Origin of the sequence: Chromobacterium sp. LK1 (assembly GCF_001043555.1) — a bacterium.
GTDB classification, from domain to species: Bacteria; Pseudomonadota; Gammaproteobacteria; order Burkholderiales; family Chromobacteriaceae; genus Chromobacterium; species Chromobacterium aquaticum.
Map to the genome: position 1 here is coordinate 115,344 of NZ_LDUI01000003.1, position 57,671 is coordinate 173,014.

Below are 57,671 nucleotides of genomic sequence, written 5' to 3' on the forward strand. Positions count from 1 at the left end.
GGCGGTGCCGGTGGCGCCGCTGCCGTCCGGCGGCTTCTCCAACCGTTCCAGCTTCATCGCGGTGACGTGGCCGGCGGGGCTGGACAGCTTGGCGGAGCGCGGCCGCCGCTTGCAGGCGGATGTGATGGAGGGCTTGCAGCACCTGGCCTTCTCCGGCGTGGACCTGGCGCGGATGCTGTTTGAGAGCCATGGCCCCGGCCCGGCGCTGCCGGTGGTGGTGACCAATGGCTTGTCGTGGCCAACAGCGGCGGACGGCGCAATGCGCCAGATCGGCGGGCTGACCCAGACGCCGCAGGTGGCGATGGATCTGCGTTTTTCCGCGCGGGCGGACGGCGCGCTGGTGTTTGATATCGACTACGCCCGCGACGCATTGGAGCCGGCGCTGGTGGGCGCGGTGCTGAGCGCGCTGGAGCGGGCCATCGAGCAGGTGGTGGACAGCGGCGTGTTCGAGGCGCCGGCCGGGCGGGTGCTGGATTACGGCCATTACCGGCTGAACAGCATGGAAGCCGAGGCTCGCAGCGAGGATTTCCTCGGTCGCATCGCCGCCCATATCTTTGACCCGGACAACGACAAGGTGGCGCTGATCAGCGGCCAGCGGCGGATAGGCTACGGCGAGCTGGGCGCGGCGGTGTCCCGGGCGATGGCGGCGCTGAAGGCGCGCGGCGTCGGCGCCGGCCAGGTGGTGGCGGTATGCCTGCCGCGCAGCCCGGAGCACACCATCATCACCCTGGCGTGCGCCTTCAGCGGCGTGATCTGGGTGCCGATAGACGCGGCGTCCCCGGAGGAGCGGCTGCGTTATTTGCTGGACAACTGCCGGCCCAACCTGGTGGTGGCGGCCCAGCCCTTGCCGACCGAGCATGCGCGGGCCACGCCGGAGCAACTGCTGGCCGAGGCCGCGCCGCTGGCCGCGCGCGGCGGCTGGCAGGCGCTGTCGCTGAGCGAGACGCCGGCGTATTACCTGTACACCTCGGGCACCACCGGCAAGCCCAAGTGCGTGGTGTTGTGCAACCGGGCCACGGCCAATGTCATCGGCGCCACGCTGGAGCATTGGCGGGTGACGCAGCGCGATGTGTGCATGTCGGTGACGCCGTTGCACCACGATATGTCGGTGTTCGACGTGCTGGGCAGCCTGAGCGCCGGCGCCACTCTGGTGTTGCCGGAGGCGGGCGAGGAGAAGGACGCGGTGCGCTGGAACCAGCTGGTGGACGAGCACGGCGTCACGCTGTGGTGCACGGTGCCGGCGATGCTGGAGATGTTGCTGTCTTGCCGGCGCGACGGCGGGCTGCACAGCCTGCGACTGGTGGCCCAGGGCGGGGATTACATCAAGCCGTCCATCATCGCGGATTTGCGCGCTGCTCTGCCGGCGGCGTGGCTGCTGTCCTTGGGCGGGCCGACGGAAACCACGATCTGGAGTATCTGGCACGACATCGTCGCGGAGGACAGCGCCAAGGTGCCCTATGGCCGGCCGCTGCCCGGCAACCGCTATTGGCTGCTGAACGAGCGCGGCGAGCATTGCCCGGCCGGCGTGGCCGGACGCATTCACACCGCCGGCGTCAATCTGGCGCTGGGCTATCTGGAAAACGGCGAACTGACCCAGCACGACTTCGTCACCGTGCGCGACGAGGCCGGCCAGCAGGCGCGCGCCTTCCGCAGCAGCGACTGCGGCCGTTACCGGCCGGACGGGGTGATGATGTTCGACAGCCGGGTCAATGGCTACGTCAAGGTGCGAGGGGTGCGGGTGTCGCTGCCGGACATCGAGATGGAGCTGATCAAGCATCCGGCGCTGGCCCATGTGCTGGTGGTGGATGTGGGCGATGAACGGCAGGGGGAATTGAGCATAGGCGCGCTCTACGTGGCCAAGCCCGGCGCGGAGGTGAGCGCGGCGGATCTGCGCGAGCATGCGCGCCGCGTTCTGCCGCAATCCCATGTGCCCACGCGTTTCTTACAGGTGGCGCAACTGCCCCTGTCGCAAAACGGCAAGCCGGACCGCCGCGGCGCGCGCGCGCTGTTGCAGGCGCCGGCCCATGTCCCGGCCCCGGAGCGCGTGGCGGTGCCCGCCGTTGTCGAGGCGCCGGCCGCGGCGACGCGGCACCGGCGCCCGGTGCTGGATATTTATCTGGGCGTGCTGGGGCGTTCCTATCAGGAGCTGGCCGACGAGCTGCTGGACTTCAGCAGCATGGGCTTGCTGCCCCAGCATCTGAAAGCCATTGCGGCGCGCCTGCGGGAAACCTTCGCCGTCGAGCTGTCGCCCGGACAGCTGCTGCGTTGTCGCAATGTGGCGGATGTGGAGCGTTTGCTGGTGGCTGGTCAGCCCTGATCAAACTCACCCCGGGGCGGCCATCCCGCCCCGGGGGCAATCGATAGAACCTTTGATAGAACCTTGGGAGTTTTTCGCATATGGAAATGGCGAACGTAGATGTTGCCGGCGTCGGCATCGGGCCGTTCAATCTGGGCCTGGCGGCCTTGTTGTCGCGTCACTCGGACATCAAAGGGGTGTTTCTGGAGCGCAAGCCGGCGTTTCGCTGGCATGAGGGTTTGCTATTGCCGGGCACCACGCTGCAAGTGCCGTTCCTGGCCGATCTGGTCACGCTGGCGGACCCCACGCATCCGCTCAGCTATCTGAACTATCTGCATCAGCATGACCGCCTTTACCAGTTCTACTACTACGACAACACCCTGGTGCCGCGCATTGAATACGACGATTACTGCCGCTGGGCCGCGCAGCAGCTGCCGGCCTGCCGCTTTGGCGAGGAGGTGCGGGACGTGGCTTACGACGCGGTCGCGGGGCGTTTCGTGGTGGACAGCGAGTCGGCGTCGGGCGGGATGCGCCGCTATGCCGGCCGCGATCTGGTGGTGGGCGTCGGCACTTCGCCATGGTTGCCGGCGTGGGCGCGCGCCAGCCGCCACCCGCGGGTGATCCATTCCGCCCAGTTCATCCCCAATCAGCAGGCGCTGTCGCAATGCCGGCGCGTCACCGTGATCGGCTCCGGCCAGAGCGCGGCGGAGTGCGTGCTGGCGCTGTTCCGCGAGCTGAGCCCGGAGCAGGTGGCGGCCGGGGCGTCCATCCAGTGGATCACGCGCGCGCCGGGCTTCCACCCGATGGAGTTTTCCAAGCTGGGGCAGGAGTGCTTCACCCCGGCTTATATGCAGTACTTCCACAGCATCCCGCGCGAGAAGCGCCGCGAGGTGGTGGCCGGCCAGGGCCTGCTGTACAAGGGCATCAGCTTCTCCACCATCGGCGATATCTTCGATCTGCTCTACGAGCGCTCGATAGGCGGCCGCGATCCGGGCCTGAAGCTGTATTCCAATTGCGATGTGGAGGCGCTGGAGGAACTGGGCGCGGACGGCGCGCTGCGCATGACTTGCCATCACCGGCAGTTGGGCCAGCGTTGCCAGCTGGAGACCGACGCCATCGTCGCCGCCACCGGCTACGCCCACGCCTGGCCGCAGTGGTTCGAGCGCTTGAAGGAGACGGTGCTGGCGGTGGACGCGCAGGGCGATTGCATCGTGGAGGAGGATTTCACCGCGCGCCGCCGCGATCAGGGGCCGGGCCGGGTGTTTGTGCAGAACGCGGAGATTTTCCAGCACGGGGTGGGTTCGCCGGACCTGGGCATAGGCCCGATCCGCAACGCGGCCATCATCAATCAGTTGTTGGGTCAGCCGCGTTATCGCCTGCCGCAGCGTTCGGCGTTCCAGCATTATGGGCTGCCGCAGGGGTAGCTTGTTTCTGGCTAGCTAGTTTTGAATCCGCTACGCGGATGATGGTTTAGGGCCGGTTCCGCCCGGCGAGCAGGGAGGAGATATTTGCTTGGCCAAATATCCCCTCCACCCCTAAAGGCCACCCTGCAAGCCTGGCCTACGGCTTCCCGCCGGGTCCCGTCAGGCCCGAGGCGCGGCTGAACTCGCAGCGCGCTAACGTCGCGCTGCTCGAACAAGCAGCCGCTTAAAACGAGCGAAGCGAAGTTTCTGCGTAGCTAAAACCTCGGGCCTGCCACCCGACGGCAGGCTTGAAGGGACCCAGGGCACGTCGAATACGAGGTTTCCTATGTATTTACGTAACATTTCAACGAACTTACAAAAGATCGTAAACAGCCTCTAAGGCTGTTTTCGGCCGGCGATGACATTACGCCCCCGCTCTCGTTTGAGGGCGGGGGCGTCAAGGCTTTGCGCGCCGTATCACCGACGCGCAGCGGGCATGGAATAGGCCTTAGCCCAGCAGCTCTTCCAGCCTCCGCTCGCTGGCGTCGCCCGCGCTCAACAGCGCGAACAAGCGGTGCAGCGTGGCGCAGATGGCCTCGAGCTGGGCGGCGGAGTAGCGCTCCGCGCGGTAGGTGATGACCAGGCGCAGCGAGCCGTCGTGCGCGTCTTCCATGATCTCGAACTGCAGGCCGAACATGGATTCGCTCTTGTCCGGGTCGATCTGGCGGTAGCGGATCTCGCCGCCGTCCGGGGCCGGCAGCGCGCCGTTGAGCGCGTTGTTGGCGTGGACCTGGACGTAGACGTCGAACAGCAGGCCGTCCGCCGGCGTCATGCCCAGCGCGTTTTGCACCAGTTCCAGCGGAATGTCGGCATAGGCCATGGAGTCGTTGATGGTCAGGGTCACGTCCTTGAGCAGGCTGCCCAGCGATTGCCGGCGGTCGAAACGCACTCGGTGCGCCACCATGGTGGTGAAGTAGCCGACGGTGTCGAAATACGCCGCGTCGGTGCGGCCGGAAGACGAGGTGCCGATCACGATTTCCGGCAGATCGCCCAGCTTATGCAGCGCCAGCGCGATGGCGGTGTAGACCACGCTGAACAGCGAGGAATCGTGACGCTTGGCGAAGGCGGTGATCGCTTCCTGCGTGCCCGGCTCGGGCTTGAACTCCAGCCATTTGGCCTTGAAGCCGGCGGCTTGGGCGGGCGCGGGGGCCGGCGCGGCCGGGTCCGGCAGTTGTAGGCCCGGCGTGGCGCCGCGCAGCATGGCGGTCCAGTAATCCATGTGGCGCGGGTTGACGCCTTGGCGCTGCTGCTCCAGCGCGAAGGCGTGGAAGGAGGGCGCCGGGGCGGCCCATTGCGGCGGCTGGCCGGCGGCGCGGGCGCGATAGGCCAGCGCCAGTTCATCCATCATCACATTCAGCGACCATTCGTCGATCGCCATGTGATGCACCAGGAAGGACAAGGTCTGGCGGCCGGTGGCCGGATGGCGCAGGAAGCGTATCCGCAGCGGCAGTTCGCGGCCCAGGTCGAAGCGATGGGCGGCTTCGTCCGCCAGCGTCAGCCCCTCGCTCTCCGCGCTGCTCCAGAACCATTTGTAGCCGCCGGTTTCCGCCAGCGGCACGATGCGCTGCAGCGCGGCGCCGTCTTGTTCATGGAAGGTGGTGCGCAGGCTGGCGTGGCGTTCCAGCAAGTCGCTGAAGGCCAGGCGGAACAGGTTTTCGTCCACCGGGTCGAGGAAGTCCAGCGCGAAGGGCAGGTTGAAGATGGTGCCGAAGTCGTAGGCGGCGTAGGCGCGCCACAGCGAGGCTTGCGCGAGCGCCAGCGGCGCTTGCCGCACTTCGGCGGACGGCGCGGCCTGGCGGCCTTGTTCGCTGACGGTGGCGCGCGCGGCCAGCGCGGCGGCGGTGGGCGCTTCGAAGAAGTCGTTGAAGCGGATCTGGATGCCGTGCTTGCTTTGCAGCGTGCCGATGATGCGGGTGGCCAGCAGCGAATGGCCGCCGAAATCGAAGAAGTTGTCGTCCGGCCTCATGCCGGGCTCGGCCAGCACCGCGCGCAGTTCGGCCAGGATGGTGGCGGCGATCGCGTCTTGGCCGTCGGCCGCGGGCTGGGCCGCCGCCGGCGGGTGGTAGCCGGTTTCGCCGGCCAGCAAGGGCAGCGGCGTCAGCGTCAGCGGGCGGCGCGCGGCGTCCAGTTGCTGATAGCCCTGGGCCAGCGCGTCCGCCAAAGCGTTGAACGGCTGGGCCGGTTCCAGAATGGGGTGCAGGCTCAGCGCCAGCACGGCGCTGTGTTCGGTATGGATGATCAGGGCCTGGAACGGCGGCTGCGTCGCCGCGTCCCACGGCGCCGCGCGCAGCGCGAGCAGGCGCTCGGCCAGTTCGGCTTCCTTGATACGAGGGAAGGCGATGCAAGGGTGCCAGCCGGCCACATGGGATTTGCACAGATCGCCGTCGTCGCTGAACGCGTAACGGGCGTTCAGCTCCGGCCGGGCCTGGATCAGCTGTTGCAGCGCCAGGGTCAGCAGCGCGAGATCGGTCTGTTCGTCCAGCCGCCAGGCGTCAACGCGGCGGCTCAGGCGTTCCGGGTGTTGCTGCTGCAATAGCCAGCATTGTTCTTCGTGAAGGCTCAGGGACAGGCGCTGCGACGGGATGTCGGGGTGGGGGTGCGACAAGAGTGGTCTCCTTCTGAAATTCAACAGCCAATAATCTTTATGGGCGGCGACGGGAGGCATTTGACGGTCGCCAGTCAACAGGACGCGTCGTCGGGGGATGACGGCCCTGGGAATGGGTGCGGCGGGTTCTTGCGATGAGATGTCTACGGCATGGGAGGCGCGGGATTCCGGCCGTTTTTCAGAACCTGTTCAAAGTCTGCTGCGCTGCGGCGATACGGCGTTGAAAACAACTTCGAAATGCTCATGTACCGCTTGACCATTCCGCTTTCTCAGCCGTTTTCGCCTTGTCTCGCTCTTGCTCGCGAGACTTTGAACAGGTTCTTACGGGTCCATCAGGCTAATAGGGCGCTTATACGTCATGCCTGGCGTTCGTAAACTGGCTTTTCGGCATAATTAATGCAAAGGACATTGTGTGTTTGCTTTAGGTATGACGTATTGACAATGTCGGTGATAATAATAAAAATGATTATCATTTGCAAATACAAGTGAAAAGGAGAGGGGCGTGGACAATGGCCCGATCACTTTTCAGTCGCAATTACGGAGCTTGTACCTGGATCACCACGGCTGGCTGTGCGGCTTGCTGCAGCGCAAGTTGGGCAATCCGAACGACGCGACGGATCTGGCTCACGACATTTACCTGCACCTCATCCAGAAAGGGCGGATTCCGCCGGCGGACGAATCGCGCTGCCATTTGGCGCAGATCGCCAAAGGCAAGGTGATTGATCTGCTGCGCCGCCGCCGGCTGGAGGCCCGCTATCTGGAAAGCCAGGCCTTGCAGCCGGAGCCGCGCGCGCAGTCGGAAGAGGCGCGCGCGCTGGTGAAGGAGGAGATCAAGGGGGTGGACCTGGCGCTGATGGGCAAGTCGTTCAAGGTGCGCCAGGCCCTGCTCTTGTCCCGGCTCAACGGCATGAGCTACGGCGATATCGCCGCGGAGCTGCAGGTGTCGGTGTCGTCGGTGGAGAAATACGTCGCGCTCGGCCTGCAGGCTTGCCGCCGCAGCGTGGAGGCCGGACTGGGGCAGGGTGGCTGCAAGCCGCATTCATTAATTCGTGTCGTAGAGGAGTTGTCATGAGTGTTGAGGAAGAGGTTTTGGGAGAGGCCGCCGCCGGGCCTATCGCCCGTGTGCTGGCGCCGATACGCGGCCGGCTGATCGCCGCCGGCCTGCTGGCGGGCCTGGGCGCCATGCTGAGCCTGGCGCCGCTGGCCGGCGTCGCCCATATCGCGCAGCTGGCGCTGGGCCAGGGCGCGGTCGCCTTGAGCGGCGATGTCTTGTGGCGGGTGGTGGGCCTGAGCCTGCTTTGCCTGTTCGCCGGCATGACGCTGATTCTGGCCGGCGACGTGGTGGCCCATCTGGCGGACAACCGCATCACCGGCCTGCTGCGCCTGGCGATTACTCGCCGGCTGGCCAAGGTGCCGCTGGGCTGGTTCACCAGCCGCGCCTCGGGCGAGGTCAAGCAGGCGATGCACGACGATATCGGCACCCTGCACAGCCTGACCGCCCATTTCTACACCACGCTGGGACGCAGCGTGGGCGCGGTGCTGGCGTCCATCGTCTATCTGTTCGCGATGGACTGGCGCATGGCCATCGCCTCGCTGCTGCCGTTTCCGCTGTTCTTCCTGTTCTTCGCGCGGGCGCACCAGGCCAGCGCGGCCAATATGGAAAGCTTTGGCGCGGGCATGGCGCGCATCAACAACGCGGTGGTGGAGTTCGTCAACGGCATTCCGGTGGTCAAGGCCTTTGGCGCGCAGCACAAGGCGCACGGCAGCTACCGCGCGGCGATAGACGCCTTCGCCAGCGCCTTCACCGATTTCACCCGGCCGCTGGTCAGTTCCATGGCCAACGCCAACGCCATCATCGCGCCGGTGTCGGTGCTGGGCGTGGTGCTGGCTTTCGGCGCGCTGATGGTGGGCCTGGGCTGGATCGCTCCGGTGGATGTGCTGCCCTTCGCCCTGGTGGCGCCGGGGCTGAGCTCGCCGCTGTTGATGCTGAGCTATATCACTCATGATTTGAACCACGCCACCGGCGCGGCCCAGCGCGTGCACGCGCTGTTGCAGACGCCGGTGCTGGAAACCGCTGCCGGCGCGGCGCGGCCGACCGACGCCGAAATCCGCGTGGAAGGGCTGAGCTACGGCTATGCCGAGCAGGAGCCGGTGCTGTCCGACATCGACTTCACGCTGGCCCCGGGCACGGTGACGGCCATCGTCGGCCCCTCCGGCGCCGGCAAGTCCACGCTGGCGCGGCTGCTGCTGCGCTTCTTCGATCCCAGCGCCGGGCGCATCACCCTGGGCGGCGTGGATCTGCGGCAGCTGGACAGCGCGGAGCTGTATCGGCGCATCGGCTTTGTCTTGCAGGACGTGAGGCTGATCCACGCCAGCGTGCGCGACAACATCGCGCTGGGCCGGCCTTCCGCCAGCCAGGCGGAAATCGAGGCCGCCGCGCGCATGGCCAATATCCATGAGCGCATTCTCGAACTGCCGCGCGGCTATGACGCGGTGATAGGCGAGGACGTGCAGTTCTCCGGCGGCGAGGCCCAGCGGCTGAGCATAGCCCGCGCGGTGTTGCTGGACCCGCCGGTGCTGGTGCTGGACGAGGCGACGGCGGCGGCCGACGCGGAAAACGAGGTCAAGCTGCAGCAGGCGCTGTCCGCCTTCGCCCGCGGCCGCACCCTGGTGGTGATCGCGCATCGGCTGGACACGGTGATGCAGGCGGACCAGATCCTGGTGGTGGACCAGGGCCGGCTGATCGAGCGCGGCCGCCACCATGAGTTGCTGGAACAGGGCGGCTGCTACGCGCGGCTGTGGGCGCAGGGTCATTACGGCAAGGCCGGAGAAGCAGAACAGGAAGGATTGGTGCCGCAATGTTGAAGACTTTTATTCGGCTGCTGGGGGAGGACGCGGTCAAATTGCGCCGCTACGCGTGGCTGGCCTTGATCTACAGCCTGCTGTGCGGCGTGACCATCGTGATGCTGGCGCCGGTGCTCAGTCATTTGCTGGCCGGCGAGGCGCGCGCGGCCGGCATGTGGCTGGCGGCGCAGGCGCTGGGCGTGGCGCTGTGCTGGGGCTTGCGGCGCAAGGTGGAGAAAGCCGGCATCGCGGTGGGCATCGCCGTGCTGCAAGGCGGACGCCACCGTTTGGCCGAGCATGTCGGCGGCCTGCCGGTGGGCTGGTTCAGCGCCGGCAACACCGCCCGGCTCAACCACATCGCCACCCAGGGCATGATGGAAATGGCCCAGCTGCCGGCCCATGTGTTCACCCCGTTGTTTGTCGGCGTGGTGACGCCGGTGGTGGTGCTGGGCGCGCTGTTCGCCGTCAATCCGCTGATGGGCTGGGTGGGGCTGGCCAGCCTGCCTTGCCTGCTGCTGGTGTTTGGGCTGACCGCGCGGCTGAGCCAGCGCGCGGACCAGGCCTATCAGCAGCACGCCGGCCAGAGCAGCCAGCGCATGGTGGAGTTCGCGCAGGCGCAATCGGTGCTGCGCGCCTTCAACGGCGAAAGCGGCGGCACGCGTTTCCTGGAGCAGGCCATTGCCCAGCAGCAGCGCTCCGGCCGGCGCTTGATCCGGCTGTCGGCCTTGTCCTCGGTGCTCAATGTCTGGGCGGTGCAGGCCAGCTTCGCCGCGCTGTTGTTGGTGGCCGCGCTGTGGCTGAGCGACCATGCCGGCCTGGGTCTGAGCCCGGCCACGGTGATTCCGGCGCTGGTGGCGCTGATGCTGATGAGCCGCTTCATCGATCCGCTGCTGGACGTGGCCGGCTATAGCGAGGTGCTGCGCGGCGCGCGCGGCCAGCTGCAGGCGGTGGCCAAGCTGTTCGAGGTGGAGCCCATGGCCGAGCCGGTCCGCTCCGGCGAACCGGCGGACGCCTCGGTGGAGTTGCACCGGGTGGGCTTCCGCTACGGGCCGGAACAGGTGCAAGTGCTGAACGAACTCAGCCTGCGCATAGCGCCGGGCAGCATGACCGCGCTGGTGGGCGCGTCCGGTTCCGGCAAAACCACGGTGTTGCGCCTGATCGCCCGCTTCTTCGACGTGGACCAGGGCGAGGTGAAAGTGGGCGGCGTGGATGTCCGCGATCTGTCCAGCGAACGGCTGGCCGGCCAGATCAGCCAGATCTTCCAGGACGCTTATCTGTTCCAGGGCAGCATCGGCGACAACATTCGCATCGGCAAGCCGGACGCCAGCGACGCCGAAGTGCTGGCGGCGGCCAAGCTGGCCGGCGTGGAGGAAATCATCGAGCGCCTGCCGCAGGGCCTGGACACCCCGGTGGGCGAGGGCGGCGCGCGCTTGTCCGGCGGCGAACGCCAGCGCATCTCCATTGCGCGGGCGCTGATCAAGGACGCGCCCATCCTGCTGGTGGACGAGGCCACGGCGGCGCTGGATACCGAGAACCAGGCCGCCATCGCCGAGGCGCTGGCGCGGCTGCGCGGCAAGCGCACCCTGATCGTCATCGCCCACCAGCTGTCCACGGTGGAGATGGCGGACCAGATCGTGGTGCTGGAGGACGGCAAGGTGCGCGAGCAAGGCAGCCATGCCGAGCTGAGCGCGCGCGCCGGCCTCTACGCCCACTTCCTGGAGCAGCGCAGAAGCGCCAAGGGCTGGCGCATTACCGCGGCGCCGGCGGCAGAGGCCGTGTGTTGAAACGACTCGCCTTGCCGCTGCTGCTGCTGCTGGCCTGCAGCGGCCTGTCCCTGATGGTGGGGGCCAAACAGATGGCCTGGACCGGGCCGCTGGCCCTGTCCGATGACAGCTGGCTGACCCTCACCGCCAGCCGGCTGCCGCGCTTGGCGGCGCTGCTGCTGGTGGGGGTGGGGCTGTCGGTGTGCGGGGTGATCCTGCAGCAGATCGTGCGCAACCGCTTTGTGGAGCCGGCCACCTCCGGCGGGCTGGACGCGGCCAAGCTGGGCATCCTGGTGGGGCTGAGCCTGGTGCCGGAGGCCGGCAATCTGGGGCGGATGTTGTTCGCGCTGGCTTTCTGTTTTGCCTCCAGCCTGGTCTTCATCGCCATCATCCGCCGCATCCAGTTCAAGAACACCGTGCTGGTGCCGGTGATAGGGCTGATGTACGGCAGCGTGCTCAGCGCGGTGGCCGAGTTCTACGCCTACCGCCACAACATCCTGCAAAGCATGCAGGGCTGGTTGCTGGGCGATTTTTCCAAGATCGTCGAAGGCAATTACGAGATCGTCTACCTGATCCTGCCCATCGTCGCGCTGGCGTATTGCTACGCCCACCGCTTCACCGTGCTGGGCATGGGCGAGGAGATGGCGGCCAGCCTGGGCCTGAGCTACGCGGCCACCGCGGCGCTGGGCCTGGTGCTGGTGGCGGTGACGGTGGCCGCCACCGTCATCACCGTGGGCGCGATTCCCTTTGTCGGCCTGGTCATTCCCAATCTGGTGGCGCTGCGCTGGGGCGAGAACCTGCAGCGCACGCTGCCCATCGTCGCCGCCTGCGGCGCCTTGTTGATGTTGGTTTGCGACATCATCGGCCGCCTGCTGATCTACCCGTTTGAAGTGCCCATCGGCCTGACCGCCGGTAGCGTGGGCGGCGTCCTGTTCCTGATGATGATTCTATGGAAGCACAAATGAGGGACGCCCTGATCCGCCGCGGCGTCTGGGCGCTGGCGGCGGCGCTGGCGCTGCTGTTCCTACTGCTGGGCTCCGGCCTGGATTTCGATTACGTGATTCCCAACCGCCTGATCCGCCTGGCGGCGATGGGGGTGGCCGGCGTCTGCATCGCTGTGTCCGCGCTGACCTTCCAGACGTTGACCGGCAACCGCATCCTGACCCCGGCCATCATGGGTTACGAGGCGATCTACCTATTGCTGCAGTCCTTGCTGGTACTGCTGCTGGGCGCGCAAAGCCTGGCGCTGCTGGGCCGCCACGGCAACGCGCTGCTGTCCATCGCGGTGATGCTGGCCTATTCCTGGGCCTTGCACCGCGCGCTGTTCCGCAAGGAGCGCAACGATCTCTATCTGCTGCTGCTGAGCGGCCTGGTGCTGACCATGGTGCTGGGCACTTTCACCCAGTTCATCCAGCTCAAGACCAGCCCCGGCGAATTCGCCATCCTGCAGGGCTTCAGCTACGCCTCCTTCAACCGGGTTCAGCCCGGGGCGCTGCTGTTCGCCGCGTTGCTGACCGCGGCCGCGGCCTGGACGGTATGCCGGCGACTGGCGGTGCTGGACGTGCTGCTGCTGGGGCGCGAGCAGGCCATTTCCCTGGGCGTGGACTACCCCGGCAATGTGCGCATGCAGCTGGCGCTGATCGCGGTGCTGGCGGCGGTGTCCACCAGCCTGGTGGGGCCCACCGCCTTCATGGGCGTCTTCGTCGCCAACATCACTTACGCGCTGGCGCGCACCTTCCGGCATCGGGTCACGCTGCCGCTGGCCTGCGCCGTCGCCATCGCCATCTTCATTGCTGCCCAACTCCTGGTGGAGCAGCTGTTCAATTACAAAACCACCGTCAGCATTCTGGTCAACCTGGTATGCGGCGCTTATTTCCTGGCGCTGATGGTGCGCAGCAGAGGACATGCATGATCACGCTTGAGCGCGTCTACAAAGCCTACGGCGACAAACAAGTGCTGCGCGACGTCAATCTCAGCTTTCCCTCCCGGCAAGTCACCTCGCTGATCGGCCCCAACGGCGCCGGCAAGAGCACGCTGCTGATGTCCATCGCCCGGCTGCTGAAGCCCAGCGCCGGCCGCATCCTGATGGACGGCGAGGAGATAGAGCGGATTCCGCTGCGCAGCTACGCCAAGCGCGTGGCCACCTTGCGCCAGCATCCCAATATCGGCCTGCGCCTGACGGTGGAGGAGCTGGTGGGGTTCGGCCGCTTCCCTTACAGCCAGGGTCTGCTGAGCCGGGACGACCGCCGCGCGGTGGACGAGGCGCTGGCCTTCCTGGGCCTGCAGCCGCTGCGCGCCCGCTATCTGGACGAGCTCAGCGGCGGCCAGCGGCAGATGGCTTTTCTGGCGATGAGCATCGCCCAGCAGTCCGACTACCTGCTGCTGGACGAGCCGCTCAACAACCTGGACATGAAGCACGCGGTGCACATCATGCAGGCGATACGCCGGCTGAGCGAGGAACAAGGCCGCACCGTGATCCTGGTGGTGCACGACATCAATTTCGCCGCCAATTACTCGGACCACATCGTCGCGATGAAGGCGGGCGCGGTGCATGGCTGCGGCCCGGTGGCCGAGGTGGTCACCCAGGCGCGGCTGCGCGATCTCTACGGCCTGGCCGTGGACATCCTGCCCAGCGAGCGCGGCTTCGTCTGCAATTACTTCAATCCCTCACCCTCTGGAGAAACCGTATGAGCATTCATAAGCAGCCGCGCGCGCGCGCGGCCCTGCTGGCGCTGGCCGTGGCTGGCGGCTTGCTGGGCTGCGACGCCCGGCAGGCTCAATCCACAGCCGCCGCGCCGGCGGCCCAGGCCGCCTACGCCCCGGTCACCGTCAAGCATGAGCTGGGCACCACCCAGATCAACAAGCGGCCGGAGCGGGTGGTGGCCTTTGACATGAGCGAGCTGGACGCGCTGGACCAGCTGGGCGCGCCGGTGGCGGGTATCTCCAAGGACTATGTGGCCGGCTTCCTGAAGAAGTACGAGCAGGACCCCAAGGTGATGGACGTGGGCACCACCATCCAGCCCAATCTGGAACGGCTGCACGCGCTCAAGCCGGACCTGATCCTGATCTCCCCGCTGCAGGCGCAAAGCTATCCGGAGCTGAGCCGCATCGCGCCGACGCTGCATTACGACATCGACCTCAACAACCGCCCCGGCCATACCCTGGACACGGCCAAGGAGCATTTGCTGACCCTGGGCCGGATTTTGGGCAAGGAGGCGCTGGCGCGCGAGAAAGCCGGCGAGATCGACGCCAAGATCAAGCAGGTACGCGAGGTGACCGCCGGCCGCCCGGAAAAGGCCTTGATCGTGCTGCACAACAACGGGGCCTTTACCTCCTACGGCGTGCGTTCGCGCTACGGTTACATCTTCGACACCCTGGGGGTGAAGCCGGCCAGCAATGAGACCAGCAGCGGCTTGCACGGCCAGCCGATCTCCAATGAATTCATCCAGCAGGCGGACCCGGACATCCTGTACGTGATAGACCGCACCGCGGTGATGGAGCGGCGGCCGGCCTTGAATCTGCAAACCCTGGACAACCCGCTGCTGCGGCAGACCAAGGCCTGGCGCAAGGGCAAGGTGATCTTCGCCGACGCCGAAACCTGGTATCTGTGCACCGCCAGCCTGAGTTGCCTGAACCGGATTGGGGATGAGGTGATCAAGGGTTACCGTAGTTAAGACCCGCTAACAAAACCCCTGATCCTGCGTTGCGCCTCCTTGTCGTACGACTTGTACTGTAGCTTCGCAGAAACTTCGTTTTCTGCGTCGGCGCGCCTTGGCCCAGGTACGCTGCGCGGTTTTGTTAGCGACCCTAAACCGGACGCGGCGCGGATGGCTTGACGATGTGCTATCAAAAATGATTTTCATTTCTATTTGAGGGTTTCTCACTTTGCTTCGGAATACATAGTGAAGTGAAACAATCTCCTCACGTAGAAAGGAACTTGGATGTTGAGTCAGAAACGGTCGGCCTCCCCCATATCAACTACACGCCGACTCGCGCCGCAATCCGCCTTCCCCCTGAATACGCTGCGCGCCGCCATCCATCTGGCCCTGATGGCGGGCTTTGGCGGTGCCGGCCTGAGTCTGGCGCCGGCGGCGCTGGCGGCGGACAAGGCGCCGGCCCAGGCCAGCGGCGGCGCGCCGGAACGGCTGGCGCCGGTGGTGGTGCAAGGCCGTCGCGTCTACGCCGGCGGCCAATTGGCCACCGATAGCCGAGTGGGCGTACTGGGCAATCTGGACGTGATGGACACGCCGTTCAGCACCATCAGCTACACCGAGGACTATGTCGAAAACCAGCAAGCGCGGGATATTGGCACATTGATCGGCGCCGCAGACGCCTCGGTCTATGTGGCTAGCAAACGATCCGTCAAAGAAACATTCAATATCCGCGGCTTTCCCACCTCCGCCAACGATATGACCTTCAACGGCTTGATCGGCATGGCGCCGAACCAACGCAGCTCCACTGAAATGGCGGCGCGGGTGGAAGTGCTCAAGGGGCCGTCCACCCTGCTCAACGGCATGCCGCCGGAAGGCAGCCTGGGCGGCAGCGTCAACATCGTGCCCAAGCGCGCGGGCAACACGCCGCTGACCTCCATCACCGCGACTTATGAATCCGACAATATGCCCGGCGTGCACGTGGATGTGGGCCGGCGTTTTGGCGACAAGCAGCAATGGGGCGTGCGCTTCAACGGCGTTTACCGCAACGGCGACACCGCGGTGGACAAGCAGAAGCAGGACATGGGCCTGGCCTCGCTGGGCCTGGACTGGCGCGGAGAGCGCGCCCGCGTTTCGCTGGACCTTTACAAGCAGCGGGAGAGGCTGGACGGCATCAACTACTTCGGCATCTTCTCCATCGCCCCCGGCGTGACCCAAGTGCCTACGCCCAAAACCGGCGATTATCAGCTGGCGCCGGATTGGGCCGCCAGCATTAACAACACCCAGATGGCCATGCTGCGTGGCGAATACGAACTGAGCGATGCGCTCACCCTGTTTGGCGCATGGGGACAGCGGGACGTGGATTTCGATGCCCAGATCACCAGAAATCAATTGCTGAACAATGCCGGGGACATCAACGTGAACGCCTTTCGCTTAATCAGCGATGGGACGCAAAAATCCGGCGAGGCCGGCGTGCGTGGTCATTTCGACACCGGCAAGATTCAACATAAATGGTCGCTGGTGGCCACGCGCTACACCTCGCAGTGGAACTACCAGAATGGCAGAGGGCCCTCCTTCACCACCAATTACTATGCGCCGTCCTTCGGGTCCAAGCCGGCGTTGCGGTATATGGGCAGCAGCGTTGAGGACAAGCTGGGCAGCATCGCCCTGGCGGACACCCTCTCCTTCATGGACGGCAAGGTGCAATGGACGGTGGGCACGCGGCGTCAGAATGTGCAGAGCAGCAACTACGACGCGGCCGGCGCGCAAACCTCCAACTATGACCAAAGCCGCTGGTCCCCGGCCACCGCCTTGCTGGTCAAGCTCTCGGACCAGCTCTCGGTTTACGGCAACTACATTCAGGGCCTGAACAAAGGCGAAACCGCGCCTACTGCGGCCAAGAACGCCGGCGAAAGCCTGCAGCCGTATCAGACCGAGCAGTACGAGCTGGGGGCCAAGCTGGATTGGGGCGGCATTACCCATAGCCTGAGCCTGTTTCAGATTGCCCGGCCCAGCGCTTATACCAACCCGGACAGCAATGTCTTCGGCGTGTACGGCGAGCAGCGCAACCGAGGTTTGGAGTGGAGCTTCTGGGGCGAGGCCAGCCGCGGCCTGCGCCTGATGGGCGGCGCGTCTTACACCAAGGCCGAGCTGACCAAGGCGCTGGACCCGACGCACCTGGGCAAGCAGGCCACGGGCGTGCCCAAGGTGATGGCCAAGTTGGGCGTGGAATACGATATCGCCGCTCTACCGGGCCTGACCGCCACCGGCAACGCCCAGTACGTGGGCGAGCGCTTTGTCCGCGACAACAACCAACTGTCCTTGCCTTCCTACACCCTGTTTGACCTGGGCGCGCGCTATACCACCAAGCTGGCGGCCAAGGAAATCACCCTGCGCGCGACGGTGCAGAACGTTGCCAACCGAGCTTACTGGGCGGGGTCATGGAACGGCGGCGACGGCAGCGGCTTGTCCGGCGGCCTGGGCGCGCCGCGCACCTTGCTGTTGTCCGGCATGGTGTCGTTCTGAGAACGTGTTTACGATCTCGCGAGCTAAGGCGAGACAAGGCGAAACCGAGCGAAGAAGCGGAGTGTACAGGTGGTACATGAGCATTTTGAACTTGGTTTCAACGCCCATTTCTATCCATCCCGCCGACGCGCAGCAGATCGTAAACAGGTTCTGAGGGGCTAGCGCCTGCGCCGTCAGGCACCAAGCCCTCGCAACGCCGCAGCCTCCCCGCTGCGGCGTTGTCACGTTTACATCGCTTCCGACATCTGCGTGAAACCGGCCTGCAGTTCCTGGTGTATCGGCTCCAGCAAGGTCACGATCTGCTTGCAATTGACTTGCTGCTCCTCCGGGCAGTTCAGCAGCAGCGCCAACATCGCGTGCAGGCTCTGGTTGGCGGTGTGGATATGCACAATGCCGCGGGTCAGGCCTGCATCGGTTTGCAGATAGTGCTGCTCCAGGGTTTTGACCAGGGCGTAGAGATTGCCCTGGCCGGCGGTGACGATGCGCAGCTGCTTGATCTGCTCGTGCATTTGCCGCAGCGGTGACGGCCGGGGGCTGGCGGTGATGATGCTCATGGCTCGCTCTCCATCGCCGTGGGGCGGGCAACGCCGGGGTGTCGCCGGTAGAAATTCAATATATTCATTATGGCCTCCGCTTACATCGCTTCAGGGATGCCTGCGCGTCACGCATGGAAGGCGTGGGCAGGCGCATGACAAAGTTGGAGGACCGGTATATCAGCGGCAGCCCCGGAGGACTCGATGCCATGCGCCCACCCGATTGCGGCGGACGCATGGACATGACAAATCGCCGCCAAGCGATTTGTCTGGATATACACGCGCTGGGCCTCCAAGCCCAGGCTGCGTTATTGGGCGCAGCGCATGGGCGAAAGTAAGGGGGACGGTCCCGGGCGTCAAGGCGGCGGGGAACCGCCAGCGGTCTTCGCATGGGGAGGGCCGGAGGGAGGGGGCAGATGCAAGGCTGCGCGCGGCCCGCTGCGCCAGGTGTGGCGCAAGTTCAGAACCTGTTCACGATCTGCCACGCGTCGTGGGACGTCACACGGTGAGTACACCTTCGAAATGCTCATGTACCACGAGTACATTCCGCTTTTTCGCTCGTTTTCGCCTTGTCTCGCTCTTGCTCGCGAGACTTTTAACAGGTTCTCAGAGGAGCGGCCGCCGTGTCACCAGCGCGCGCGCTTGAACAGGCTGAGCCGGTTGATGCGGAACAGCCGCGCCGGGCGCTGTTTGCCACCCAGGAATTCTTCGGTGGCTTCCAGGAGGGTGGCCTCGTCCGCGTATTCGCCGGGCTTGGCGTCCGCCACCTTGATGCCCAGCCGCGAGCGGAAGGTGCCGCGGGACACGGTTTCGCCAAAAATCTGCTCGTAAGTGTGTTGCAGCTGGGTGAGGGTGAAGCGCTCGGGCAGCAGCCAGCAAGGCAGGGTGGAATAGCTGGCCTTGTTGCGCACCCGTTGCACCGCTTCCTGCACTTGCTCGGCGTGGTCGAAGGCCAGCTCCGGCAGTTGGTCCACATCGTAGAAGTGGAATACGCCGTCGCCGGCGTCCCGCAGTTGCTGCAGCGGGATCAGCGCCACGTGGGAGACGGCCACCGACCAGCCGCGCGGATCGCGCCGCGGGCCGGCGAAAGTGCGCAGCTGCTCCAGGTAGCGCGGCTCCAGCCCGGTCTTGTCGCGCAGCACGCGCTTGGCGGTGGCTTCGCAGCTATCGTCCTCGTCCACATGCACATAGCCGCCGGGCAGCGCCAGCTGGTGTTGGCAGGGGGCGTGGTCGCGGCGGTGCAGCGCCACTTGCAGGCCGGTGTCGCCCAAGGTGAGCAGGACAATGTCCACGCTGACGGCGGGCGCGGGGCGCGAGGGGCTCATGAGCGGTCTCCGGTTTGGCTTTGCCGATATTTTCCGTCAGATAGTTGCAAAACTCAACTAAGTGAATTTATACTGTGCGCATGTTAGTTGAAATTATCAACTAAGTAAGTCAACGCAGCGCAGGAGTCAGCATCATGTTCAAGATTTTCGCGGATTCGCAGCACGGCGGCAGCCAGCCGCTGGCCTTTCACAGCATGGTGTTCCCCGGTGGGGAAGTGCAGGTGTCGGTGGAAGTGGACGCGCCGGCGCAGGCCTTGCGCTTGCACGCCCATCTGCCGGACGCGCAGGCGGTGATGAGCTTGCTGATGCTGAGCGACGCGCTGCGCCGCGCTTATCCGGGGCGCCCGCTGGCCCTGCATCTGCCCTATGTGCCGTATGCGCGCCAGGACCGGGTGGCCAACCCGGGCGAGGCCTTGAGCGCCAAGGTGTTTTGCCAATTGATCAATGCCCAGGGCTACAGCCGGGTGGTGATCCAGGACCCGCACAGCGATGTGGTGACCGCGCTGCTGGACCGGGTGGAAGTGGAAGATCCGCTGCCGGCGCTGCGCCGAGTGCTGGAGCAAGTAGGCCCGGCGGCGCTGGTGGCGCCGGACGCCGGCGCGCGCAAGCGGGTGCTGAAGCTGGCGCGGGAGCTGGGCTGCGAGGCGGTGCTGGCGGACAAGGTGAGGGACACCCAAAGCGGCCGCATCAGCGGCACCCAGGTGGCCGGCCCCTTGCCGGCGCTGCCGCTATTGGTGGTGGACGATATCTGCGACGGCGGCCGCACCTTCACCGAGCTGGCCAAGGCGCTGCGCGCTCGCCAGCGGGAGCAGGGCCTGGACGCGCCGCTGCACCTGTACGTGACCCACGGTATTTTCAGCCATGGCCTGGAACCGCTGCTGGAACATTACCAGCAGGTGTTCAGCCGTAACGACTGGACGGCGGATGCCCGCTGCCAGCTGGTTTGACTCACACATTAAATAGGGAATACATCATGAACGCCCCCATTCGCCCCCTGGCCCGTGAACTGAACCAGTTGCAGCCGTTCAATCTGGCGGACTTCTACAAGACCGGCCATCCGTCGATGTACCCGGCGGCCACCACCAAGCTGGTGGCCAATTTCACTCCGCGTTCGGCCAAGTACGCGCCGGTGCTGCCGGAGCTGTTCGACGACAAGGTGGTATGGTTCGGCCTGCAGGGCTTCATCCAGCAATACCTGATCGATCTGTTCGACCAAGAGTTCTTCCGCCAGCCGCGGGACAAGGCGGTGCGCAAATACCAGCGCCGCATGGACACGGCGCTGGGCGCCGGCGCGGTGTCCGCCGGCCGGCTGGAGGCGCTGCACGCGCTCGGTTATTTGCCGCTGGAAATCCGCTCCCTGCCGGAAGGCGCGCGGGTGGACATCAAGGTGCCGCCGGTGATCTTCAGCAACACGTATCCGGATTTCCCCTGGGTGGCCACCTATTTTGAAACCCTGTTCAGCTGCGAATCCTGGAAGCCGTCCACCGTGGCCACCATCGCGTTTGAATTCCGCAAGCTGCTGGATTACTTCGCCCGCCTCACCGGCAGCGCGCCGGAATTCGTCAATTGGCAGGGCCACGATTTTTCCATGCGCGGCATGAGCGGGGTGCACGACGCCATGCGCTGCGGCGCCGGCCATCTGCTGTCCTTCACCGGCACCGACACCATTCCGGCGCTGGACTACCTGGAGGACTTCTACGACGCGGACGCGGAGCGGGAACTGGTGGGCGGCTCCATTCCGGCGTCGGAGCACAGCGTGATGGCGCTGCGCATCCTGCTGACGCTGCAGCGGCTGCGCCGCGACCCGGCCCACGCCGGGCTGGAGGAGGCGGCGCTGCGCCGGCTGGCGGAGCGTGAGGTGGTGCGAGAGTTCGTCAGCCAGGACTATCCGCGGGGCATGGTGTCCATCGTCAGCGATACCTTTGATTTCTGGAACGTGGTCACGGTGATTGCCCGTGAGCTGAAGGGCGACATCCTGGCGCGAGGTCCGGACGCGCTGGGCAACGCCAAGGTGGTGTTCCGCCCGGATTCCGGCGATCCGGTGAAAATCCTCACCGGCTACCGCGACGAGGAACTGGTCCGCGTCGACGGCCAGCCGGCGCGGGACGCGAACGGCGCGTACACGGCGCTGAGCGACGGCCAGCGGGTGACGGAGGCGGAACGCAAGGGTGCGGTGGAGTGCTTGTGGGAGATTTACGGCGGCACGGTCAGCGACGCCGGCTACCGGCTGCTGGACAGCCATGTGGGCCTGATCTACGGCGACTCCATCACCTTGCCGCGCGCGCGCGCCATCCTGCGCCGGCTGGCGGCCAAGGGCTTTGCCTCCGGCAATGTGGTGTTCGGCATCGGCAGCTTTGTCTACGGCATGAATTCGCGGGACACCTTCGGCTATGCGCTGAAGGCGATTTACGCGGAAGTGGACGGCGAGGCGGTGGATATCTACAAGGACCCGGCCACGGACGACGGCACCAAGAAATCCGCCAAGGGCCTGCTGCGGGTGGAGCGCGAGGGCGATCATTACGTGCTGCACCAGCAGCAGACGGCGGAGCAGGCGGAGGGCGGCGAATTGCGGTCGGTATTCCGCGACGGCCGCTTGCTGGCGCGGCAATCGCTGGCGGAGATCCGGCAGCGGCTGATGGCTTCCTGGCAATGCCCGGAACCGGGCAGCATCCGCTGGGGCGTGGAGGACTGAGGCGCAGTAGGTTTTGAACAGGTTCTAAGGCCGGGCGTCATGCCCGGCCTTATTGCATTGTCGGGGCTCAATTAAAGCTCAGTTCCACGGTGGCGGCGGCGTTGACCTCGCCGGGTTGGATGGGGGCGCCGTTGACGGCGTAGCGCACCACCATGGGCAGCGCGTGCTGTTGCCTGGCCGCCAGGCTGGTGAACTCGGTGCCCAGCATATAGGCGCCGGTTTCGCCCTGGCGCTGCAGCTCCAACCCAATGCCCTGGGCGCTGTCAGGCCCGCCGGTAATGCTCAGTAGCGTGCCGGTGTTCCCTGGCGCGTTGGCGTCGCTCAGCTTGGCGCTGACGCTGGTGCCGGGCGCGCAGTCCAGATCGATGTTGAACCGCTTATCGCCGGCGCGGCCGGTGCCGGCGAAGTCGCGAGTGCTGACGTCGGGCAGGCGGACGGTTTGGCCGGCGTTTTTGAACGAGCAGCCTATCACCCTGATGGCGGGCTGATTGAAGGAGTAGGTATAGAGCGGGCTGCCGTGGTCGCTGCCTTTCTTGTTCTTGTAGTTGACGGCATAGCTCTCCGGATTGAGCCGACCGGAGGTCACCGGGCCGGTTTTGACCAGTTCGATAGTGTCGGTAATGGTGACGGTGCCATTCAAGGGCATGCCGCGCAGATTGGTGCGGCCATTGTTCAGCCTTGTGGTGCTAAAGGTCTGCGACTTTCCGGAGTGGGTATTGCTGTTTATCCAGCGAATACCGATGCCGGATGTTTGGGTTTTCCTGACGCCTGTCAGGGATGTGCTGTCGTTGTCGGTATTGCCATAGGACAAAAAGGCGTACCAGTTGCGTTGGCCGTTGGCATTGGTTCTGTCGCATGTAATCGTGGTTTGCATCACTTCCCTGGCGATCAGGTGTCCGGCGGGCGCCAGGTATGGAATCACCAAGGGATCGGGGAGCGCCTGGGTGAGGGTGCTTGAAACCACTTTGCAATCGGCATGGCTTGGGCGGCTGCAACTCCCCAGCGCCAATAGCAAGACGAGGCAGGCCAGCAGCGGGCGGCGGGTAGGCGGTGTGAGCATTTGGGTATCCTTTTCTTTGATTAAGCGCGGCGCTTAGTGGCAAGGCAGCTCTAGCCGCTGGTAATGACGCCCGGGCTTGGCGGGAGGCAGCCGATAGCGGGCGCTGCAGCCGCCGTCGCTCCATTTCACGGTCAGCAGGTCTTGCGGCTGCGTGAGCAAGAGCAGTGTCCGGCCTTGCGGGTCTACGATGCCCAAGGGCCGGCCGGCACCATCCTCCACGCTGGCGCCAAACGGCGCCGCGCTGCCGTCGCGGCGGCGCAGGCTGAATTGAACGCGTCGGCCGCTGCGCGCCTTGAACACGGCCTTCACCACCGCGCCGCGGCGCGGCACCACTTGCTTGACGCCATCCTCCAGTTCCAGCGCGGCGCCCAGCTTGCGGCTGTCCAGGCTCAGGCTGTTGGCGCGATAAGGCTGGGCGTCGGCGCGCACGCTGTAGCCGTTGCCGCCCAGGCCGGCGGCGCCGTCCACTTGCAGCAGGGCGAAGGTGTCGCCGACGGCGCGGCTGAGGTTGACGCCGCCGCCGTGGACGACGATGGCGCCGCTGGCGCCCAGGCTGGCGGATTGATGGCCGCGGGCGGCGCTATAGGCGGCGCTCAGCTGCGCGACATCGCCTTGATGGACGCCGCTGGCGCTTAGGCTGGCGTCGCCCTGGCTGTCGCGGCTCACGGAGACGGTGTAGCTGTCGGCCTCGCCCAACTGGCCGCTGAGGCTGGTATGCAGGGCGTTGCGGCCAAGCTGGGCGCTGAGCTGCGGGGCGTGTCGCCCGCTGTCCAGCGGCAGGCTGAAGCCCAGCATGATCTGGCTGTCGCCTTGACCGCGGCCGTCGCGGCTCCGGCTAAGGCTGAGGTGGTAATGGAATTGTTTCCAGCGGTGGCTGTAAGCCAGGTTGAGGCTGTGGCTGGCGCCGGGCCGGCCCCAATCATTCTGTCGGCTGAGGCTGAGATAAAGGCTGCCGCGGCGGCCTTCGCGGCCCAGCGCCTGCTGGGCGCTGAGGTCCATCCGCGCGCGCGCGCGGTGTTGGTTCGGGCGCTGGGCCAGGTCTGCCGCGTGATCGTTGAAGCTGCGGTAGCCGGCGGTGGAGTAGCGGTAAGCGGCCAGGGTGAGTTGGGTCTGGGTACGGGGCAGGGCCTTGTGGTACAGCAGGCGCAGGCTTTGCCCCTGGCTGCCGCTGCCTTGGGCGCGGCTGAGGGATTGGCTCAGGTCCAGCGACAGCGCGCCCAGCGGGGTGTTGGCGCCCAGGCCCAGCTTGACGGCCTGGAAGCGCGGCGAAAGCTGGAAGCCGGCGGCCACGGTGCCGTCGTCGCTGAGGCCGTAAACCAGCGCGCCGGCGGCCAGCGCGGGACGGGCCGCTTCGCCGCCCTGGTACTGACCCAGCGCGGCGTGATATTTCCAGCGGCCTCGGGCCTGCATCAGCGGCAGGCTGGAGAAGCTTTGATGGCTGACGCGGCGGCTGCCGTCGGCTTCGGTCACCGTGATTTCCAGTTCGCCGTTGGAGCCGGAGGGGGCGATGTCGCTGAATTCGAAGGGGCCGGGCGGCACATCGGCGCGGTGCAGCACATAGCCGTTCTGGCGCACTTCCACCGTGGCCTGGCTCCGCGCCTGGCCGCGGACCACCGGGCGGTAGCCGCGCTCGCTGTCCGGCAGCATGGCCTCGTCCTGGCTCAGTTGCGCGCCACGGATGCGTACGCTGTCGAACAGCATGGCGTCGGTGTATTGCTCACCCAGCGCCAGCTGGCTGCGCAGCGCGGTGATGTCGCGCTGCAGCAGGGTGCGCTTGCTGCGTATTTCTGTCGCTTGGCCGGTATTCCCGCTGAGGGTGGCGTCGTTGCGCAAGCGCCAGTCGCCCAGATTGAGCCCGTTTTGCAGGCCGAGATACCACTGGCGGTTGGCGCGGCCGTCCTGGCCACGGCTGTATTGGCTGCTGAATTGATAATTGGCGTAAGCGGCGTTGACGCCGGCGTCCCATAGCGAGGGGTCGACATAGCCGTCGGCGCGACGCAGCAGATGGGCTTGCGGCACGGAAAGCTCAAGTTGCAGCCGGGTGGAGTCGTAGCGTACTTGCGCATGCTCCAGGCGTCGGGGCAGGTCCACGCAGGCCTCGTCGCCGGCGCTGGACGGCGGCAGCTTGACGCCCAGCTTGCGCAGCAGCGCGGCGTCCAGGCAGGGACGCACTTTGCTGTCCCTTTCTTGGCGAAAAAGGACGTCGCGGCGGTCGGCCAACTGGCGGTTGAGCAGGATGTCCACGCGATAGCTGCCGGGCAGGATGTCGTTGCCGGCGCTCAGCACCGCTTTGAGATCCGCCGCTTGCCCGTCCAGTTTCAGAAAGCGGGTATTGAAGACGGGCGCGTCCGCCGCCAGCGCCTGCGCGCAGGCGGTCAGCCAGCAGGCGCAGGCCAGCGGGGTCGCGGCGCTGCGGCGGGCAGGGGGCGTCAGCGGCTTGCTTCTCATCGCCTTGCGGTCCGGCGGCCGGCTCAGGGCTCCAACCGGCGCGGCTGGACGGGCGCCGCGCCTTGCAGCCGGGCTTCAAAAGCCTGGCTGGCGCCAAAGTCGTTGATGATCTGGTAGCGCAAGCGCGCGTCGTTTGCGGCGTCGGCGGGCAGCGGCCATTGTCCGTCGGCGCCGGGCGCCAGCATCCGGGCGCGGCTGATGTCCTTGGATTTTCCTCCGGAGAGCAGGGTCAGGCCGGTCACGGTCACGTGGTAGCGGCTGGGGTTGTCCGCTTGCAGCCAGCTGTTGCCGCGCTCGCGCCGCAGCCGCCAGCGCAGGCGTTCCGGCGCTTGCAGCGCGTCGCCGTCCAGGCCCGGCGGGCGGTAGAACACCTTGACGCGCTGTCGCACCGCCAGTTGCAGCACATTGCCCTGCCCGGCGGCCTGCGGGATTTCCTGCACATTGAGCCAGAAGGCGGTTTCCTGTTGATCGGCCGCGCCGGCGCCGGCGTAGAGGATGCGCAGCAATTGCTCCTGCCCGGCCGGCAGCCGCGTCAGCGGCGGGGTGATGGCGAAGGGCAGTTCGGCCTTGTCGCCGTCCAGCGCTTCCAGCCAGGATTGCACCAGGATGTCCGCGCCGTGGTTGCGCACGGTGACGGCGGCTTCCTGGTGCGCGCCGTCGAAAATGACGCGGGTGCCGTTGAGGCTGATGCCGGCGTCGGCGTGGGACATGGCGAGCCAGGCCGCCAAGCCAGCGGCTTGCAGCAGGGTTTTCATGATGGGGCCCTGAAAATAGACAACGGCGGGAAGCCCGCCGCTGTAGGTTGAAGAGGCGAGGGCTTAGTCGTAGCTCAGTTCGAAGGGGAGGTCGGCTTGTACGGGGCCGGCGGTTATCGGGGTAACTGCCGGGTCCTTAACGTAAGCGGCATCAAACGTGATGGTTTCGCTTGTGCTTGGAGAGGGCTTGTTCAGCAGTTCTCCAGACACAAGGTCATAGCTTGTTGCCTTCCCCGTCTGATACAGCGCGATGCCAACGCCAGTCGCCGGCGAGCCGCTGGCGGTGTTCTTCAGGATGTTGGTTTGGCCTGTGAGCGTGTTGGTGCCGTTTAGAGCCTTGAGGGACACGATCAAATTTGTAGCGCCCTTGCAGGCAATTGTTATCGAGTGCGTTTTGGGATGGCTGGGTTTGATCGCCAAGGCTTGCACCTTGTCCATGGAGATCTCGTCCAGAGTGACATTAATAGCGGGAATCGCCATCGCTGTGCTGCCGTTTACCGAGCAACTGGGCGCAGTGACTTTGCCAGTGAACTTGATGGTGCCGGTTCGGGTGACGGTGGCGGCCTGAGACGCCAGCGGAAGCGCGGCGGCAAAGACGGCCGCCAGGGTGAGGAGGGCGTGCTTTTGTTTCATGGTGGTCTCCAGTGGTTGCGGCGCGCAGGTGCTTGGCCTGGGCCTTGAGTGGAGACGGCATGATAAAAACACATTCAATTCAGGTCTTTAGCGTGGCCTTGAATGCCTCTTACCTTTTCTTATCAAGCCATAACTTTTCTTGTTTTGACTTTTTAATGTCGGCAAACGAGGTTTAAGCTGCTTTGGTTGATTGATAAGAGTTTAAACCTGTCCTTTTGGCCAGTTTTGTGAAAATGGCAATTTTCTTGGATTGCCCGCTAAGTACCGGTTATCTAAAATATTTTGGCTCAAATTTTGTCATCTCCACCCTCATTACGCCTCACGGCCCCCATCCGCAGACCAGGTTGAAGCTCGTCGCCATGGGGGCTTTGCATAAGGCCGGTTTGGGGGTGTTTTGATTTTGGATAGTTCGAAGGACCGCCCCGTGGACCTCAGCACCCTGCTCGCCAGCTTCGCCTCCGCCTTCAACCAAGACCAGCGCCTGCTCACCCTCAGCCTGGGCGACGGCAGCGTGGCGGCCGAGCAACTGCTGCCGCTGAGCCTGGCCGGCGAGGAAGGCGTGTCGCGGCCTTACGCCTACCAACTGACCTGTCTGTCTCCGGACGGCGCGATCGAACTCAAGACCCTGCTCGGCCTGCCGGCCCGCCTCGGCATCCTGGATGCCGCCGGCGCGGAGAGCCTGCGCTGCGGCGTGGTGTCCAAGGTGCAGAGCCTGGGCTCGGATGGCGGCTTCAGCCGTTATCAGCTGACCATCGAGCCACCGTTCGCCTTGCTGCGGCACCGTATAAGTTCACGGGTGTTCCAGGACCTGTCGGTGCCGGACATCGTCAAACAGATCCTGGCCGAGCATCAGCAAGCCAACCCGGTGTTCGCCCGGGTGCAGACGCTGGATTTCAAGACCGGCGCGGCGTCGCCGCGCAGCTACTGCCTGCAATACCGCGAATCCGATTACGACTTCATCGTGCGGCTGTTGCACGAAGAGGGCTATGCCTGGCGTTTCGATCATGTCGATGGCGACAGCCCCCAGGTGCAACTGGTCGCCTTCGACGACCCCTATAGCCTGCCGCCGGCCAGCGTGGAACGAGTGCGCTTCCACCGCAGCGACGCCACCGAGGCCGAAGACGGCCTGACCGAGTGGAACGCCCAGCGCCAGATCGTCCCCGCCGCGGTGGCGCTGGCCAGCTTCGACTACCAACCCGTCAGCACCCAGCACAGCGGCGACGACAGCCGCATCGACCAGGGCCAGAACGGCAAGGCCTTGCAATCCTCCCTGCACGACTACGACCCGCAATCGCTGTACTACGCCGCCGACGCCGACCAGCTCAGCCACTACGCCCAGCTGCGCCAGCAAGCGCACGACCTCAAGGCCAAGCAATTCAGCGGCGGCGGCTCGGTGCGCGGCCTGGCCGCCGGCCAGTGGTTCCGCCTCGACGACCACCCGGCCCACGACGGCGACAGCAGCGAACAGCGCGAATTCGTCGTCACCCGCCAAACCCTGAGCGCGCGCAACAACCTGCCGGCGGATCTGAAGGCGCTGGCGGGAGAGCAAGACGCGCAACCGTTCCGCACCGACTTCGACGCCCAGCGCCGCGGCGTGCCGCTGACCCCGGCCTACGCCCACACCGAACTGGCCAAGCCCAAGTCTCGCGGCGTGCAGACTGCCACCGTGGTCGGCCCCCAGGGCGAAGAGGTGCACACCGACCAGCACGGCCGCATCAAGGTGCAGTTCCACTGGCAGCGGCCGGACGAACACCCCAGCATTGGTGCGGGCATGGACGACAAATCCTCCTGCTGGCTGCGGGTGGTGATGCCCAGCGCCGGCGCCGGCTGGGGCCATCAATTCATCCCGCGCATCGGCCAGGAAGTGCTGGTCGACTTCATCGAAGGCGATATCGACCGCCCGGTGATTACCGGCGTGCTCTACAACGGCAGCCACGCCACCCCGGACTTCAGCGGCGCCGGCGCGCTGCCGGCGAATAAAACCCTGTCCGGCATCAAATCCAAGGAACACCAGGGCGGCCAGTACAACGAACTGCTGTTCGACGACACCCCGGGCGAAGTCCGCGCCAAGCTATCGAGCGAACCGGGCAAAACCCAACTCAACCAGGGCTTCCTCACCCAGCCGCGCAGCAATGGCAAGGCCGAACCGCGCGGCGACGGCTTTGAACTACGCACCGACAATCACGGCGCGATCCGCGCCGGCCACGGCCTGCTGCTGAGCACCGAAGCGCAGAACGGCGCGTCTGGCAAACAACTGGCGCGCGAACAGGCGCAAAGCCAGCTCGATGCGGCCCTGGCCCTGAGCCAAAGCCTGGCCGACACCGCCAGCGGCCAGCAGGCCGACACCATGGAAACCGGGCCGGAGGAAATCGGCCCGGACAACGCCAAGGCCGCCAAGAAAACCGAAGGCCATCTGCAGCATCAAGCCGCCGCCTTGAAAGCCTGGGAAGCCGGCAGCAACACCGACAAGGATGGCAAAACCGCCAAGGACCAAGCCGGTCAACAACCGCTGATCGTGCTATCGGCCCCGGCCGGCATCGCCAGCCTGAGCCAGCAAAGCCAGACCGTGGCGGCAGGCACCAACCTGGACCTGGTGGCGCAGCGCGACACTAACCAGACCAGCGGCCGGCGCTGGCTGCATAACGTGGGCCAGCACATCAGCCTGTTCGTCGCCGGGATCAAGGACCAGATCGCGCTGAAGCTGATTGCCGCCAAGGGCAAGGTGCAGATTCAAGCGCAGAGCGACAGCATAGAAGTCACCGCGGACAAGGACGTGACCGTCACCGCCTGCAAGGAAAGAATTACCGTGGCGGCCAAACAGGAAATCCTGCTCAACGTCAGCGGAGGCGCTTACATCCGCATCGCCGGCGGCAATATCGAACTGCATTGCCCCGGCAAGGTGTCGGTGAAGGGCGCCAGCCATCAGATGAGCGGGCCAACAAGTTTGACGCAAGCTGCACAGGACTTTCCTGCGATGAAAGGCCAGTTTGACCAGGCTTTCAAGATCAAATGGGATGGAATTGATTTGCCTGCCAGCAAAGTGCCCTACCGTTTAAAAATGCCAGATGGGAAAGTCATTATGGAGGGCATTAGCAATGAGCTAGGAGAGACAGGGCTTGCCACTAGTAAAGTTCCCGATGGCATCATCATTGAAATTCTGAAAGATGTGCGATGAGCAATGATAATCAAGTACTGACCCGATCTCAAAGCATACACACCACGGATTCAGACAAGAACAGGCCTGAAGTCCGGCATCGGGTTTGCGATATAGATGTACCTCCGGCAGCAGAGAGTATTATTGGGCACTGCGAGTTTTACTATCGTCCTCTACATGAAGAGTATGTTAAGAAATCTGGGGTCACCTCATTGAAGGCATTGTCAGCTTGGGCCAGCAGATGGAATCCATGGAATGACATGATTGTTGCGGCTAAGCTGCTGAGGAACCGAGACAAGCTGATATTGGCAAATAGCTCGAACGATAATTGGTCGCGCCACGCCAGCTTTATGATGAGACACATTGGATGTGAACATACGCCCCCCGACTATTATGTAAGCTACGGCTACTATTACTGTTCAAACTACGGGAAGAAACTTTTTCCTCGCTTAAGTCCTGCTGGTCAGGAGTGGTTGGAAAATGGTCGTTGGTTCTTGCAGAAGAATATGGAAAAAGGCTTGAGTGATAATATGGTGGGTAATACGCTGTCTATTCCTTGTAAGCGCTATCCCAATCGTTCTGTCGCATCAACAGTGCCTAAAAAAGGACTGGAAATAGATAACTCTAAATTCAAACGCTTTGCTTTTGATACCCATGTGCCTGCCTACTTGGATGCGGGCTTGGCCGACTTGCCGGTGATGGACCTGGCCTTGATCTGTGGCCAGCCAAACATCGAAGAATGGCTGGATAAAGATACCTGGCGGCAAGCGATAGACAGTGGCATGGAGGTTGGCAATGACTGGATCAAAAATGGGAAGCAAGCAGGTCAAGATATGGTGGATTCGGCTCTCAAGCGTTTAACGTCGGTATTTAAGTAAATGGCCAAGACTATCTTGTCGCCGTCGCTTGGGAGCCGGTTGCGCTTGGCGGCTAAATGGATTGTGTTTGTAATAGGAGCGGTATTGGTACTCAGCTCCGCTGCATATGGACTTTATAAGGCATTTAGTATGTGGAATTACGAAACCGACGTGATGGAACAAGACAAGCCGTACGGCGGCGGCGATCTGCGCGTCCAGGGTCGGCAACTCATCATTTTTAAGCCGATTGGTCCAGAGATCAAGTTCAAGCCTGTGGCCGAGCGTAGTCGGCCTGGGGTGCCGGAGGTGCAGGAAACCTGGATGAATGACGTCAAGGAGGTTAGCAACCGCTCCACGGTCAGGCTGCTGCGCGGTGATATGGAACACGGGGTCAAGCGCATTTTCGAGCAGCGCGGGCAGAATGGAGCCTGGTGGTTGTCCGCCGATTGGAAAACCATCTATGTCTCCACGGACTGGATGAATTTCAAGCTGCCGGCGGGAGCCGACGGCTATGGTCAAAGCTGGCACACTTTGTGGAAGTCCGAGGATGGTGGTGTCAACTGGCGGCAGTTGCCATGGCCGGAACGTATCCAGCCTGGCCAGCCGCTGTTCTTGGACGACGGCAAACGTGGTTATCTGGTGGCGGAAGGGATGCGTATCTGGCGCACCCGCGACGGCGGCGAGCATTGGGAGGCCTTGCCGATGCCGTCCTGGGCCAATCAGCGGCTGATGGCCAATCCGGACGGCAATGGTTTGTCGCCCATGGTGCCGGACACCCGTGCCCGCTTTGACGCGTTCGACCTGGCGGAGGACGGCACCTTGCGTCTGTCGTTCTATGTGCGGCAGGCGCGCTTGGGCGGCCGCTTCGGCACGGTGGAGGAAAGCGCCTTGCTTTATAGCTTGCCTTGGGATGTCAAGGCGGAGGATCTGCCGTTGAAATGGATGCGTCCGGAGGCGGTGTTCAAGCAGCAGTCCATTGTTGACATCAAGCCGGCCTTGGGCGGCGGCCTGCATTTGATTGCCTTGCAAGGTCAGTTGCAGCCGGAGAAGGTGGCGGAGGAACAATTGCGGCCGGCGGCCTATGTGTTGTGGAAACAGGGCGAGGAGGTGCTGCGCCATGGCTTCGAGCCGCATGTGATTCCCGGCGCCTTGTTTGTCGGCAAACAGAATCAGCTGGTGCTGGCGGGAGACAGCCAGCAGCCAGGCCAGGCGATGCGGGATTCGATCACCTTGACCAGCACCGATGGAGGCCGCAAATGGAGTGAAACCAATGACGGTTCCGCGTTTGCCTGGTTCTATGAGGCGGAGAGCAATCGTATCTGGAAATACCAGACGCATTCGTTGTATTGGCGTAGCTTGTAGCTGTGGCGGTAAGGATGATGCCGTGACGTCCGGTTCACCATCCATATGCTAATCACCCAAGCAATGAGAGAGCTTAACCGTGAAGCGTGGTTTCTGAACTACGTCACTTCCATCCCCTACTACGAAGCTTGCGCTCAGGCGACCGAAGACTTTGCGGACCTATTCAATCGCCTGTTGACCAAACACGACGGCCATGGCATCGGTAATCTGGATGGTTGGGTGTCGCGCTATCTGAATCATGCTGAAGAAATCCGTCGTCGCATTGAGTTTGTGCGCTATGGGGACTACATGCCGATGTATGGCCAGCTGTCAGATACTAACCGCGATTTCAGGGGCTTGGCGGAGCAGAATATATATGGTTGGCGCACTCGCGCGGAAGACCGAGCATGGAATACGGCCCTTGAACACATGTCCCGCCTTTGCTGCGTGGGCGCGCAAGCACTGGGCAACGCCTATTGGCACGGTAAGTTGTGGGGGGATGAGCAAACCAATTGCGTAGGCCGGAATGAAGGGTTTGCCAAAGGAGCCTCCTATGGCCTGGATTTCTGGCAGGCTCACGGCTTGATCCCCGTTCCAGAGGCGTATCCCAAATATGAGCTTGATTACTCGCTCAGTTGCAAAACCGGGGAGATCTGCCCCCGTAATGGCGTGTGGGTGCCCAAGCAAGTGCTGAACGAAGGGCTGGAGCATCTGCATATTGAGTTTGTCCAGCAAGGGAGGTTAATGCCCCCTTTGTTCCGCTTCCATTTAGAAAAGCAAGTGGACGGTAACATCGTCAATTATCTTCGCGAGATGGGTGAGGAGCCTGACCTTGATGCTTATACCTCTGAGGAGGCAATCAGCACCATGGAGGAGGCAGTGTGGTATCCATTGGTACTGCTAGGTGACCTGTGGTGACACTTCATCCACAAGAGTGTTTTCTGCTAGAACGTTTTGTGTCGTTGGAGTACATAGGCGAGCTTTGCGACGCCTGGAGACAGGTTGTTTATTCGCATGAGCAGGCGCTGGAGCGGTATATGAATACCGCTCCGGCCACTTTGCGTTCAAAACATTTATCTGAACAACCAGATGTGACCTGGGGGACTGTTCTACTGCCTAACTATCGAGCAACGTTGCAAAACTTGATGAACACCTATATCGAGCGGGCCCATGATGATGCCAATGTGTTTCGTGGGGGTGGTGGTGTTCGTGGGGCTTTACGTGGTGGCAACGAATACTGGCACGGTTGGATGGATCAGAATGAGTTGGAACGCATCGGCGATTTTGAAAGTAGAGCTAGCAGGCTGGATATGAATTTCAACAGAACTTGCGAGGGCCGTTGGGAGGAGGGAGATTTGTCCTTTCGCTACGATGAGCTGAACTGGGGGCCATTGGATCTGCCTCCAGCCATTCCCGCTTATGAACTGGATGGCAGTGTGGTGGTGAGGCCTGGCGATAAGGTGGAAATCCCCGGTGTTTACCTGCCGGATGTGGATCATGCTTGCGCTCAGTTTCTGCATCCCTATCGCACCAATCAGTTGAAACTTGACTTACTGAATGTGCGGGGTATGGGGGAGATATCGGTACATCAAGGTCTGCAACGGGATCAATTCGGCGATTGGCAGCTGGAGAGGCAGGTGGTGCCGACTTGGACCTTGGTGCGGCGTGTAGAAAGCCAATTTTTCCAAGTTCCTCCTAACGGTTTTTATCCCTAACATGCTTGGCGGTAGCCTGTCTCGCAGAGGGGAATAGATTAGAATGCTTGGCTCTTCTCTGCTGCGCCTGGCTGTGTTCCGTTCTCGAGGTGTAAAGGATCTTGGTCATGCCCCCGTTGCAGCCACAGGAAGTTTATTTGCTGGAATACCTCGTTTCATTCGAGCACTTCTGCAATGCACGTGACGCAATGCGCGAGGCCGTGCGATTTGGCGAGCAATGTCTGGACGAGTTCATGCAAAATCTGCCTGCCGATTTACGGCGGCGCCATACTAGCGAGCAGCCCGATGTCGTGTGGGGAGGTCTCGTGTTACCCAATCTACGTTCCAGCCTGGATGGTCTGATCGAAGGTTGCATTTTACGAAGCCATGGCGATCCTCAAGCCTTTCGTGGCTTCGTTGGAACTCATGGTCGTAGCATCAACAAGAATATCAGTGAGTTTGATGCCAGTTGGATGCCTGAGCCACTGGGAACAATGTTTTGGGATGTTTTGTTCAAGGCGATTGCATTAGATAAGGTTATCGGTGCAACTATTGGTGGGGAATGGCAGGAAGGAAGCTTAAGCAGGCATTGTGATTTTAGTGATCCCAGTGGAGTCTTAGGTGGAACGAATATCCGCCTTCCTAAACAGATTCCAGTTTATGAATTGGACCATTCAGTCGTGATTGGTCCTGGCGATCAGGTCAAGGAGTGCGGTGTTTATTTGCCGGACTCCAAAAATACGGCTGCGCAGTTTCTGCACCCAGGGCGATGGTGGCCAGAAGAGCCGGGTATTTCGGTGCGTCAGGGCCTAAGCAAGGATGAAGAGGGCTGGTGGGATGATGAGCAGGATGTGTATCCATCCCGCTGGACGCTGGTTCGGCGTATCCCCAAGCAATTCCTTGAGGTTCCCCCCGAAGGTTTCTACCCTAAAAACCAGCCAAGCAGTGGGCGGGTTGAGGGTGGACAAGCGTGCCCTCATGCCGGTGTCTGGTGGACGCCAGCTAGGCCTGATGCGTGTCGCAGCTTTACGGCAGGTGAGGCCATGCCGGTGTTTCCTGATTCTCAATATGGGGAAACGGTCTGGTATCGGCAGGCGGAATAAATAGGACTCCATTGAGCAGTGACATGGCTATTGGCTCGGGATAGTAGAGAAATGACAAGTTGCCTATCTATTAACGGGCGTGGAGTGAAAAAATTTATTTTGGCTTCAGCGTTGATTAGCTGCACAGCGATTGCCATCTACTTCGCAATAGGCAGACAGCCTGATCAATCGACGTATCCGGAAAGAGTAGTGCTTGCGCTGGGGGAAACTGGAGAGCAGTGGCAAAAGAAATACAGCGCTATTGTTCATGTTGCTGAGCAGCCTGCTGGTCTTAGGTTTTATAAAATGCAGCCCCTCAGATCCAAGGCGTCCGTTACGGTGAGATTGGAGCATCAGGGGCATAGTTTGGAAATTGCCCATGTGCTTAGTGTGACGGGCACGCAAGATAGAGGGCGAAAAGAGGGTATTGACAGCATACAGCTCAGTGCCGGTTTGTCTTCTCAGCCGCTGATAGAGCATGACGCGGCAAGGCGTTATGTATGGAGTTTGGTCAAATCAATTCGCGCCGCAGGCTGGCAGAAGTATATCGAAGAGACGGACCCACGTTTGAACGGCAAAGCGGCTTATGAGTACGCTGTACAGAAGCATGGGGCATTAGACCCTGACTATGAGTTGTCATTGACGGAATGGATGGCGATGCCGGCTAGAACCCGTTGGAGCTTCTATGCAGAGGATGCTTTTCTGAGTCTGGAGTTCGATCGGGATGTGCAACGCATGGACCCTGCCAAGCCTGGCGCTTATTTGTTGAACGTCAGCATAAGCAGTGCTGAGCAGCAATTTAGCTCAAATTTTGAATTTGAAGAGCGTGATCATTGGCGTAATCTATGGGATGCAGCTGCACGGAAATGGAAGCAGGAACGCAATATAAAAGAGGCTAAATTGCGTGCGCAGGGTGTGGTTATTGATGAAGATTATCAGGGTCCACCTTTGCCAGCTGGGTCTGCTGGGAAGTAGAACTTATATCTGTTGGCTTGTTGGTTAGGTCATTGTTTAATGGTTTGTCTATGCCACCGCTATGCTTAAGTGGCGGGGTTTTGAAAGAGCCGACCACGGTGTGAGGCGCGAGTGATGCATCTCCGTGTCGCCGTCATCGTAATCTAGGCGATGGCTGGTATGGTTTGGTTGTGGCGGGTATTCCACCGAAAATATCAGGTTCATGCGCCGTCTTGGCGGGGGTGACGCCCGTCACCCCCGGCGAACCCCTGCGGCCGGGGGGACACAGACTCTATGTGCCGGCTGTCTGGCCGGCCGCATCCCTTCCCATTCCCCTCCTGGAGATTCTTCATGACGCCCATCCTGTTCAATACCTATCGCTCGGTCCAAGGCTTCAACAAACGCGTCCGTTTCCTGATCCTGCATTACACCGCGCTGGACTTCGCCGGCTCCGTCAAGGCGCTGACCGGCTCCGGTCAGGTGAGCGCGCATTATCTGGCGCCGGACCCTTGCGATCCCAGCTATCTGCAGGCCGGCTTCAAGCAGATGAATCTGTTCAATCTGGTGGACGAGAACGACCGCGCCTGGCATGCCGGCGCCAGTGCCTGGGATGGCCGCAGCAATCTGAACGATTCGTCCATCGGCGTGGAAATCGTCAATCTGGCGCGGGAGGAGAAGAGCGGCATGGTGTTTCCGCCCTATCACCCGCAGCAGGTGGAGGCGGTGACGGAATTGGCGCGGAACATCTTGGCGCGCTATCCGGACATCAGTCCGGTGAACGTGCTGGGCCATTCCGACATCGCCGTGGGCCGCAAAAGCGATCCGGGGCCGATGTTCCCGTGGCGGGAGCTGCACCAGGCCGGCGTGGGCGCCTGGCCGGAGGCGGAGACGCAGCGCAAATACACAGAGCAGTTCCAGCAGCAGGGCTTGCCCGGCCGGGAGAAGATGCTGGAGGCGTTCAAGCATTACGGCTACGAGGTGACGGCGGCGGGCGGCGACGCCGGCTTCTCCGCCCTGGTGCGCGCCTTCCAGATGCATTTCCGCGCCGGCGATTACAGCGGCGCGCTGGACGTGGAGACCGCGGCCATTCTGTTTGCCTTGCTGGAGCGTTATTGGCCCAAGCGTCTGGCCCTGATCAAGCTTTGACGCTGTTTGTCCGCAACGCGAAACCCGGCCGCCTGGCCGGGTTTTGCTGTTTTCACCGTGAAAAGCGCCGCCGTGCGCTTATTTGGCGGCGGCCGGGATGAAGGAGAACTCCTGGATCACGATCTCCACTTCCTTGCCGTCCTTGGGCGGCCGTCCCTGGAACAGCCATAGATTGATGTGCGGCGGCAGCGGCTGCTGCGGCACCAGGCGCGTGGGGTCCGCCGGGGCGAAGTTCCAGCGCGCCATTTCGTACTGGTCGCCGTCCTGATGGCCGTGCAGCGATTGGTAGAGCACACGGCTGGCGCTCCAGTTGAAGCGGTGGGTGCTGTAGTCGCCGTTGAGGTGCGGTTCAAAGGCGTAGGAGGTGGGCTTGGGGCCGGGCACGGCCGGGTAGACGGTGTAGTTGCCCATCGGGTTTTGCCGATTGCCCCAGCGGGCGAATTCGATGTCGATTTCATTGCTGGCGTCCGGGCCCACGTCCGGCGTTGGGTAGTTGAACAGGCCCAGCACGATGTTGTCGTCGAACAGGTCCGGCCGGCCTATCAGCTTGAACTGGTAGCGGCCAAAGCCCAGCCGCTGAGGCAGGTAGACCTCGGAGCTGCTCCACTTGCCGCCGCGTTGGGCGATCTTCAGGTGGAGCCGGCCCTGGGCGTCCACCCAGGCGTTGTTCTCGTCCCAGTCGTTGGGGCCGGGGCCGCTTTGGATCTGGTTGCGGACTTCCCAGGCGTAGCCGGAGAAATTCAGGGTCTTGGCCTGGGCCAGGCCGGAGGCGGCCAGGGCGGCGGCGATGAGCAGGCAGTAAAGTCGGGGCATGGTTTTCCTTTATCGGTGGCCTGGCCGTGACCAGGCGCTTGCGCTGGCGGGACAGTCTGCTTGGAATATAATGCCAAATGATTTTCCGGTGGGTAAATACAAGGAACAGGCCGCGCGCGCGTCTGAACCATTGACCCGCCGGCGCGGTCAAGCTTTAGGTAGCGTCAAGCCAAGGCTCTGCGGGGCAGGTCTTGCAGCGGCGGCGTTCATCATGCGAGGAGTGCGATTGTGTTGACCATGGGGTTTCTGAGCTGGTTGTTTGGCGATGAGAATCTGATGTCGCTGCTGGCGCAGAACTGGGTGCTGGGGGTGTGGATAGTGGCCGCCATCGTGTTTTGCGAAACCGGCCTGGTGGTATTGCCCTTCCTGCCCGGCGACGGCCTGCTGTTCGCCACCGGCGCCTTGCTGGGCGCGCAGGGGGTGTCGCCGTGGTGGCCGATGGGCGTGATCACGCTGGCGGCCATTCTGGGCGATCTGCTGAATTACAGCATAGGCCGTTCCGCGCTGGGGCAGACGCTGATCCGGCGCGGCTGGGTCAAGCCGCAGCATTTGGCCAAGACCCAGGCCTTTTTCGATCGTTACGGCGCGCCCACCATCACCATCGGCCGCTTCGTGCCCATCGTGCGCACGGTGGCGCCGTTTCTGGCCGGGCTGTCCGGCATGTGCCCGCGCCGTTTCGCCTGCTACAACGTGCTGGGCGCGGTGATCTGGTGCGGCGGGTTGGTGTCCATGGGGTATTGGCTGGGCGGCATTCCCTGGGTGCAGGACAATATGCTGTGGCTGGTGCTGGGCATGGTGGCGCTGCTGTTGTTGCCGCCCTTGTGGCAGTGGCGGCGCAGCCGCTTGGCGGGCTGACGCTGTTTGCAAGCGGTTCAGGATCAGGCGAGCAAGAGCGGGGCGTTGTTAATGCGCTGTGTTTGGCGATCTCGCTTTTGCTCGCGAGACTTGGACAGGCTCTTAGATGAGCGATGCGCGCGGTGCAACACGCCTTGCCGCCTGCTCCAGGCTAGCCCGCGCGATCACGCGGTGGAACGGTGTGATGGCCGCGAGGTATATCCGTCCCAGTAAGTTATGGCAATGCACGACGGATACCACGACGAGTTCCCTGCTGCCTGCCGCGCCAGCGCGCTGCTGGATCGCGAGCCGGAAGTCGAGATGACGATCATCCGCGCCCATTACCAGTTCCTCCAAACTCTTGGACTGCAGTGGAAAGAAGCCGATCACCGTCCCCTGCGCCGCCGCGGCAATACCCACCGCACGAGACGATTTGACGCCGACTGGCGCCATGATCATGTCGCGCGCCCGCGTCAGCGCGCGAATCCACCACGCCTGCTGCTCGAAGCCCGCGCGGGCCAATACTTCGATATCGTCGCTGGCCCCCGCCGGTAACTGAATCGCATACGCGTCTACCAGATCCGCGCCCTTGTAAAGCGGCGCCAGGGTACTGTCGGATGGCACGGGTATCGCATGCGCCTTATGGATATGGTTCATCAACTCATCTCCCTACGGTTTGGGTTTGGCGCGAGTCTGCGCTAGACCTTGCTTTTCCGCGCCATCAACACGCCGCGAGCCGTCCGCCCCGGGAACGATGGATGCGTCTGCCACGCAGTCGCAATCGACAGGACGTCGCGGTCTAGCCTGAAGAACCTCCGTTGCTCGGTGCCGACCCAGGCGGGATGCCAAGCGGTGTCGACCTGGATGATGAGTTTGTCCTCACCCTCAACACGGCACAGACCGGAATAAGCTATCATCGCCTCGAAAAGGGCTGCCGGATCATGATTCGGACGTTCTTGGGAGGTGAGTATCGACATGATCCTGTCGCGTTCTATGACGATATAGCCGAGCGGCGCGCGGCCGTAAGTGTCCACGCACTCGCCTGTGTCCTGGAACTCAAGCTGAAAAGACACAATCCGCCACCATCCGGACAAGGGCTGGGCTTGGATATCAGGCATGGCATCTCCTTTCTCGCTCTTGCTCGCGAGACTTTGGACAGGCTGTTAGTGCGTCAGCATCACCGCCACATACACGCCGATGGCCAGCAGGCTGACGCAGGTGCCGCAGGCGATGGGCCCGGCCGAGCGGCCGCTTTTCAGGTAATGGGTTTCCAGCACGATGATGTTGGCCGCCGGCGGCAGCAGGCACAGCAGATAGAGGGTAGGCCGGTTTTCCGTCACCAGCGCGATGTCGAAGCGGCCGCACAGCAGGATGAACAGGCTGAGCAGCAGGGCCAGCGCCACGGCGCGCGCGGCGAAGTTGCGCAGCGCCAGTTTGAAGTCCGCCAGCCGGAGCCGGGCGCCGGAGAGCCAGATGCCCAGAATCGCCATTCCCAGGAAACTCATCAGCCATTTCAGCGCTTCGTAGCCAGGCCGCGCGTAGTGTTCCAGCGCCGGCCCCAAGGGCAGGCAGGCGAGGCCGACCAGCAGCGCCCACACCGGTGGCGCCTGCAGCGTCTGGCGCAGCCGCGCGCGCCAGTGCTGGCCCTGGGCCAGCAGGCCCACGCCGATGGCGTTGCCAAACAAGGAACTGCCGACATAGGCGGCGATGATGACCATGGCGGCGCCGTCGCCAAACAGCGCGCTGGCCACCGGCAGTCCCAGCCAGCCGATATTCAGATAGCAGAAACACAGATTGTGCACCGGGTCGCGGCTGATGCGGCGTCCCAGCAGCAAGAGCAGCGCCATGATGGCGGCGATGCCGGCCATGACCGCGAACACGCCGGGGCGATGGGTGGCGATGTTGTAGATGATGACCAGCGGGATCACCCATTTGCTCAGCAGCGCCGAGGCCCGCGCCTTGACGTCGAAGGGCGCGCGCCCCAGCCCCAGACCGATCAGCAGATAGGCGAGCGGGGCGAAGAGGGATAGGGGCATTGCGCATTCCTGTGACGGGCGGATGGTGGCAGGCGCACTCTAGGCCCGTCTCTCGGGAAATGTCAATGGAATGAATGTGTCAGCGTGGACCGAGCAGCCGTTGCAGCGTGGCCTCGGTGGGCACGCCCTGGACTTTCTGCAAGCGGCCTTGGGCATCGCGGTAGAAGGAGGCCGGGGTGGCGAACACGCCCAGCCGTTCCATCAATTGCTGATTGGCCGCCAATTTGGCGCTGACGGCGGCCGGCGGCTTGGCCAGCGGCTGCACCGGCGTGCCGGATTCGTGGCGCGCCAGCGCGGCGGCCGGATCCGGCGCGGCCAAGAGGGCGGCGGCCTTGGCCGGGCTGTCCGCCGCCAGCAGGCCCACCGGAATGTGGCGCAGCTGAACCTGGCCGGCATTGACCCAGGGCCGGGCGTCGCGCCAGAACTGGCGGCAGTACGGGCAGTTGGGATCGGTGAAGGTGTAAACCACCCTGGCGGCGTCGGCCTTGCCGTCGGCTATCCAGTGGCTGGCTTCCAGCTGTCGCCACAGCGCGGCGCCGAACTGCCGGTCCAGCAGCTCCGGCTGCCATTTTTCGCCATGGGCGTCGGTGATGTTGCCGACGATGGCTTGCTGGCCGTCCGGCGTCAGGTAAAGGGTTTGCGGCCGGCCCAGATAGAGCGCGGCGTAGCCGGTCAGCCCGGCGGGGCCGGGAAAGCTGCTCAGGACTTCATAGCCCTGGGCCTCCAGCGCCTGGATGGGCGCCGGCCAGGCTTGGGGCGCAGCGGCGTGGGCGTTCAGGCTCAGCCATAGCGCCAGCGGCGCCAGGCCGCGGATCAGCGATGCGGTCATGGTCATTCCTTGGAGGCGCTGTCCAACTGTTGCAGTTTGCTGGCCAGGGTGGCCTCGGACAGTTCGCCCAGGTGTACGGTTTGCAAGCGGCCGCGGGCGTCGAAGAACAGCGTGGTGGGCAGCGCCACCGAGCCATATTCGCGGCCCAGCGCGCCGCCAGGGTCCAGCAACACGTGTTGCAGCCGCAGCGGCTGGCTACGGAAAAACTGGCGCACCAGCACTTCGTCCTCGCCCTGGTTGGCGAACAGGAAGCGCACGCCGGTGTATTGTTGCTGCGCTTGTTGCAGCAGCGGCATTTCCCGCAGACAGGGCGGGCACCAGCTGGCCCACAGATTGAGCACCACGGGCTTGCCGGCGGCCAGCGCCGGCAAGGAGGCGGGGGCGCCGTCCAATTGCGGCAGCACGCGCGCGGACAAGGCGGCCTTGGTCTGCTCCTGTTGCAGCGCCTGGCCTGCGGCCCAGGCCAGCGCGCCGCTCAGGATAGCGATGGCCAGCGGTCGGCGCAAGGCGGCGCGGCGCCAACCGCGCCATAGCGCCAGGGCCAGCGCGGCGGCGATGCCGGCCCAGGGCAGGAAGCCGCCGTCGCGCAGGTCCAGCATCGCCAGCGGCCGGTGGGCGTACAGCGAGAACCAGTAGAGCACGAAGGCCGCCCGCGAGGCGACGAAGCCCCACAGCAGCATGTCGTTGAGGTCAGACGCCACGCTGACGCGCCAGCGGCGCGCGGCGAGAAAGCCGGCGGCGTGCGCGGCCAGCCAGGCGGCGGCCGTGATGGCGAAGCTGACGGGAATGGCCAGCGGGCCAAGGTTGAAAGCAAGCATGGTTTAGTCCTGTGCCGCGCGGACGGCGCGCGGCGGGGAGGCCGTCCGTGGCCCGGGCGCCCGGTGGGCGCTGGCAGGGGGCGGCTGTCTGGCGGTGCCCGCGGCATGGCCGCGGGGTTCTGCCGCGCGAGCGGCTGGAACTGGCGTTTTAAACGTCAGAATAGACTGGGCTTTCTCAAAAAGATTCACCGCTTGCGCTGGGAGGGGGCGACGACGGCAGGGGGGGAGTATAGACGACAAACGGCCCGCCTCAGCGCGGGCGCCGGGCGGGCCGTGGTTCGGAGCGCGGTTCAGCTGGCCTGGTGCACGCGCATGAATGGCGGCGCGGCCACCACGTCCGGCGTGCTGGTGCCAACGGGGTGCTGCATCACTTTCTGCGCCACTAGCTTCAGCTCGTACATGATGCCGATGGCGGCGTCCAGCTGCTGTGGCTGGCCGTTGAAGGTGCGGTCCAGCGCGGCCAGCAGGTTTTGATAAGACTGGTAGAACTGGGCGCCGCTGACCGCCGCGCCGCTGCCGGCCGGATAATCGGAGAGCGCGGCATTGGGCAGCAGATTGAACACGCCGGTTTCGTCCAGCGGCACCGGCTCGCCGGTGTAGGACCAGCCGGAGGGGCTGCAGTCGTCACGCACCAGGCGCTTGCCGTAGTAGATTTCGCCAAACTTGAAATAGTGGGCGTAGCCGCCGCCGGCGTCTTCCTTGGGGTTGATCCAGTCGTCTTCCACCTGCACGCCTTCGCCCTGGCGCACGATGGTGTTTATCACCGCGCGGGCGCTGGCCATGTCGTGCACCTTGCCGTCCGGACAGCCTTCCACCTCGTGCGGAAACCACTGGCTGACATCCACCTGTTCGTCCAAGCGCGGCTGGGCGAAGCAGTCATGGCCGTGGTTTTCCAGGTGCTGCAGCCGCTCCAGTATTGCTTGGTAGAAGCGGCCGATGGAGTCGAAGCCGGGCTGGTTGTCGACATAGGCCTGGGTTTCGCCGGGCAGGATGGCCTGGGTGTCCGGGCGCTCTATCTCCATGAACACCTCCTGCGCCTGCTGCCGGCTCAGCGCCTTGAGCGTGACGGTGAGGCTGGTGTCCACGCACATCGGCAGCGGCCCGGGATAGTTGAGCGCCTGGCCGTCCTCGATGATGCGCGGATTGCCGCCGATGGCGATCAGGGTATTGGCGGCCAGCGTCATGTGCAGCATTTCCTCCACCACCACTGACTGCACCAGCGCGCGCGCCTCCTGGTTCTGGCCGGGCTTGATGGAGAACAGCGCGGTCAGATAAGTGGGGATGGTGGACAGCTCCAGCCGCACCGCGCCGGCCAGCATGGTTCGCACATGATGGATGTGCTCGGCCTGGCGCAGCTCGGTCATGAGTTCTTGACGTATCTTCAGCATGGCTTGGTTTCCTTGGAAGGTCGAATGACGGGGCCGGGGTCAGCCGCGGGGCTTGCGCAGCTTGCTGGCGGATGGGGAGGCGAGCGTGGCGGCGATGTCGGCTTCGCTGGGCGGCGCGCTTTGACGCAGCGGGCAGCGCTTGCCGTACATCAACTGGCGGTCGAAGGTCTTGCCGGTGCGGTCTATCACGTTTTGGAAGTAGTTGATCAGCATGCGCCGCTTGCTGGCGGACAGATCGCGCGTCACCGGCATCTGGTCCGGGTCTTCCATCGGTTTGTCGAAGACGAAGCGCATGATGAAGGCGCTGGCGTCGGCCACTGCCTGCTTGGAAAAGTCGAACAGGCCCTGGCTCATCACCGGGTAGAGGTTGGCGTATTGCTGCAGGATGGGTTGCACGTCTTCCCAGCTTGGATTGTCCAGATCGATGTTCTGGCCCGGCTGCGGGAAGCTGCTGAAAACCACCACCGCCAGGTTGTCGTAATGCTGCTGCAGCGCCGGGTCGGGGCCGGCCAGATTGTAGGAAATGGTGAATAGCTGGCCGTCCATGTATTCGCGCGGGGTGCCGAAGGTTTCCGGCCCGTGCAGGGTGATGGCGGCCCGGCCGGCCTGGTCGGTGACCGGTTCCGCCGGGCTGATGCGGATGGCGGCGTTGGGCACGTTGTTGACCGGCAGCAGCGCGCGCGGCGTGGTGCCCACGGTGGCGTCGGCGGGGGTATTGCCGTAGTCCAGCATCGGCGCGCCGGCCCAGAAGGCCAGCGCAGCGCCGGCCAGCGGCTGGCCATAGCGCGCGGCGTAGACATGGGTGTGCAGGTGGTTCTTGTCCGGGTGGTTGGGGTCCAGGCGGATGGCGAAATCCTCGGCGCGCACCTCGTTGCCCAGCAGTACTTCGCGCACGCAGACGGTGGCGCGGCCTTGCGCGTCCACCGGCTGGACGATGGCCAGCGGAAGGGGCCGGGTGGCCAGCCGCAGCTGTTCCTCGGTCAGCGGCACCGACTGGATGCCGGCCTGCTGGTCTTGCAGCGTTTGCGAGGTGTCCACGCTAGCGATGACGGTGTAGTCGCCCGGGCCGATCTCCGTGTCCTGGGCGGTCAATTCCTGATGCAGGATCGCGTATTGCAGAGGCGGCAGCGCGACGACCTGGTTATTGCCATCCACTGGCAACGCATTGCTCAGGTCCACTTGCAGGCTGGCGGTTTCCTGGTCCAGCCAGGAAGAGAAACAGCCGATGCCATTGCCGGACACCGAGTCCTGCAGGCTGTTCTGAGTGGTGGGCATGAAGCGGCGGCCCAGGATGAAGGAGCGCGGCTGGTCGGCATAGGCCGGGCCGATGGCGCCGAGCACGGTGCCGTAGCCGAACAAGGGCGAGCCGGCGTTCATATCGTAGCCGTAGGTGGATAACCGGATGGACAGCCGGTCCTGCTCGCTCAGCTCGATCAGGCGCGCCAGCAGCGGGCTGTCGAAGCCGTCCAGATGCCAATGGATATTGGTGAGCACGGATTGGAAGATCGCCGAGGCGCCCATATCGCTGCCATTGCCCTGACCGCGGCCAAACCACAGATCGCGGAAGGGGTTGCTCTGGTAATCCGCGGTCATCAGCGGCGTGCCGTCCGGCTTGAGCAGCGACACCGCCAGGCCGTAGACATTGGAGGCCAGCTGCCAGTCCGGGTCCAGGTCCACCATCTTGGCGGACGGCTTGCCAATGGCGTTGCCCACGCTACAGGACAGCAGCGGGTCCTGCGCCGGATTGGTGATCTGGATGCCGCTGGGCCCGCGCAAGCTGGTCACTTGGCAGTTGGCGAAGCGCATGATGGCGGTGCCGGTGGGGTGCCACCAGCCGTTGTAAGTCTTGGTGTTGCCGGCGGCATCCGCTTGCTGGAACTCCTGGAAGTGAGCCTCGAAGGTGGCGTTGTCGAAGTGGCGCGGGTCGTTGTTGACGGTGGAGACGTCGGCCTGGAACTGGCCGGCAAAGGCCAGCCGGGGAAACTGCAGATAGCTCATATGGGCTCCTAGCGGTGAGGAAAATCCGCGGACGACTATGCTTGGCGTTTTAATTCCATACGCATAGCGCGGGTATAGGCAGCGCTGACCATTAGGGCAATGTTCTTTAGGACAGGTGGATGCCGGGCCGCGGCGCGGCCCGGCAGAGAAGGCGGGGCTTAGCGGGAAGTGTGTTGCCGGTACTGGCGAATCAGCGCCTGGGCGTCGGGGTCCGGGCGCAGGCCCAGTCGGGCGGCGCGCGCGTCGTCCACGCGCGCCGGCCAGCCGGAGACGATGGCCTGGATGGCCGCGTCGGGCTCAAAGCGCACCAGCTGCCGCGTCGCTGCGCCGGCTTCCTGTTCCAGTGCATTCAGCAACTCGCCCACGCGCAAGCTCAGCGCCGGGAGATTGAGCGCGGTGCGGCCGCCAAAATCCGCATGGCTGGCTTCAAACGCCGCGATCAGGCCGGCGATGGTATTGGCCGGCGAGGCCAGCGCAACCTGAGTGTCCGGCGGCACCGGGCAAACCGCTGGTTGGCCAGCCAGCGGTTCGCGGATGATGGCGGACAGAAAGCCGGACGCCGCGCCGTTGGGGCGGCCGGGACGAACCGCCACCGTCATCAGCCGCGCGCTGCGGCCGTCGATATAGCCCTTGCGGCTGTAATCGGCCACCAGTTGCTCGCAGATGAATTTCTGCGCGCCGTAAGAGGTTTGCGGCGCGGGCAGGGTGCGGTCGTCGATTACGGCGGGCAGCGGCAGCGCCGGATCTGCGCCGAATACCGCCACCGAGCTGGAGAAAACCAGCCGCGGCCGCCTGCCGGCACGTCGCAGCGCGTCCAGCAGCGCGCGCGTGCTGTCCAGATTGGCGGCCAGGCCCAGGTCGAAGTCGCGCTCGCACTCCGCCGACACCGCCGAGGCCAGATGGAACACGCCGTCCAGAGCATGGCGGGACAGAGCCTCCGTCATCTGGAGCAGATCGCCGACGAAGGTGTCAACGCGCGGATCGAGCTGCAAATCCACCGCAGGCGGGTGTAAGTCGGCCAGCAGCAAGCGCTCGATTTTATGGGTGTCCAGCTGGCCGCGTTGCAACAGCTCGCGCGCCAATCTGTCGCCGATGAAACCGGCCGCGCCGGTGATCAGTATTTTCATTGCTTGTCCCTCCAGGCTTGCCACCAGTCAAGGCCGGCGCGGGTGTCGCCGCGCGGGCGGTATTCACAGCCGACATGGCCGGCGTAGCCGAGCGTGTCCAGCTGCGAGAACAGGGCGGGGTAGTCGATCTGGCCGTCTTCGGGTTCGTGGCGGCCGGGCACGCCGGCGATTTGGATGTGGCCAAGCCGCTCCCAGACGCGGGGCAGCCAGGCCAGCGGATCGCCGTCGCTGATACGGCAGTGGTAGCAGTCGAATTGCAGCCGCAGATTGGCCGCGCCTACGGCGGCGATGCAGTCCAGCGCCTGCTGCTGCCGGCTCAGAAAATAGCCGGGCATGTCGGTGGCGTTGATCGCTTCGATCAACAAAGTAATGCCATGGGGCGCCAGCCGGTCGGCGGCTCGGCGCAGATTGGCGAGATAGACGTCGCGCGGCGCGGCGTCGCCCGGCGGCGGGAGGCCAGCCATCGCGTGCAGGCGGCGGCAGCCGGTGGCCAAGGCGTATTCCAGCGCGCGTTCCACGCTGGCGGCGAATGCCTCCTCGCGGCCGGGCAGCGCCGCCAGGCCGCGTTCGCCGGACGCCCAGTCACCAGGCGGCAGGTTGAACAGCGCCAGGGTCAGATCATGTTCGCGCAAGCGGCTGGCGATGTCGGCGGCTGGCCAATCGTAGGGGAACAGGCATTCCACCGCGCGGAAGCCGTCATGGGCGGCGGCGGCGAAGCGTTCCAGGAATGGTAGCTCGGTGTACAGCAGGGTCAGGTTGGCGGCGAAACGCGGCATGGCGGCTCCTTGAAGGCTAGCGGTTGACCAGGGCGGCGGGGATTCTCAGCACCGCCAGCGCGCCTATCACCAGGCATAGCGCCAGCAGTGTCAGGCTGACGGCGTTGTCGCCGGTCAGGTCTTTCAACGTGCCCACCAGAAAGGGGCTGGCAAAGCCGGCCAGATTGCCCACCGAGTTGATGATGGCGATGCCGGCCGCCGCCGCGCCGCCGCTGAGAAAAGCCGTGGGCAACGACCAGAATAGAGGCGCGCAGCTAAGCACGCCAGCGGCCGCCAGGCACAGCGCCAGCAGCGACAACGCGGTGCTGTCCGGGAACAGCGCCACGGCGACGAAACCGGCGGCCGCGGTCAGCGCCGGCAGTGCCAGGTGCCAGCGGCGTTCACGCCGGGCGTCGGCGCTGCGTCCCAGCAGATTCATCGCCAGCACCGCGGCGAGGAAGGGGATGGCGCTGAGCAGGCCTATGGCCAGATTGCTGGCCACTCCGGTGTTGCGGATGAAGCTGGGCAGCCAGAAGGTGACGCCGTACTGACCCATGACGAAGCAGAAATAGATCAGGCACATCAGCCAGACGCGGCGGTCGGTGAAAGCGTCGCGCGCGCTGCCGCGCGGCGGTTTGTGGGCATTGTCGGCGTCCAGTTCGGCGTTTAGCCGCGTTTTCTCTTCCTTCGTCAGCCAATGGGCCCGCTCGGCGGAGTCTTCCAAGCAGCGCAGCACCACCAGGCCCAGCAAGACGGCGGGCACCGCTTCCAGCACGAACATCCATTGCCATCCTGCCCATCCGGCGATGCCGGCCATGCCGTCCATGATCCAGCCGGACAAGGGGCTGCCGAAAATGCCGGACAAGGGAATGGCGGACATGAACAGCGCCACCATGCGCGCGCGGCGATGGGAAGGAAACCAGTAGGTCAGGTAGAGGATGATGCCAGGATAGAAGCCGGCTTCAGCCGCGCCCAGCAGGAAGCGCAGCGTATAGAAGGCGGCCGGAGTTTCCACCCAGGCGAAGGCGGCGGAAATCAGGCCCCAGGTGATCATGATGCGGGCGATCCACACCCGCGCGCCGATCCGGTTCAGCGCCAGATTGCTGGGCACTTCGAACAGGAAATAGCCCAGAAAGAAAATGCCGGAACCCAGGCCGAAGATGGTGTCGCTGAAAGCCAGGTCCCGGCTCATCTGCAGCTTGGCGAAGCTGATGTTGACCCGGTCCAGATAGGCGGCGACATAGCACAGCATCAACAGAGGCATGATGCGCCAGGCGATCTTGCGATACAGCGCGGCGCCAGACTGTGAGCCGACGGTGTCTTGAGGGGCGATGGCATCCATTCAGTTCTCCTTGCCAGGCGAAGAGAGGTTTACCAACTGGCGCCAAAGCGCTGGCGCAAGTCGTCGATCTGCTCGGGAATCAAGGACGTGGGCTGGCCCTGGGTCAGCAGCCACAGGCGCGCGGTTTCCTCCAGTTCTTCCAGCGTGGCCATGGCGGCGGCCGGGCTGGGTCCCCAGACGGTGGGGCCCAGCCGCTCCTGCATCACCGCGCGCAGGCGCAGGCCCTTGGCACGGTGGCGGGTCAGAGTGTCGGCAAGCCAGTGCGCCGCATGCGGATCGCCGGGGCTCAGGTAGGGGATGCAAGGCACATGGCCCACCTTCATCACGTAATACGGCGTCAGCGGCGGCAACAGATCGGTTTCGTTCCAAGCGCGCAGCAGGCTGAGAGCCACCAAGTGGCTGGAGTGGGTGTGCAGTACGCAGCCGGCATCGGGCTCCAGATCATAGAGGCGCTGGTGCAGCAGATGGCTCTTGCTGGGCGGCGGGCCGGCCAGGCGCTCGCCGTCGGCATTCAGCCAGGCCAGCGTTTCCGGCTCGAGAAAGCCGAGGCAGGCGTCGGACGGGGTGATCAGCAGGCCGCCGCCGGCGGCGGTTGGCACGCGGGCGCTGATATTGCCGGCGCTGGAGTGGATATAGCCGCGTTGAAACAGCGATTGGCCGACGCGGCAAATCTCCCGGCGCAAATGGAATAGGTCTGGATGCATCGTGGTCTCCCGGTTCAGTAGCTGCCGCCAAGCGCGGTGCTGAAGAAGTCGTCGGCGCCGAAGTTGCCGGATTTGAGCGCCAGCCATAGCGGCCGGCCCTCCGCTTGTGTCCAGGGCACGCCGGGGCAGATGGCCAGGCCGACGCGAAGCGTCTCCGCGCCCAAGGCCTGAACGACGGCGCCCGAGGTTTCGCCGCCGGCCACCACCAGGCGGCGGACGCCGGCGGCTGCCAGACCGCGGGCGATGTCCGCCAGGCAGGCTTCCACTAGCTGACCGGCGCGCTCCGGGCCTAAAGCCAGCTGCGCCGCGGCGACGTCTTCCGGCGGCGCGCTGGCGTAGATCAGCACCGGCTGCCGCTGCGCTGCGGCCCAGTCCAAGGCTTCGCCGGCGCCGGTCTGGCCGGCGGCCAGGCGCAATGGGTCCAAGCGCCAGGCGGGGCGGTCGGCCGCGATCCAATGGCGTACCTGGCGCTGGGTGGCTTGTGAGCAGGAACCGGCCAAGACCGCGGCAGCGCCGTCAGCCGGTGGCCACGGGCCGGCCGCGACCGCGGGTTGGAACCAGCGCCGCGCTGCATAGGCGGCCGGCAGTCCGAGCGCCAGGCCGGAGCCGCCGGTGAGCAGAGGGTGTTCGGCGCAGGCTTCGGCGAGGGCGAAGAGGTCGGCATTGTCGAGCGCGTCGGCGATGGCGAAGCGGTATTGGCCGTCGCGCAGACGCACGCATTCTGCACGGATGGCCGCCGCGCCCTGGCTGACCGTGGCGCGGCTCAGCAGGCCCACCTTGCCGTGGCTTTGCGCCTGCAGCACGCGCACCAGATTGGCGTCACGCATCGGCGTCAGCGGGTGATCGCGCATGCCGGAGTCGGACAGCAGTTCTGTGCCGACGAACAAATGGCCCTGGTAGACGGTGCGGCCGTTGTCGGGCAGCGCCGGGCAGGCGATGGCGAAGTCGGCGTCCAGCGCTTGCAGCAGCGCTTCGGCCACCGGGCCGATATTGCCGCGTGGGCTGGAGTCGAAGGTGGAGCAGTACTTGAAGTAGTAGCGCAGCGCGCCATGGTCTTGCAGCCATTCCAGCGCCGCCAGCGAATCGCGCACCGCCTGTTGCGGCGGATTGGTCCTGGATTTGAGGGCAATGACCACCGCGTCGCTGTCGGCGGTGGGCGGGTGGCGCAGATCGGTTCGGATCGTGACACGCATGCCGCTTTGGGCGAGCATGCCGGCGATGTCGGTAGCGCCGGTGAAGTCGTCGGCGATGACGCCTAGTAACATGGGCAACTCCTGTCGGTGAGAAAGGGATGCAGCCTGTCTGGCGAACGAAAGGGCTTCGTTCATGTTGTATGGTTATCATACAAGTTGAGGCGAGTCACGTCGGCGGCGGCCGTGAGGGGCAAGGGAGTGTCGCCAAATGCCAACATCAGCCTCGTCGCGAAGGGGCGATGGGCGGGGTGCTATAGTGGCTGCTACGCGCCGGCGAGCGGCAGGCATGGGAGGGGGGAAACGCTTGTGACAATGATGTTTCAGCAAGCCCAGACGGGGGCAAGATTATCCGAGCAGGTGGCGGAGGCGCTGGCGGGCGGCATTCGCGACGGCGCCTGGACGCCGGGCTGCAAGCTGCCGACCGAGGCGCAGCTGGCACAGCAATTCAAGGTCAGCCGCACCGTGGTGCGCGAGGCGATGTCGCAGTTGAAATCGCTGGGTTTGGTGGAGTCGAGGCAGGGTTATGGCGTGCTGGTGTTGGCGCCGGGCCGGGCGCCGCTGAATTTCGGCGCGACGGAGGCGCATTCGGTCAGCGCGGTGGTGCAGATGGCGGAAGTGAGGCGGGGTTTGGAGGCCGAGGCGGCCGGCTTGGCGGCGTTGCGGCGCGACCCTGCCGCCTTGAAGGCGATCCGCGCCGCGCAGGCGGCGGTGGAAGCGGCCGGCCGTTCCGGCGGCGGGGTGGACGAAGACGTGGCCTTGCACCGCTGCATCGCCCAGGCCGCCGGAAATCCCTTTTTGCTGGAAACCATCGACTATCTGGCAGCTCATCTGCGCGGCGCGGTCGCCGTGTCGCGCGCGTTCGAAAGCCATGATCCGGCGATGCTGGCTGAGGTCAACGCCGAACACGCGGCCATTGTCGACGCCATCGCCGCCGGCGACGCCGAGGCGGCGCGGCAGGCGGCGACGCGCCATATGGATCAGGCGATCCGGCGCATCCAGGCGGCTGGGCCGGAGTTCTGGCTGGCCGAGGGCTATAGCCTGGCGCAGGCGCTGGAGCGGGGCTGAAGAGGCTCCATCCCGCGCAGAGAGACTTCCGCGCCTAGCGACATCGCGTGCTTGAACACATTGCCCGGGTCGTATTTGCGCTTGGTCGCCACCAGCTCCGGATACAGCGCGCCGTAATACAGCTCGCCCCAGCTATAGCCGGGTGTGCCCGGCCGCGCGCCATTCAGCATGTCCACGTCCGGGTAGTTGATGTAGCAGCCTTCGTAGGGCGAGTCCGGCAAGACCGCCGAGGCCGGGTAGGGCGTGCCGTTGAAGCCGTCGGCGGCGTAGACGGCGTCGAAGAACTCGCGCATCCAGTTCAAGTGCTTGGCGTCGTTGGCCGGGTCGGTCCAGTAGCTCTGGTATTGCAGCTTCATCACCGAGGCGCGCTGCGGCACCGCGGTCTGGTTGTCGGCGGGATCGAAACCGTTGTTGCCGGTGCCGCGGCGGTTGATCGCGCCGCCGTAGGAGTCCACTTGCAGCAGCGATTGGGCAAAGTCCTGGTCGTGGGGATGGGCGTTCAGATGCTGGTGGATCGCCTTGCACTCGGCCTGGCTGAAGTTCTGTTTCATATAGGCGGATTTGTACTTGCCGCGCTGATTGTTGCCGGAACCGTTCAGCGTCTGGGTGGCGTACAGCCAGTCCATCGCCTGCGCGTGTTCCGGCAAGGGCGCGCTGTTCCTGGGCGGCGAGCGGTGCGGGATGTGGGGCAGATGGCCGCCGCCGGGCAGATAGGTGTTCAGCAACTGCGGCGAGGCCACTTGCGCGATGCGCCGATAGAAATCGTTGAACGGCGCGGTGTCGTTCAGCTTGCCGTCCCGGTCGGTGTACTGCACCACCAGCCCCAGTTTTTTGGCGCTGACATGGGTGAGCTTGAGCAGGCTGAACAGGCCGTAGCCATCGGGCTCGCTGTCCGCCTCCCGCCAGTATTGGCCGTAGGTTTGCAACAAGGCGGTGAAGCGGCCCAGATCCTTGAAATCGTTCCAGTCGAATTGCAGGAATTGCACGCCCACCTGCTGTGGCGCCGGCGGCAAATCGTCGAAGTAATAGCTGGTGATCAGGCCAACATTGCCGCCGCCGGCGCCCTTGCACAGCTTGAGCAGATCGGAGAATTCATTGTCGGCGCGGGCGTGGACCTTGCGCTCCTTGCCGCCGTCCGCCAGCAGAATATCCACCGCGCTCAGCCAATCCACGGTCAGGCCTTGTCGCCGCGACAGCAGGCCGTAGCCGCCGCCGCTGATATGGCCGCCGGCGCCCACCGAGTAGCAAGAGCCGCCCGGCACCGTCTTGCCGGTGAGCTTGTACAGGCCGACATAGCCGTCCCAGTTCTGATTGCCGGCCAGGAGTTGGAAGCCGTAGCTGTGGCCGTCCGCCACAACGTCGCGGCGCAAACCGGAAAGTTGGCCGATGTCTATGATCAGGCCGCCGGGATTGTTGCTGACGAAGCCCTCGTAGCAATGGCCGCCGCTGCGGATGGTGGGCTTGAGCTTATGATCCAGCGCGTATTGCAGCGCGGAGACGGCTTCGGCCTCATCGCTGCAGATGACAATGCCGCTGGCGGCCTGGCCGGCTTCCGGCCAGCGCAGGTTGAAGCCTTTTTTCAGTGTCTCGTAACGATGATCGTCCGGGGTGATGGCATTCAAGCCCATGTGCTCTTCTCCTTGTGCGGCCGCGACGGCGGCTGTGCGTTTTGAATGACATTGTTTTATAGACGAGGGGTGAGAGGGCGAGGCTGGCAAATGCTGAGCTTGGTGGCATTGCTTGTTTTAACGTTTCATTTCTCGGGGTCCAAGCTTGAATCCGCTGGATTTTGTTCTGGCATGAAATGACATTTGGATGTTGTTTTGCTACGCTCCCTGCCAAAATCAGGAGCGAGCGGACATGATCAAGCAATGGATGGGCCTGGCCCTGCTGCTGGGCGGCCTAGGCGGCGCGGCGCAGGCCGGCGAGGCGTTTGGCGCGCCGGGACTGACGGCGGTGCGCGGCCCGGCGGCCAAGTCTTTCGTCGGCGTGGCAACGGAGGGGCCGTCGCGGGTGTATTTCACCGGCTATCGCGGCGTGGTGTCCGAGGTGTTCTACCCGGCGGTGGACAGCCAGGCGGCGGTGGATCTGCAATTCCTGGTGGGCGACGCCGGCGGCGGTTTCGTCGACGAGGAAAAGCAGCAGGACTACCGCGTGCAGCGGCTGCATCCGCGCAGCATGAGTTGGCAGGCGCAGACCGGCAACGCGGCCCATCACTGGCGCATCAGCAAGCGCATCTTCACCGATCCGGCGCGCGACGCGCTGATCCAGCGCGTCACCTTCAGCGCGCTGGACGGCCGCCGCGTCGGCGATTTCCGGCTTTATCTGCTGTTCAAGCCCTATCTGGACAATGCCGGCGCCGGCAATAGCGCCGCCACCCTGGCGCGCGCCGGCGGCGGCGCGGCCTTGGCGGCCAGCCGCAATCAGCGCGCCTCGGCGCTGCTGAGCAGCCTGCCGTGGAGGACGCAGAACGGCCGCCGCATGCTGTCCAACGGCTTTGTCGGCCTCAGCGACGGCTGGACCGATCTGCTGGGCGGCGGCGCCGACAAGCGCATGGATTGGACTTTCGATTCCGCCGGCAACGGCAATGTGGCGCAGATGGGCTGGCTGGAACTGGGCGACCCGCGCGCCACCAGCGTGTCCTTCGACGTGGTGCTGGGCTTTGGCGCCAGCCAGGGGCAGGCGCTGGACGCGGCCGAGGCGGCGCTGGGCGGCGATCTGGACGCGGCGCAGCGCCGCTACGACGCCGGCTGGCAGGCTTACGCCGCTGGCCTGTCCGATCAGGGCGGCAGCGCCGACGACGGCTACTACCTGGCGGCGATGACGCTGAAAACCATGCAGGACAAGGCCAGCGGCGCGATGGTGGCCGGCCTGGGCACGCCATGGGGCGCCAGCCAGGGCGATGCCAACGCCGGCGGCTATCACCTGGTGTGGCCGCGAGACCTGTTCAAGTTCGCCAACGCCCTGCTCACCGCCGGCGACCGCGCCACCGCCGCGCGGGTGACGGATTATCTGTTCAACACCCTGCAGCAGCGCCGCGACTGCGGCGTGGCGGAATACGACGCCGCCGGCTGCCCGGACGGCTTCAGCCGCAACGGCCGCTTTCCGCAAAACGCCTGGGTCAGCGGCGCGCAGTATTGGCAGGGCACCCAGATGGACGAGCAGGCCATGCCCATCCTGCTGGCTTGGCGCCAGGGGCCGGCGGTGTATTCGCCGCTGTGGCCGCGCATCAAGCTGGCCGCCGACTACATCCTGAGCGCCGGGCCGTGGACCTACCAGGAGCGCTGGGAGGAAAACAGCGGCTATTCGCCGTCCACGCTGGCGGCGCAGATCGCCGGCCTGGCCGCCGCCGCCGACATCGCCCGCGTCAACGGCGACGACGCCAGCGCCGCGCGCTATCTGTCCGCCGCCGATTACTGGCAGCAAAACGTGGACGCCTGGACCTTCACCCGCAGCGGCGGCTTTGGCGACGGCCGTTATTATCTGCGCCTCAATCCGTCCGCGCGCGCCGGCGGGGCCAGCCGCGCCGGCCAGGCGCCGGCGCTGGGCCCGGACACGCCGCAGACGCTGGAAGTGAAGAACGGTGGCGGCGGGCGCGATGCGCGCCGGGTGGTGGACGGCGGCTTCCTGGAATTGGTGCGCATGGGGGTGAAGCGCGCCGACGATCCGGCGGTGCGCGCCACCTTGGGCATTTACGACGCGGTGCTGGGCCAGCGGCTGGAGCTGCCCGGCGCGCCGGCTTTGCCGGTCAACGCCTGGTTCCGCTACAACTTCGACGGCTACGGCGAACGCAATGACGGCGGCGATTTCGCCGGCAGCGGCGTGGGCCGCTTGTGGCCCATCTTCACCGCCGAGCGCGGCATCTACGAGATTGCGCGCCAGGGCGGCGGCACTGCCGGCCAGCCCTATCTGGCCGCCTTGAAGCAACTGGCCACGCCGGAGGGCATGCTGCCGGAACAGGTGTGGCCGCATAGCGCGGTGCTGCCGGATGGCTGGGCGGTGGAGACGCCGGCCGGCAACCGCGCCGGCACGCCTACTCGCTCGATCGCGCCGCTGAGTTGGGCGATGGGCGAGTACATCAGCTTGCTGGCCTCCATCCGCGCCGGCCGCGTCGTCGATCTGCCGGAAGCCGCCTGCGCGCGTTACTACGCCTGCCGGGTAGAGCCCAAGGCCGGGGAGGCGACGGTGGAGATCCAGGCCGCCGCCACGACCAGCTGGGGGCAGCAGCTGTATGTGACCGGTGCGGCGCGCGCCTTGGGCAATTGGAACACCGATCTGGGCCTGCCGGCGGACGCGGCGGCCTACCCGCTGTGGAAGACCCGGGTCAATCTGCCGGCCGGCCAGCGCATCGAGTACAAGTACTACCGCAAGAACGCCGATGGCAGCGTGAGTTGGGAGCAGCGCGCCGGCAACCGGGTATTGCAGGCGCCGGCCGGCGGGCTGACGTTGAATGATCAGGTGAACTGGTAAGAGCCTGTTCAAAGTCTGCTGCGTTCGTGAAGCGTCACACGGTGAGTACCAGCTCAAAATGCTCATGTACCACTCGTACATTCCGCTTTTTCGCTCGTTTTCGCCTTGTCTCGCTCTTGCTCGCGAGACTTTGAACAGGCTCCAATACGCTATTGATTTATTTGGAATATTGAAAGCAAATTTAATTACTTTTTGATATTAAACATGGCTTTTATAGTGTGCTGAGTCCCCCTTGTTCAGGAACTCGCCATGTCCATGTTCATCTCCCGCCGTTCCCTGCTGGCGCTCAGTCTCGCCAGCCTGTCCTTCCTCGCCTTGGCGGCACACGCCGCCGAGGCGCCCATCGTCATCGGCTACCAGACCGGGGTCGATCCCTCCAAAGTGGCCCAGGCCGACGGCTTGTATGAAAAAGCCATCGGCCGGCCGTTGCAATGGCGCAAGTTCGAGAGCGGCGCGGAAGTGCTGGCCGCGCTGGCCTCCGGCGACGTGCATATCGCCGATTTGGGCTCCAGCCCGCTCAGCGCCGCCGCCACCCGCCAACTGCCGATCCAGACCTTTCTGATCGTCGCCGAGATCGGCAACTCTGAGGCCTTGGTGGCGCGCAAGGGCAGCGGCATCAAGACCCCGCGGGACCTGATCGGCAAAAAGGTGGCGGTGCCCTATGTCTCCACCACCCATTACAGCCTGTTGGCCGCGCTCAAGCACTGGAAGCTGGACCCGGCCAAGCTATCCATCGTCAATCTGCGCCCGTCCGAGATCAGCGCCGCCTGGCAGCGCGGCGACATCGACGCCGCCTATGTCTGGGACCCGGCCTTGAGCCAGGCGCTGAAAACCGGTTCGGTGCTGGTCAATTCCGAACAAGTGGGGCAGTGGGGCGCGCCCACTTTCGAAGCCTGGGTGGCGCGCAAGGATTTCGCCGCGGCCCAGCCGCAGGCGCTGGCCGCCTTCGCCAAGGTGACCTTGCAGGCCTTCGCCGATTACCGCGCCAAGCCGGCGGCCTGGAGCGCCGGTTCACCGCAGGTGGCCAAGATCGCGCGGCTGACCGGGGCCGATCCGGCGCAGATTCCCGGCCTGCTGGCCGGCAGCCGCTTCCCGCTGGCGCAGGAACAGCTGTCGCCGCGCTTGCTGGGCGGCGGCACCGCCAAGGCGCTGCGCGACACCGCCTTGTTCCTGAAGGAACAGAAGAAGGTGGAAGCGGTGCTGCCGGATTATCAAGCCTATGTCGAGCCGCGCTTCGTGCGGCTGGCGCAGCCGCGCTGAGCGCGAGGAGGCCGCGATGGCGAGCTTGATCGTGGAAAACGCCGGCGTCAGCTACGCCGGCCCGTCCGGCCCGGTGCAGGCGCTGGACCGGGTGTCGCTGGAGCTGCGTTCCGGCGAAATCGTGGTGGCCCTGGGGCCGTCCGGCTGCGGCAAGTCCACCTTGCTGGGGCTGATGGCCGGCTTTCAGACACCCAGCCAGGGCCGGGTGCTGGCCAATG

46 protein-coding genes (2 of these 46 cut by a window edge) are annotated in these 57,671 nt (G+C 64.6%); 25 read left to right on the top strand and 21 right to left on the bottom strand.

Features of this window, described 5'->3' with window-relative positions; all coding sequences use genetic code 11:
• Together VI26_RS02285 and basC are read left to right on the top strand one after the other, a co-directional pair.
• Positions 1-2,317, top strand: the 3' portion of a protein-coding gene (locus tag VI26_RS02285; protein WP_048408114.1) for an amino acid adenylation domain-containing protein. The gene continues 2,066 nt to the left of window position 1, outside the view; the window shows 2,317 of its 4,383 coding nt (coding positions 2,067-4,383); the start codon falls outside the window, past its left edge; it ends in the stop codon at positions 2,315-2,317.
• Between the two features lie 86 nt (positions 2,318-2,403).
• Complete coding sequence (gene basC, locus VI26_RS02290; RefSeq protein WP_048408199.1) at positions 2,404-3,720, top strand: putative histamine N-monooxygenase; 1,317 nt, start codon at positions 2,404-2,406, stop codon at positions 3,718-3,720.
• Between the two features lie 487 nt (positions 3,721-4,207).
• Here the strand turns inward: basC and VI26_RS02295 are convergent, their stop codons facing one another.
• Positions 4,208-6,364 (bottom strand): condensation domain-containing protein, encoded by a 2,157-nt coding sequence (locus tag VI26_RS02295; RefSeq protein ID WP_048408115.1) that lies wholly within the window; start codon positions 6,362-6,364, stop codon positions 4,208-4,210.
• A 502-nt stretch (positions 6,365-6,866) separates the two neighbouring features.
• On the opposite strand from VI26_RS02295, the gene VI26_RS02300 reads away from it, so the two are divergent.
• The 8 genes from VI26_RS02300 (at position 6,867) to VI26_RS02335 (ending at position 17,147) form a co-directional block, all read left to right on the top strand.
• Positions 6,867-7,436 carry a sigma-70 family RNA polymerase sigma factor gene (locus tag VI26_RS02300; protein WP_048408116.1) on the top strand — a complete coding sequence of 190 codons (570 nt, stop codon included), beginning with the start codon at positions 6,867-6,869 and terminating at the stop codon, positions 7,434-7,436.
• Positions 7,433-9,229 carry an ABC transporter ATP-binding protein gene (locus VI26_RS02305; protein ID WP_048408117.1) on the top strand — a complete coding sequence of 599 codons (1,797 nt, stop codon included), beginning with the start codon at positions 7,433-7,435 and terminating at the stop codon, positions 9,227-9,229. The genes VI26_RS02300 and VI26_RS02305 overlap by 4 nt, the downstream gene beginning before the upstream one ends.
• Positions 9,223-10,992, top strand: a complete 1,770-nt coding sequence (locus VI26_RS02310; protein WP_048408118.1) for an ABC transporter ATP-binding protein — start codon at positions 9,223-9,225, stop codon at positions 10,990-10,992. The genes VI26_RS02305 and VI26_RS02310 overlap by 7 nt, the downstream gene beginning before the upstream one ends.
• The gene (locus VI26_RS02315) at positions 10,986-11,936 is read left to right on the top strand and encodes an ABC transporter permease (protein WP_304413454.1); all 951 of its coding nucleotides are present in this window, start codon (positions 10,986-10,988) and stop codon (positions 11,934-11,936) included. Before VI26_RS02310 ends, VI26_RS02315 begins: the two co-directional genes overlap by 7 nt.
• Entirely contained in the window at positions 11,933-12,883 is a 951-nt protein-coding gene (locus VI26_RS02320) for an iron chelate uptake ABC transporter family permease subunit (protein ID WP_048408119.1), read from the top strand. Before VI26_RS02315 ends, VI26_RS02320 begins: the two co-directional genes overlap by 4 nt.
• Positions 12,880-13,662 carry an ABC transporter ATP-binding protein gene (locus tag VI26_RS02325; protein ID WP_048408120.1) on the top strand — a complete coding sequence of 261 codons (783 nt, stop codon included), beginning with the start codon at positions 12,880-12,882 and terminating at the stop codon, positions 13,660-13,662. Before VI26_RS02320 ends, VI26_RS02325 begins: the two co-directional genes overlap by 4 nt.
• Complete coding sequence (locus VI26_RS02330) at positions 13,659-14,645, top strand: siderophore ABC transporter substrate-binding protein (RefSeq protein ID WP_048408121.1); 987 nt, start codon at positions 13,659-13,661, stop codon at positions 14,643-14,645. The genes VI26_RS02325 and VI26_RS02330 overlap by 4 nt, the downstream gene beginning before the upstream one ends.
• Positions 14,646-14,912: 267 nt before the next feature.
• Positions 14,913-17,147 carry a TonB-dependent siderophore receptor gene (locus VI26_RS02335; RefSeq protein ID WP_048408122.1) on the top strand — a complete coding sequence of 745 codons (2,235 nt, stop codon included), beginning with the start codon at positions 14,913-14,915 and terminating at the stop codon, positions 17,145-17,147.
• A gap of 227 nt (positions 17,148-17,374) precedes the next feature.
• On the opposite strand, the gene VI26_RS02340 is transcribed toward VI26_RS02335, so the two are convergent.
• Positions 17,375-17,701 carry a hypothetical protein gene (locus tag VI26_RS02340; protein ID WP_048408123.1) on the bottom strand — a complete coding sequence of 109 codons (327 nt, stop codon included), beginning with the start codon at positions 17,699-17,701 and terminating at the stop codon, positions 17,375-17,377.
• A gap of 605 nt (positions 17,702-18,306) precedes the next feature.
• Positions 18,307-19,005, bottom strand: a complete 699-nt coding sequence (locus VI26_RS02345) for an NUDIX domain-containing protein (RefSeq protein ID WP_048408124.1) — start codon at positions 19,003-19,005, stop codon at positions 18,307-18,309.
• Positions 19,006-19,139: 134 nt separating this feature from the next.
• Between VI26_RS02345 and VI26_RS02350 the strand changes: the two genes are divergently transcribed.
• Both VI26_RS02350 and VI26_RS02355 read left to right on the top strand, forming a co-directional pair.
• Positions 19,140-19,952, top strand: a complete 813-nt coding sequence (locus VI26_RS02350; protein ID WP_048408125.1) for a ribose-phosphate pyrophosphokinase-like domain-containing protein — start codon at positions 19,140-19,142, stop codon at positions 19,950-19,952.
• Between the two features lie 26 nt (positions 19,953-19,978).
• The gene (locus VI26_RS02355; protein ID WP_048408126.1) at positions 19,979-21,697 is read left to right on the top strand and encodes a nicotinate phosphoribosyltransferase; all 1,719 of its coding nucleotides are present in this window, start codon (positions 19,979-19,981) and stop codon (positions 21,695-21,697) included.
• A 67-nt stretch (positions 21,698-21,764) separates the two neighbouring features.
• Here VI26_RS02355 and VI26_RS02360 read toward each other — a convergent pair whose 3' ends face one another.
• The 4 genes from VI26_RS02360 to VI26_RS23050 form a co-directional block, all read right to left on the bottom strand.
• Complete coding sequence (locus VI26_RS02360; RefSeq protein WP_082150839.1) at positions 21,765-22,757, bottom strand: fimbrial protein; 993 nt, start codon at positions 22,755-22,757, stop codon at positions 21,765-21,767.
• A gap of 33 nt (positions 22,758-22,790) precedes the next feature.
• On the bottom strand, positions 22,791-25,205 hold the full coding sequence (locus VI26_RS02365; protein WP_053074181.1) for a fimbria/pilus outer membrane usher protein: 2,415 nt from the start codon (positions 25,203-25,205) through the stop codon (positions 22,791-22,793).
• Positions 25,206-25,228: 23 nt separating this feature from the next.
• Positions 25,229-25,960: a molecular chaperone gene (locus VI26_RS02370; protein ID WP_048408128.1), complete on the bottom strand. Its 732-nt coding sequence runs from the start codon at positions 25,958-25,960 to the stop codon at positions 25,229-25,231.
• 63 nt (positions 25,961-26,023) lie between these two features.
• Positions 26,024-26,593, bottom strand: a complete 570-nt coding sequence (locus VI26_RS23050) for a fimbrial protein (protein ID WP_053074182.1) — start codon at positions 26,591-26,593, stop codon at positions 26,024-26,026.
• Positions 26,594-27,017: 424 nt separating this feature from the next.
• Here VI26_RS23050 and VI26_RS02380 point away from each other — a divergent pair, with 424 nt between their 5' ends.
• The 8 genes from VI26_RS02380 (at position 27,018) to VI26_RS02410 (ending at position 36,821) form a co-directional block, all read left to right on the top strand.
• Positions 27,018-29,768 (top strand): type VI secretion system Vgr family protein, encoded by a 2,751-nt coding sequence (locus VI26_RS02380; RefSeq protein WP_082150840.1) that lies wholly within the window; start codon positions 27,018-27,020, stop codon positions 29,766-29,768.
• Positions 29,765-30,625 (top strand): hypothetical protein, encoded by an 861-nt coding sequence (locus VI26_RS23560; protein WP_048408129.1) that lies wholly within the window; start codon positions 29,765-29,767, stop codon positions 30,623-30,625. The genes VI26_RS02380 and VI26_RS23560 overlap by 4 nt, the downstream gene beginning before the upstream one ends.
• Before the next feature lie 129 nt (positions 30,626-30,754).
• A complete protein-coding gene (locus tag VI26_RS23060) occupies positions 30,755-31,966 on the top strand; it encodes a hypothetical protein (RefSeq protein WP_053074184.1) in 1,212 nt (403 codons plus the stop codon).
• Between the two features lie 45 nt (positions 31,967-32,011).
• Positions 32,012-32,863 (top strand): hypothetical protein, encoded by an 852-nt coding sequence (locus tag VI26_RS02395; RefSeq protein WP_053074185.1) that lies wholly within the window; start codon positions 32,012-32,014, stop codon positions 32,861-32,863.
• Between the two features lie 119 nt (positions 32,864-32,982).
• Positions 32,983-33,660, top strand: coding sequence for a hypothetical protein (locus VI26_RS24225; RefSeq protein WP_156183710.1), 678 nt, complete (start codon positions 32,983-32,985; stop codon positions 33,658-33,660).
• Between the two features lie 107 nt (positions 33,661-33,767).
• Positions 33,768-34,742, top strand: a complete 975-nt coding sequence (locus VI26_RS24230; RefSeq protein ID WP_156183711.1) for a hypothetical protein — start codon at positions 33,768-33,770, stop codon at positions 34,740-34,742.
• Between the two features lie 84 nt (positions 34,743-34,826).
• On the top strand, positions 34,827-35,696 hold the full coding sequence (locus VI26_RS02405; RefSeq protein WP_156183712.1) for a hypothetical protein: 870 nt from the start codon (positions 34,827-34,829) through the stop codon (positions 35,694-35,696).
• 330 nt (positions 35,697-36,026) lie between these two features.
• Positions 36,027-36,821 (top strand): N-acetylmuramoyl-L-alanine amidase, encoded by a 795-nt coding sequence (locus tag VI26_RS02410; RefSeq protein WP_048408132.1) that lies wholly within the window; start codon positions 36,027-36,029, stop codon positions 36,819-36,821.
• Positions 36,822-36,899: 78 nt separating this feature from the next.
• Here VI26_RS02410 and VI26_RS02415 read toward each other — a convergent pair whose 3' ends face one another.
• Positions 36,900-37,634, bottom strand: a complete 735-nt coding sequence (locus VI26_RS02415; RefSeq protein ID WP_048408133.1) for a glycoside hydrolase family 16 protein — start codon at positions 37,632-37,634, stop codon at positions 36,900-36,902.
• A 237-nt stretch (positions 37,635-37,871) separates the two neighbouring features.
• On the opposite strand from VI26_RS02415, the gene VI26_RS02420 reads away from it, so the two are divergent.
• Positions 37,872-38,489, top strand: a complete 618-nt coding sequence (locus VI26_RS02420; protein ID WP_048408206.1) for a VTT domain-containing protein — start codon at positions 37,872-37,874, stop codon at positions 38,487-38,489.
• A gap of 102 nt (positions 38,490-38,591) precedes the next feature.
• Here VI26_RS02420 and VI26_RS02425 read toward each other — a convergent pair whose 3' ends face one another.
• From VI26_RS02425 to otnK, 12 genes are all read right to left on the bottom strand, one after another.
• The gene (locus VI26_RS02425) at positions 38,592-39,125 is read right to left on the bottom strand and encodes a DUF2867 domain-containing protein (protein WP_197081352.1); all 534 of its coding nucleotides are present in this window, start codon (positions 39,123-39,125) and stop codon (positions 38,592-38,594) included.
• A gap of 41 nt (positions 39,126-39,166) precedes the next feature.
• Entirely contained in the window at positions 39,167-39,586 is a 420-nt protein-coding gene (locus tag VI26_RS02430; protein WP_048408134.1) for a lipocalin-like domain-containing protein, read from the bottom strand.
• 45 nt (positions 39,587-39,631) lie between these two features.
• The gene (locus VI26_RS02435) at positions 39,632-40,504 is read right to left on the bottom strand and encodes a permease (RefSeq protein WP_048408135.1); all 873 of its coding nucleotides are present in this window, start codon (positions 40,502-40,504) and stop codon (positions 39,632-39,634) included.
• Between the two features lie 79 nt (positions 40,505-40,583).
• Complete coding sequence (gene dsbG, locus VI26_RS02440) at positions 40,584-41,333, bottom strand: thiol:disulfide interchange protein DsbG (protein ID WP_197081353.1); 750 nt, start codon at positions 41,331-41,333, stop codon at positions 40,584-40,586.
• 2 nt (positions 41,334-41,335) lie between these two features.
• Positions 41,336-42,151, bottom strand: a complete 816-nt coding sequence (locus tag VI26_RS02445) for a TlpA disulfide reductase family protein (RefSeq protein WP_048408137.1) — start codon at positions 42,149-42,151, stop codon at positions 41,336-41,338.
• Positions 42,152-42,441: 290 nt separating this feature from the next.
• Positions 42,442-43,539: a ferritin-like protein gene (locus VI26_RS02450; protein ID WP_053074186.1), complete on the bottom strand. Its 1,098-nt coding sequence runs from the start codon at positions 43,537-43,539 to the stop codon at positions 42,442-42,444.
• A gap of 39 nt (positions 43,540-43,578) precedes the next feature.
• Entirely contained in the window at positions 43,579-45,537 is a 1,959-nt protein-coding gene (locus tag VI26_RS02455; RefSeq protein ID WP_048408138.1) for a hypothetical protein, read from the bottom strand.
• A gap of 158 nt (positions 45,538-45,695) precedes the next feature.
• Positions 45,696-46,664 carry a D-erythronate dehydrogenase gene (gene denD / locus VI26_RS02460; protein ID WP_048408139.1) on the bottom strand — a complete coding sequence of 323 codons (969 nt, stop codon included), beginning with the start codon at positions 46,662-46,664 and terminating at the stop codon, positions 45,696-45,698.
• Complete coding sequence (otnI, locus tag VI26_RS02465) at positions 46,661-47,440, bottom strand: 2-oxo-tetronate isomerase (protein ID WP_048408140.1); 780 nt, start codon at positions 47,438-47,440, stop codon at positions 46,661-46,663. Before otnI ends, denD begins: the two co-directional genes overlap by 4 nt.
• Before the next feature lie 16 nt (positions 47,441-47,456).
• Entirely contained in the window at positions 47,457-48,761 is a 1,305-nt protein-coding gene (locus VI26_RS02470; RefSeq protein WP_048408141.1) for an MFS transporter, read from the bottom strand.
• 29 nt (positions 48,762-48,790) lie between these two features.
• Positions 48,791-49,465, bottom strand: coding sequence for an aldolase (locus VI26_RS02475; RefSeq protein WP_048408142.1), 675 nt, complete (start codon positions 49,463-49,465; stop codon positions 48,791-48,793).
• Between the two features lie 14 nt (positions 49,466-49,479).
• Entirely contained in the window at positions 49,480-50,730 is a 1,251-nt protein-coding gene (otnK, locus tag VI26_RS02480) for a 3-oxo-tetronate kinase (RefSeq protein ID WP_048408143.1), read from the bottom strand.
• A gap of 240 nt (positions 50,731-50,970) precedes the next feature.
• Between otnK and VI26_RS02485 the strand changes: the two genes are divergently transcribed.
• Positions 50,971-51,723, top strand: a complete 753-nt coding sequence (locus VI26_RS02485; RefSeq protein WP_197081359.1) for a FadR/GntR family transcriptional regulator — start codon at positions 50,971-50,973, stop codon at positions 51,721-51,723.
• Here the strand turns inward: VI26_RS02485 and VI26_RS02490 are convergent.
• Entirely contained in the window at positions 51,690-53,351 is a 1,662-nt protein-coding gene (locus tag VI26_RS02490) for a BBE domain-containing protein (RefSeq protein WP_082150842.1), read from the bottom strand. The genes VI26_RS02485 and VI26_RS02490 overlap by 34 nt on opposite strands.
• 232 nt (positions 53,352-53,583) lie before the next feature.
• Between VI26_RS02490 and VI26_RS02495 the strand changes: the two genes are divergently transcribed.
• From VI26_RS02495 to VI26_RS02505, 3 genes are all read left to right on the top strand, one after another.
• Entirely contained in the window at positions 53,584-56,193 is a 2,610-nt protein-coding gene (locus tag VI26_RS02495) for a glycoside hydrolase family 15 protein (protein WP_048408210.1), read from the top strand.
• 249 nt (positions 56,194-56,442) lie between these two features.
• Positions 56,443-57,453 carry a taurine ABC transporter substrate-binding protein gene (gene tauA / locus VI26_RS02500; protein WP_231580945.1) on the top strand — a complete coding sequence of 337 codons (1,011 nt, stop codon included), beginning with the start codon at positions 56,443-56,445 and terminating at the stop codon, positions 57,451-57,453.
• Positions 57,454-57,469: 16 nt separating this feature from the next.
• A protein-coding gene (locus VI26_RS02505) for a taurine ABC transporter ATP-binding protein (protein ID WP_048408212.1) crosses the window boundary here: on the top strand, positions 57,470-57,671 show its start. The gene runs 593 nt beyond the window's last position; only the first 202 of its 795 coding nucleotides appear in the window; the start codon lies at positions 57,470-57,472; its stop codon lies beyond the right edge, outside the window.

Bases quoted from the DNA above. Each gene is read 5' to 3' on its own strand.
- VI26_RS02485 (WP_197081359.1), top strand. From the start codon at position 50,971: ATGATGTTTCAGCAAGCCCAGACGGGGGCAAGATTATCCGAGCAGGTG.
- VI26_RS24230 (WP_156183711.1), top strand. From the start codon at position 33,768: ATGCCCCCGTTGCAGCCACAGGAAGTTTATTTGCTGGAATACCTCGTT.
- VI26_RS02345 (WP_048408124.1), bottom strand. From the start codon at position 19,005: ATGAGCCCCTCGCGCCCCGCGCCCGCCGTCAGCGTGGACATTGTCCTG.
- otnI (WP_048408140.1), bottom strand. From the start codon at position 47,440: ATGCCGCGTTTCGCCGCCAACCTGACCCTGCTGTACACCGAGCTACCA.
- VI26_RS02370 (WP_048408128.1), bottom strand. From the start codon at position 25,960: ATGAAAACCCTGCTGCAAGCCGCTGGCTTGGCGGCCTGGCTCGCCATG.
- VI26_RS02350 (WP_048408125.1), top strand. From the start codon at position 19,140: ATGTTCAAGATTTTCGCGGATTCGCAGCACGGCGGCAGCCAGCCGCTG.
- VI26_RS02470 (WP_048408141.1), bottom strand. From the start codon at position 48,761: ATGGATGCCATCGCCCCTCAAGACACCGTCGGCTCACAGTCTGGCGCC.
- VI26_RS02325 (WP_048408120.1), top strand. From the start codon at position 12,880: ATGATCACGCTTGAGCGCGTCTACAAAGCCTACGGCGACAAACAAGTG.
- VI26_RS02305 (WP_048408117.1), top strand. From the start codon at position 7,433: ATGAGTGTTGAGGAAGAGGTTTTGGGAGAGGCCGCCGCCGGGCCTATC.
- VI26_RS02395 (WP_053074185.1), top strand. From the start codon at position 32,012: ATGCTAATCACCCAAGCAATGAGAGAGCTTAACCGTGAAGCGTGGTTT.
- VI26_RS24225 (WP_156183710.1), top strand. From the start codon at position 32,983: ATGAATACCGCTCCGGCCACTTTGCGTTCAAAACATTTATCTGAACAA.
- VI26_RS23050 (WP_053074182.1), bottom strand. From the start codon at position 26,593: ATGAAACAAAAGCACGCCCTCCTCACCCTGGCGGCCGTCTTTGCCGCC.
- VI26_RS02450 (WP_053074186.1), bottom strand. From the start codon at position 43,539: ATGCTGAAGATACGTCAAGAACTCATGACCGAGCTGCGCCAGGCCGAG.
- VI26_RS02365 (WP_053074181.1), bottom strand. From the start codon at position 25,205: ATGAGAAGCAAGCCGCTGACGCCCCCTGCCCGCCGCAGCGCCGCGACC.
- VI26_RS23060 (WP_053074184.1), top strand. From the start codon at position 30,755: ATGTGGAATTACGAAACCGACGTGATGGAACAAGACAAGCCGTACGGC.
- VI26_RS02330 (WP_048408121.1), top strand. From the start codon at position 13,659: ATGAGCATTCATAAGCAGCCGCGCGCGCGCGCGGCCCTGCTGGCGCTG.
- VI26_RS02340 (WP_048408123.1), bottom strand. From the start codon at position 17,701: ATGAGCATCATCACCGCCAGCCCCCGGCCGTCACCGCTGCGGCAAATG.
- basC (WP_048408199.1), top strand. From the start codon at position 2,404: ATGGCGAACGTAGATGTTGCCGGCGTCGGCATCGGGCCGTTCAATCTG.
- otnK (WP_048408143.1), bottom strand. From the start codon at position 50,730: ATGTTACTAGGCGTCATCGCCGACGACTTCACCGGCGCTACCGACATC.
- VI26_RS02455 (WP_048408138.1), bottom strand. From the start codon at position 45,537: ATGAGCTATCTGCAGTTTCCCCGGCTGGCCTTTGCCGGCCAGTTCCAG.
- VI26_RS02430 (WP_048408134.1), bottom strand. From the start codon at position 39,586: ATGCCTGATATCCAAGCCCAGCCCTTGTCCGGATGGTGGCGGATTGTG.
- denD (WP_048408139.1), bottom strand. From the start codon at position 46,664: ATGAAAATACTGATCACCGGCGCGGCCGGTTTCATCGGCGACAGATTG.
- VI26_RS02435 (WP_048408135.1), bottom strand. From the start codon at position 40,504: ATGCCCCTATCCCTCTTCGCCCCGCTCGCCTATCTGCTGATCGGTCTG.
- VI26_RS02410 (WP_048408132.1), top strand. From the start codon at position 36,027: ATGACGCCCATCCTGTTCAATACCTATCGCTCGGTCCAAGGCTTCAAC.
- VI26_RS23560 (WP_048408129.1), top strand. From the start codon at position 29,765: ATGAGCAATGATAATCAAGTACTGACCCGATCTCAAAGCATACACACC.
- VI26_RS02335 (WP_048408122.1), top strand. From the start codon at position 14,913: ATGTTGAGTCAGAAACGGTCGGCCTCCCCCATATCAACTACACGCCGA.
- VI26_RS02360 (WP_082150839.1), bottom strand. From the start codon at position 22,757: ATGCTCACACCGCCTACCCGCCGCCCGCTGCTGGCCTGCCTCGTCTTG.
- VI26_RS02475 (WP_048408142.1), bottom strand. From the start codon at position 49,465: ATGCATCCAGACCTATTCCATTTGCGCCGGGAGATTTGCCGCGTCGGC.
- dsbG (WP_197081353.1), bottom strand. From the start codon at position 41,333: ATGACCGCATCGCTGATCCGCGGCCTGGCGCCGCTGGCGCTATGGCTG.
- VI26_RS02445 (WP_048408137.1), bottom strand. From the start codon at position 42,151: ATGCTTGCTTTCAACCTTGGCCCGCTGGCCATTCCCGTCAGCTTCGCC.
- VI26_RS02490 (WP_082150842.1), bottom strand. From the start codon at position 53,351: ATGGGCTTGAATGCCATCACCCCGGACGATCATCGTTACGAGACACTG.
- VI26_RS02420 (WP_048408206.1), top strand. From the start codon at position 37,872: ATGGGGTTTCTGAGCTGGTTGTTTGGCGATGAGAATCTGATGTCGCTG.
- VI26_RS02320 (WP_048408119.1), top strand. From the start codon at position 11,933: ATGAGGGACGCCCTGATCCGCCGCGGCGTCTGGGCGCTGGCGGCGGCG.
- VI26_RS02355 (WP_048408126.1), top strand. From the start codon at position 19,979: ATGAACGCCCCCATTCGCCCCCTGGCCCGTGAACTGAACCAGTTGCAG.
- tauA (WP_231580945.1), top strand. From the start codon at position 56,443: ATGTCCATGTTCATCTCCCGCCGTTCCCTGCTGGCGCTCAGTCTCGCC.
- VI26_RS02310 (WP_048408118.1), top strand. From the start codon at position 9,223: ATGTTGAAGACTTTTATTCGGCTGCTGGGGGAGGACGCGGTCAAATTG.
- VI26_RS02425 (WP_197081352.1), bottom strand. From the start codon at position 39,125: ATGAACCATATCCATAAGGCGCATGCGATACCCGTGCCATCCGACAGT.
- VI26_RS02495 (WP_048408210.1), top strand. From the start codon at position 53,584: ATGATCAAGCAATGGATGGGCCTGGCCCTGCTGCTGGGCGGCCTAGGC.
- VI26_RS02415 (WP_048408133.1), bottom strand. From the start codon at position 37,634: ATGCCCCGACTTTACTGCCTGCTCATCGCCGCCGCCCTGGCCGCCTCC.